The sequence below is a fragment of the Streptomyces sp. NPDC014894 genome (assembly GCF_043080985.1).
GTDB lineage: Bacteria > Actinomycetota > Actinomycetes > Streptomycetales > Streptomycetaceae > Streptomyces.
The window spans coordinates 481008-529726 of record NZ_JBIBWD010000005.1 but is presented as its reverse complement, the minus strand read 5'-3'; the positions used below and the strand labels follow the sequence as shown (position 1 = coordinate 529726).

45 protein-coding genes (1 of these 45 only partly in view) are annotated in these 48719 nt (G+C 72.9%); 21 read left to right on the top strand and 24 right to left on the bottom strand.

The annotated features are described in order from the left end of the window. The 3 genes from ACF089_RS15945 to thpD all read left to right on the top strand — a co-directional run. A partial coding sequence (locus ACF089_RS15945; protein WP_392026431.1) for an aminotransferase class III-fold pyridoxal phosphate-dependent enzyme occupies positions 1-346 on the top strand: 346 nt, incomplete at its 5' end. Positions 347-411: 65 nt separating this feature from the next. Further along, positions 412-810 carry an ectoine synthase gene (locus ACF089_RS15940; protein WP_392026429.1) on the top strand — a complete coding sequence of 133 codons (399 nt, stop codon included), beginning with the start codon at positions 412-414 and terminating at the stop codon, positions 808-810. 3 nt (positions 811-813) lie between these two features. After that, the gene (thpD, locus tag ACF089_RS15935; protein ID WP_392026427.1) at positions 814-1707 is read left to right on the top strand and encodes an ectoine hydroxylase; all 894 of its coding nucleotides are present in this window, start codon (positions 814-816) and stop codon (positions 1705-1707) included. 152 nt (positions 1708-1859) lie between these two features. On the opposite strand, the gene ACF089_RS15930 is transcribed toward thpD, so the two are convergent. Beyond that, a complete protein-coding gene (locus tag ACF089_RS15930) occupies positions 1860-2936 on the bottom strand; it encodes an alkene reductase (protein WP_392026426.1) in 1077 nt (358 codons plus the stop codon). Between the two features lie 164 nt (positions 2937-3100). Between ACF089_RS15930 and ACF089_RS15925 the strand changes: the two genes are divergently transcribed. Further along, the gene (locus ACF089_RS15925; protein WP_392026424.1) at positions 3101-3652 is read left to right on the top strand and encodes a MarR family winged helix-turn-helix transcriptional regulator; all 552 of its coding nucleotides are present in this window, start codon (positions 3101-3103) and stop codon (positions 3650-3652) included. 172 nt (positions 3653-3824) lie between these two features. On the opposite strand, the gene ACF089_RS15920 is transcribed toward ACF089_RS15925, so the two are convergent. After that, entirely contained in the window at positions 3825-4865 is a 1041-nt protein-coding gene (locus ACF089_RS15920; RefSeq protein ID WP_392026422.1) for an aminotransferase class V-fold PLP-dependent enzyme, read from the bottom strand. Between the two features lie 113 nt (positions 4866-4978). Further along, a complete protein-coding gene (locus tag ACF089_RS15915) occupies positions 4979-5689 on the bottom strand; it encodes a DsbA family oxidoreductase (RefSeq protein ID WP_392026420.1) in 711 nt (236 codons plus the stop codon). 742 nt (positions 5690-6431) lie between these two features. Between ACF089_RS15915 and ACF089_RS15910 the strand changes: the two genes are divergently transcribed. The 6 genes from ACF089_RS15910 (at position 6432) to ACF089_RS15885 (ending at position 13448) form a co-directional block, all read left to right on the top strand. Continuing rightward, positions 6432-7310, top strand: coding sequence for a hypothetical protein (locus ACF089_RS15910; RefSeq protein ID WP_392026418.1), 879 nt, complete (start codon positions 6432-6434; stop codon positions 7308-7310). Further along, positions 7307-8560, top strand: a complete 1254-nt coding sequence (locus ACF089_RS15905; RefSeq protein ID WP_392026417.1) for a sensor histidine kinase — start codon at positions 7307-7309, stop codon at positions 8558-8560. The genes ACF089_RS15910 and ACF089_RS15905 overlap by 4 nt, the downstream gene beginning before the upstream one ends. After that, positions 8557-9210 carry a response regulator gene (locus tag ACF089_RS15900; RefSeq protein WP_392026415.1) on the top strand — a complete coding sequence of 218 codons (654 nt, stop codon included), beginning with the start codon at positions 8557-8559 and terminating at the stop codon, positions 9208-9210. Before ACF089_RS15905 ends, ACF089_RS15900 begins: the two co-directional genes overlap by 4 nt. 215 nt (positions 9211-9425) lie before the next feature. Next, a complete protein-coding gene (locus ACF089_RS15895; RefSeq protein WP_392026414.1) occupies positions 9426-10865 on the top strand; it encodes a peptidoglycan D,D-transpeptidase FtsI family protein in 1440 nt (479 codons plus the stop codon). An 86-nt stretch (positions 10866-10951) separates the two neighbouring features. Continuing rightward, a complete protein-coding gene (locus tag ACF089_RS15890) occupies positions 10952-12202 on the top strand; it encodes an MFS transporter (RefSeq protein ID WP_392026412.1) in 1251 nt (416 codons plus the stop codon). Positions 12203-12227: 25 nt separating this feature from the next. After that, positions 12228-13448: a TerD family protein gene (locus ACF089_RS15885; protein ID WP_392026411.1), complete on the top strand. Its 1221-nt coding sequence runs from the start codon at positions 12228-12230 to the stop codon at positions 13446-13448. A 60-nt stretch (positions 13449-13508) separates the two neighbouring features. Here the strand turns inward: ACF089_RS15885 and ACF089_RS15880 are convergent, their stop codons facing one another. The 5 genes from ACF089_RS15880 to ACF089_RS15860 form a co-directional block, all read right to left on the bottom strand. After that, the gene (locus ACF089_RS15880; RefSeq protein WP_392026410.1) at positions 13509-13739 is read right to left on the bottom strand and encodes a hypothetical protein; all 231 of its coding nucleotides are present in this window, start codon (positions 13737-13739) and stop codon (positions 13509-13511) included. A gap of 139 nt (positions 13740-13878) precedes the next feature. After that, positions 13879-14895 carry a 1-aminocyclopropane-1-carboxylate deaminase gene (locus ACF089_RS15875; protein WP_392026408.1) on the bottom strand — a complete coding sequence of 339 codons (1017 nt, stop codon included), beginning with the start codon at positions 14893-14895 and terminating at the stop codon, positions 13879-13881. A 51-nt stretch (positions 14896-14946) separates the two neighbouring features. After that, a complete protein-coding gene (locus ACF089_RS15870) occupies positions 14947-15741 on the bottom strand; it encodes a GntR family transcriptional regulator (protein ID WP_392026407.1) in 795 nt (264 codons plus the stop codon). Positions 15742-15858: 117 nt separating this feature from the next. Then, positions 15859-17316 (bottom strand): alkaline phosphatase PhoX, encoded by a 1458-nt coding sequence (locus tag ACF089_RS15865; RefSeq protein WP_392026406.1) that lies wholly within the window; start codon positions 17314-17316, stop codon positions 15859-15861. A gap of 1064 nt (positions 17317-18380) precedes the next feature. Continuing rightward, positions 18381-19832 (bottom strand): hypothetical protein, encoded by a 1452-nt coding sequence (locus ACF089_RS15860; RefSeq protein ID WP_392026405.1) that lies wholly within the window; start codon positions 19830-19832, stop codon positions 18381-18383. A gap of 323 nt (positions 19833-20155) precedes the next feature. Here ACF089_RS15860 and ACF089_RS15855 point away from each other — a divergent pair, with 323 nt between their 5' ends. Next, complete coding sequence (locus ACF089_RS15855; RefSeq protein WP_392026403.1) at positions 20156-22024, top strand: endonuclease/exonuclease/phosphatase family protein; 1869 nt, start codon at positions 20156-20158, stop codon at positions 22022-22024. A gap of 118 nt (positions 22025-22142) precedes the next feature. Here ACF089_RS15855 and ACF089_RS15850 read toward each other — a convergent pair whose 3' ends face one another. Further along, on the bottom strand, positions 22143-22892 hold the full coding sequence (locus tag ACF089_RS15850) for an antibiotic biosynthesis monooxygenase (protein WP_392026402.1): 750 nt from the start codon (positions 22890-22892) through the stop codon (positions 22143-22145). A 170-nt stretch (positions 22893-23062) separates the two neighbouring features. Here ACF089_RS15850 and dapA point away from each other — a divergent pair, with 170 nt between their 5' ends. After that, the gene (gene dapA / locus ACF089_RS15845) at positions 23063-23983 is read left to right on the top strand and encodes a 4-hydroxy-tetrahydrodipicolinate synthase (protein WP_392026400.1); all 921 of its coding nucleotides are present in this window, start codon (positions 23063-23065) and stop codon (positions 23981-23983) included. A 16-nt stretch (positions 23984-23999) separates the two neighbouring features. On the opposite strand, the gene dapD is transcribed toward dapA, so the two are convergent. The 12 genes from dapD to ACF089_RS15785 all read right to left on the bottom strand — a co-directional run bounded on the left by dapD (position 24000) and on the right by ACF089_RS15785 (position 34510). Then, positions 24000-24989 carry a 2,3,4,5-tetrahydropyridine-2,6-dicarboxylate N-succinyltransferase gene (dapD, locus tag ACF089_RS15840; protein ID WP_392026399.1) on the bottom strand — a complete coding sequence of 330 codons (990 nt, stop codon included), beginning with the start codon at positions 24987-24989 and terminating at the stop codon, positions 24000-24002. 69 nt (positions 24990-25058) lie between these two features. After that, entirely contained in the window at positions 25059-25595 is a 537-nt protein-coding gene (locus tag ACF089_RS15835; RefSeq protein WP_392026397.1) for a TetR/AcrR family transcriptional regulator, read from the bottom strand. Beyond that, positions 25595-25915: a DMT family transporter gene (locus ACF089_RS15830; protein WP_392026395.1), complete on the bottom strand. Its 321-nt coding sequence runs from the start codon at positions 25913-25915 to the stop codon at positions 25595-25597. The genes ACF089_RS15835 and ACF089_RS15830 overlap by 1 nt, the downstream gene beginning before the upstream one ends. 229 nt (positions 25916-26144) lie before the next feature. After that, positions 26145-27608: an FG-GAP and VCBS repeat-containing protein gene (locus tag ACF089_RS15825; RefSeq protein ID WP_392026394.1), complete on the bottom strand. Its 1464-nt coding sequence runs from the start codon at positions 27606-27608 to the stop codon at positions 26145-26147. Positions 27609-27903: 295 nt separating this feature from the next. Then, the gene (locus tag ACF089_RS15820; RefSeq protein WP_392026392.1) at positions 27904-28242 is read right to left on the bottom strand and encodes a metal-sulfur cluster assembly factor; all 339 of its coding nucleotides are present in this window, start codon (positions 28240-28242) and stop codon (positions 27904-27906) included. After that, positions 28239-28703 carry a Fe-S cluster assembly sulfur transfer protein SufU gene (gene sufU, locus ACF089_RS15815; RefSeq protein ID WP_392026390.1) on the bottom strand — a complete coding sequence of 155 codons (465 nt, stop codon included), beginning with the start codon at positions 28701-28703 and terminating at the stop codon, positions 28239-28241. Before sufU ends, ACF089_RS15820 begins: the two co-directional genes overlap by 4 nt. Before the next feature lie 12 nt (positions 28704-28715). Beyond that, the gene (locus tag ACF089_RS15810; protein ID WP_392026389.1) at positions 28716-29984 is read right to left on the bottom strand and encodes a cysteine desulfurase; all 1269 of its coding nucleotides are present in this window, start codon (positions 29982-29984) and stop codon (positions 28716-28718) included. After that, positions 29981-30745 carry a Fe-S cluster assembly ATPase SufC gene (gene sufC, locus ACF089_RS15805; protein WP_392026387.1) on the bottom strand — a complete coding sequence of 255 codons (765 nt, stop codon included), beginning with the start codon at positions 30743-30745 and terminating at the stop codon, positions 29981-29983. Before sufC ends, ACF089_RS15810 begins: the two co-directional genes overlap by 4 nt. Positions 30746-30752: 7 nt before the next feature. Next, entirely contained in the window at positions 30753-31070 is a 318-nt protein-coding gene (locus ACF089_RS15800; protein WP_392026386.1) for a non-heme iron oxygenase ferredoxin subunit, read from the bottom strand. Then, the gene (gene sufD / locus ACF089_RS15795) at positions 31067-32248 is read right to left on the bottom strand and encodes a Fe-S cluster assembly protein SufD (RefSeq protein WP_392026385.1); all 1182 of its coding nucleotides are present in this window, start codon (positions 32246-32248) and stop codon (positions 31067-31069) included. The genes ACF089_RS15800 and sufD overlap by 4 nt, the downstream gene beginning before the upstream one ends. Positions 32249-32342: 94 nt before the next feature. Beyond that, complete coding sequence (gene sufB, locus ACF089_RS15790; protein WP_392026384.1) at positions 32343-33764, bottom strand: Fe-S cluster assembly protein SufB; 1422 nt, start codon at positions 33762-33764, stop codon at positions 32343-32345. Next, the gene (locus ACF089_RS15785; RefSeq protein WP_392026382.1) at positions 33761-34510 is read right to left on the bottom strand and encodes a helix-turn-helix transcriptional regulator; all 750 of its coding nucleotides are present in this window, start codon (positions 34508-34510) and stop codon (positions 33761-33763) included. The genes sufB and ACF089_RS15785 overlap by 4 nt, the downstream gene beginning before the upstream one ends. 379 nt (positions 34511-34889) lie before the next feature. Between ACF089_RS15785 and ACF089_RS15780 the strand changes: the two genes are divergently transcribed. The 4 genes from ACF089_RS15780 (at position 34890) to ACF089_RS15765 (ending at position 38876) form a co-directional block, all read left to right on the top strand. Then, complete coding sequence (locus ACF089_RS15780; protein WP_392026381.1) at positions 34890-35816, top strand: ABC transporter ATP-binding protein; 927 nt, start codon at positions 34890-34892, stop codon at positions 35814-35816. Next, positions 35813-36580 carry an ABC transporter permease gene (locus ACF089_RS15775; protein WP_392026380.1) on the top strand — a complete coding sequence of 256 codons (768 nt, stop codon included), beginning with the start codon at positions 35813-35815 and terminating at the stop codon, positions 36578-36580. Before ACF089_RS15780 ends, ACF089_RS15775 begins: the two co-directional genes overlap by 4 nt. Positions 36581-36652: 72 nt before the next feature. Further along, positions 36653-37879 carry a hypothetical protein gene (locus tag ACF089_RS15770; protein WP_392026379.1) on the top strand — a complete coding sequence of 409 codons (1227 nt, stop codon included), beginning with the start codon at positions 36653-36655 and terminating at the stop codon, positions 37877-37879. Positions 37880-37886: 7 nt separating this feature from the next. Further along, positions 37887-38876 carry a heme A synthase gene (locus ACF089_RS15765; RefSeq protein ID WP_392026377.1) on the top strand — a complete coding sequence of 330 codons (990 nt, stop codon included), beginning with the start codon at positions 37887-37889 and terminating at the stop codon, positions 38874-38876. 152 nt (positions 38877-39028) lie between these two features. Here the strand turns inward: ACF089_RS15765 and ACF089_RS15760 are convergent, their stop codons facing one another. Both ACF089_RS15760 and ACF089_RS15755 read right to left on the bottom strand, forming a co-directional pair. Beyond that, complete coding sequence (locus tag ACF089_RS15760) at positions 39029-39388, bottom strand: hypothetical protein (RefSeq protein WP_392026375.1); 360 nt, start codon at positions 39386-39388, stop codon at positions 39029-39031. Between the two features lie 187 nt (positions 39389-39575). Then, positions 39576-40523, bottom strand: a complete 948-nt coding sequence (locus tag ACF089_RS15755) for a heme o synthase (protein ID WP_392026374.1) — start codon at positions 40521-40523, stop codon at positions 39576-39578. A gap of 269 nt (positions 40524-40792) precedes the next feature. On the opposite strand from ACF089_RS15755, the gene tkt reads away from it, so the two are divergent. From tkt to pgl, 5 genes are read left to right on the top strand one after another with little or no spacing between them, the layout of a single operon-like run. Beyond that, positions 40793-42880 carry a transketolase gene (gene tkt, locus ACF089_RS15750; protein WP_392026373.1) on the top strand — a complete coding sequence of 696 codons (2088 nt, stop codon included), beginning with the start codon at positions 40793-40795 and terminating at the stop codon, positions 42878-42880. Between the two features lie 36 nt (positions 42881-42916). Next, positions 42917-44056 (top strand): transaldolase, encoded by a 1140-nt coding sequence (gene tal, locus ACF089_RS15745; RefSeq protein ID WP_392026372.1) that lies wholly within the window; start codon positions 42917-42919, stop codon positions 44054-44056. A gap of 14 nt (positions 44057-44070) precedes the next feature. Continuing rightward, positions 44071-45594 (top strand): glucose-6-phosphate dehydrogenase, encoded by a 1524-nt coding sequence (gene zwf / locus ACF089_RS15740; RefSeq protein WP_392026478.1) that lies wholly within the window; start codon positions 44071-44073, stop codon positions 45592-45594. Continuing rightward, positions 45591-46652, top strand: coding sequence for a glucose-6-phosphate dehydrogenase assembly protein OpcA (gene opcA / locus ACF089_RS15735; protein WP_392026370.1), 1062 nt, complete (start codon positions 45591-45593; stop codon positions 46650-46652). The genes zwf and opcA overlap by 4 nt, the downstream gene beginning before the upstream one ends. After that, a complete protein-coding gene (pgl, locus tag ACF089_RS15730) occupies positions 46649-47431 on the top strand; it encodes a 6-phosphogluconolactonase (RefSeq protein WP_392026369.1) in 783 nt (260 codons plus the stop codon). Before opcA ends, pgl begins: the two co-directional genes overlap by 4 nt. Before the next feature lie 106 nt (positions 47432-47537). Here pgl and ACF089_RS15725 read toward each other — a convergent pair whose 3' ends face one another. Next, positions 47538-48719 carry the 3' portion of a PH domain-containing protein gene (locus ACF089_RS15725; protein ID WP_392026476.1) on the bottom strand. It continues 381 nt past the right edge of the window, so the window shows 1182 of its 1563 coding nt (coding positions 382-1563); its start codon lies beyond the right edge, outside the window — the gene reads right to left on this strand; its stop codon occupies positions 47538-47540.

Genomic DNA, 48719 nt, shown 5'->3' with positions numbered 1-48719 from the left:
CGTCACCGCCGCCGCCGCACTCGACGCCTACTGGGCCGACGGCCAGATGGAGAAACAGACCCTCGCCCGCGGCGAACAGGTCGAGAACGCCCTGCTGGCGATCGCCGCCGAGGAGACCTCTTCCGGTATGAGCTTCCGGGGCCGCGGTCTGGTCTGGGGCATCGAGTTCTCGGACAAGCCGCGCGCGTCGGCGATCTGCGCCCGCGCCTTCGAACTGGGGCTGCTGCTGGAGACCTCGGGCCCGGAGAGCGAGGTCGTGAAGCTGCTGCCGGCGCTCACCGTCTCCCCGGAGGAGCTGGACGAGGGGCTGTCGATCCTGGCCCGCTGCATCCGGGAGACCGCGTAACCGCACGGCCCACGGCCCACGGGCCCCAGGACCGGAAACCCACGGAAGAAAGGCTGCACCACACCGTGATCGTCCGTTCGCTGCAGGACATCGAGAACACCGAGCGCCATGTGAGAGCGGCCTCCGGAACCTGGGAGAGCAAGCGCATCGTGCTCGCCCAGGAGAAGGTCGGCTTCTCGCTCCACGAGACCGTGCTCTACGCGGGCACCGAGACGTCGATGTGGTACGCGAACCACGTCGAGGCGGTGCTCTGCGTGGAGGGCGAGGCCGAGCTGACCGACGACGAGACCGGTGAGACGCACTGGATCTCCCCCGGCACGATGTATCTGCTGGACGGCCACGAGCGTCACACGCTCCGTCCCAAGACCGACTTCCGCTGTGTCTGCGTCTTCAATCCCCCCGTCACCGGGCGGGAGGACCACGACGAGAACGGCGTCTATCCGCTGATCACCGAGGAGGGCTGATCGATGACGACCGCCGTACGCACCGACCTCTATCCGACCCGAGGCGCGGGAGAGGTGGTGACCCCGCGTCAGGATCCGGTGGTCTGGTCCGCGCCGGGCGCGCCGGGCCCCATCGTCCGGTCCGAACTGCTGGAGTACGAGCGGGACGGCTTTCTGACCGTCGAGGAGCTGATCACCGACGAGGAGGTCGCCCTCTACCGCGCCGAGATGGACCGGCTGATCGCCGACCCCGGGGTGCGCGCCGACGAGCGCTCGATCATCGAGCCGTCCTCCCAGGACGTGCGCTCGGTCTTCGAGGTGCACCGGCTGAGCGAGGTCTTCGCCGGCCTGGTGCGCGACGAGCGGGTGGTGGGCCGGGCCCGCCAGATCCTCGGCTCGGACGTGTACGTCCACCAGTCCCGGATCAATGTGAAGCCGGGCTTCGGCGCCTCGGGCTTCTACTGGCACTCGGACTTCGAGACCTGGCACGCCGAGGACGGGCTGCCGAACATGCGGACCGTCTCGGTCTCCATCGCGCTCACCGAGAACCGGGACACCAACGGCGGGCTGATGATCATGCCCGGCTCGCACCGGTCGTTCCTGGGGTGCGCGGGCGAGACGCCGAAGGACAACTACAAGAAGTCCCTCCAGATGCAGGACGCGGGGACCCCGTCGGACGCGGCGCTGACCCGTTACGCCGACGAGCACGGCATCCGGCTCTTCACCGGCCGCGCCGGTTCCGCGACCTGGTTCGACTGCAACTGCATGCACGGGTCGGGCGACAACATCACCCCGTACGCCCGCAGCAATGTGTTCATCGTCTTCAACAGCGTGGAGAACGCGGCGGTGCGGCCCTTCGCGGCCCCGGTCCCGAGGCCCGACTTCATCGGCGCGCGCGACTTCACGCCCGTCCGCTGACACAGACGCCGCCGCACAGAAGCCGTGGCAGGAGCCGTGGCAGAGCCGCGGCAGAAGCCGTACGGGAAGCTCCGCCGGGGCGGCGCGGCCCTGCGGCAACAGGGGGAGGGGCCGGTCCGTACCCCCCGCGGACCGGCCCCTCGCCCATGGGCTCAGACCCTGCTGAGGGCGGGGTAGTCGATGTACCCCTGGTCGCCGCCGCCGAAGAAGGAGGCCGGGTCGGGGGCGTTGTACGGGCCGGCCGTCCGCAGCCGCTCCGGCAGGTCCGGGTTGGCGAGGAAGAGCGCGCCGAAGGCGAGGATGTCGGCGATGCCGTCCTCGATCAGCGGCAGCGCGCGGTGGTCGGTCGGGCCCTCGGTCGCCGGGTTGAGGACGAGGGTGCCCCGGTACTGCTCGCGCACCGCGAGCGTCACCTCCCGGGCGCCCTCGTTGGTCTCGGTGATGTGCAGATAGGCCAGGCCCAGCGGCTCCAGCTCGCGGACGAGCGCGGGGTAGACCTCGTGGGCGTCGGTCTCGGCGATGTCGTTGTAGGCGTTGGTGGGTGAGAGCCGGATCGCGGTCCGCTCGCCGCCGACGGCCTCGGCCACCGCCCGGGTGACCTCGACGGCGAAGCGGATGCGGTTCTCGACGGAGCCGCCCCACTCGTCGGTGCGGAGGTTGGTGTTGGAGGCCAGGAACTGCTGGATGAGATAGCCGTTCGCGCCGTGCAGCTCCACCCCGTCGAATCCGGCGGCGACGGCGTTGCGGGCGCTGTGCACGAACTCGCCGATGACGGCGGGGATCTCCTCGGCCGGGAGGGCGCGCGGCTCGACGAAGTCCAGCATTCCCTTGCCGGTGTAGAGCTGCCCGGCGGGGGCGACCGCGGAGGGCGCCACGCTCGACCGGCCGTCGGGGAAGATCACCGGGTGGCCGATGCGCCCGGAGTGCATCAGCTGGGCGAAGATCGTGCCGCCCCTGGCGTGCACGGCGTCGGTGACCGCGCGCCAGGCGGCGACCTGTTCGTCGCTGTGCAGCCCCGGGGTGTCGGGGTAGCCCTGACCGGTGACGGAGGGCTGGATCCCCTCGGTGACGATCAGTCCCGCGCCGGCGCGCTGGGCGTAGTACTCCACCGTCGACTCGGTCGGGGAGAGCCCCGGGCCGAAGGCGCGGCTGCGGGTCATGGGGGCCATGGCGATGCGGTTGGCGAGCTGCCTGCCCCGCAGGGCGACGGGGGCGAAGGGGGTGGTCATAAGGGCTCCAGCGGTATTAGATGGTCGGCCAATCAATAGGGCGCCGAGCCACTGTAACGCATTACTTGGCCGACCAAGGTAAAGTTTGGGCAGAGAACGCGGCAAGGGAAGGAAGACTGTCCCCCAGACTGGTCACGAGACAGTTCTCTGTAGGAGGAGGCTCGATGAAGCCCGAGGTCACGGCCGATCCTGTGTGTAGTGAGCCGCTGTGGGACCAGTCGGCGCGCGGCGAGTCCTGCGGCGACGCCGCCGTCGTGGACTCCTGCCTCGGCGGGCCGGTCAGCCACGCGGTCTCCCGGGTCGCCCGGCTGCACCGGATGGCGGCCGCCAAGCTGCTCCGGGGGCTGGGGCTCTACCCCGGCCAGGAGTTCTTGCTGATGCATCTGTGGGACGCGGGCCCGGTGCGCCAGTCGGACCTGATCAAGACGCTGGAACTGGACCCGTCCACGGTGACGAAGATGCTCCAGCGCCTCGAACAGTCCGGGCACGTCCGGCGCAGCCCCGACCCCGCCGACCGGCGCGCGGTGCTGGTGGAGGCGACGGACGAGAGCTGCGCGCTGCGGTCGGCGGTGGAGCGGGCCTGGTCCCAGCTGGAGGTCCAGACGCTCACCGGGCTGACCGACGGCGAGCGCGCGGAGCTGAACCGGCTGCTGGGGAAGGTGGAGGCGAATCTCTGCGCCCAGGCGGAGGACTGCCCGGGGGCGCGGGGGGCCTGACGGCCCGGGGCGGTGGCGGTGGCGGCGGTGACCGGTCCGCGAGAACGCCAGGACGCGAGGCGCGCGGACCGGACCGCCGGGATCGTCGAAGCAGCCGGAGGGACGGCCGCCCGGACCGGCTCGGGACGGCTCGGGGCGGCTCGGGGCGGCCGACCGGCTCGGGAGCCGGGCGTCAGGCGGCCGCCAGGACGTCCAGCACCCGGTCCGCGTCCGCCGACGTGTTGTACAGATGGAACGACACCCGCAGATTCCCGTCCCGGTCCGAGACGAGAACGCCCGCCCGGGCCAGCTCGGGGGCGCGCCCGCCCAGCCCCGGGACCGCGACGATCGCCGACTCCCCGGGCAGCGGCGCGTGCCCCAGCGACCGGAGCCCCTCCCGGAACCGCCGGGCGAGCCCGGTGGTGTGGGCGTGGATCGCGTCCGCCCCGATCTCCTCCAGCAGCGCCAGGGACTGTTCGGCCCCGTGGTACGAGACATACGCGGGGGCCTCGTCGAAGCGCCGGGCCGAGGACGCGAAACGCTCGATCGGGCCGTAGAAGGTGTCCAGTCCCTCCGCCGCGAAGAGCCCCGCGTGGAGCGGGGCCACCGTCCGCTGCGCCTCCTCGGTGACCGTGAGGAAGGAGACCCCGCGCGGGCAGAGGAGGAATTTGAACCCGCCGGTGACGGTGAAGTCCCACTCCCCCGCGCGCAGCGGCAGCCAGCCCGCCGACTGGCTGGCGTCGACCAGCGTACGGGCCCCGTGGGCGGCGGCCGCCTCCCGTACGGCGGGCAGATCGGCGATCACACCGTCCGAGGAGTGCACCGCGGAGAGGGCCACCAGCGCGGTGCCGGGGCGCACCGCGTCCGCGAGGGCCGCCCGGGGCGCGTACCGGAGCTTGAGGTCGCCGCGTACGGCGAACGGGGTGACGACCGAGGTGTACTCGCCCTCCGGGAGGAGGATCTCCGCGCCGGGCGGCAGCGAACTCGCGATCAGTCCGACGTGGACCGCGACCGAGCCGCCGAGCGCGATCCGGTCCGCGCCGACGCCGGCGATCCGGGCGAAGGAGTGCCGGACGGCGGTGATCCGGTCGTGGTCGCCCGCGCTCCGCCCGGTCGCCAGCTCCCGTATCAGGGCCGACATCGCCTCGGCGGCGCGCGCGGGCAGCAGGCCGCAGTAGGAGGTGTTGAGATACGTCGTGTCCGGCGCGAACTCGGCGCCGCCCAGGGATTCCATGCGTCCCACACTGGGCCGCGCCCGGCACCCGGTCAATCGCATCACCGCGCGGGCGGTGATGGAACGCGGGAGCGCGGCCCGGGCGGCCTGGCCGTCCCGGGCCGCGCCTCCGGTCAGTTCGCGGGGACCTCGCAGGAGCCGTCGGTGTCGCAGGCCGGGGCGTCCGGGGCACCGACCGGGGCGGGGGTGCGGCCCTGCCACGCCTGTTCCAGGGCCTTGGTGAAGAGATCGGCGGGCTGGCCGCCGGAGACGCCGTAACGCCGGTCGAAGACGAAGAAGGGCACCCCGGTCGCCCCGAACTCGGCGGCCTGGCGCTCGTCGGCGCGCACCTCGTCGGCGTACGCGCTCTCGTCCGCGAGGACCGCGCGGGCCTCGGCCTCGTCGAGCCCGGCCTCGACGGCGAGCGCGAGCAGCACGGAGGGGTCGTAGACGGACCGCTCCTCGGCGAAGTTGGCCCGGTAGGCGCGGTCCAGCAGCTCGTTCTGGCGGCCGCGGGCCCTGGCCAGGTGCAGCAGCCGGTGGATGTCGAAGGTGCTGCCGTGGTCCCGGCCCTCGGTGCGGTAGCCGAGCCCCTCGGCGCGCGCGTTGGAGGCGACGTGCTCCTCCATGGCCAGCGCCTCCTCACGGGTCCGCCCGTACTTCTGCGCCAGCATGTCCACGACGGACCCGGTGTCGCCCTTGGCGCGGGCGGGGTCCAGCTCGAAGGAACGGTGCACCACCTCGACCTCGTCGCGGTGGGCGAAGTCCGCGAGTCCCTTCTCGAAGCGGGCCTTCCCTATGTAGCACCAGGGGCAGGCGATATCGCTCCAGATTTCGACGCGCATGCGGTTCTCTCCAAGGATCTTTCGACTGGTCCACGGCGCGGAGGCGATCGCGTGCCGCGTCGCCCTCCGCCCTTCCCGTGCCAACGCTCGGGGGGCCCGCCGGATTCCGCCGGGAGGGCCGGGATGCGGAGTCCGCTCCCGGGGGCACGGTGGGGCGGGTCGGGCGCGGGGTCCCGGGCGCGTCTCCTCGGGGGCGGCCGTTGGGTACGGTGCGTCCCCGGGGTACGGGGTTCCGCGCGGGAGGGCGGGCGGCCGGGCCGACGCCGGCGGGTGGTCGCGTACGTATCGCCGGGCCGGGCCCGCGCCGCCCCGGGCCTAGGGTCTTTCTTTTGGACCAGGCCGGATCAGGGAGCGGGGCCTGGTGACGTGCATCGCAAGGCGGAGGAATGAGTCCATGCGGTGGGGGCACCTCCCGTGCCGCCAGGCGCAGGGTGGGGGCACCTCCCGTGCCGCCAGGCGCAGGGTGGGGGCACCTCCCGTGCCGCCAGGCGCAGGGGGAGTGCGGTGCCAGGGCACGCGAGCCCGGCAAGATCCGAAAGAGAGGCCCTAGTCCGTGCACACGGTCGGCCCGCCGCCGGACGGGAACGGGACGTTCGAGGGCGGGAGCGAGAGCGAGAGCGAGAGCATGGTCGGGGACGGGGACGGGCGGGCGTCCGGCGCGGGGGCTTCTCCGCCGTGTGGGGGAGGGAAATCGTCTTCGAGCGGGAGGCGCGGCCCGGGCGGAGGGCGAGAGGCTGACGGTATGAAGCGCTTATCGCCCACGCGTCCGCCCGCCCCGTCCGGACCGGCCCCCGAGACGTCCCGGACCGGCCCGCCGGACGGACGGGTCCGGGTCTCCTCGGCCCGGTCCGCCCGGTGGGCGGTGACGCTGCTCGCCTGGCTCCCCGTGCTGTTCTGTCTCCCCTGGCTGTCGCCGGGCGGCGCGACCGGTCACGGGGAGGGCGACGGGCCGCTGGGGAGCGGCGGCCCGACCGCCGCCGTGGCCCTGCTGCTGAACGCGGGCGTCCTCCCGCTCGCGCTGCTGCTCACCCGGGAGGGACGCGCGCGGCTCAGAGGGTGGCTGCCCGCCGGATCGCCGCGCGACTCGGCCGGGCCGCGCGCGCCGGCCGGGCCGTACGCCCCCCTCCCGACCGGGTCCGCACCGGCCCGGCCCGACGGCCGACGGCCCGCGCGGCCCGCCCCCCGGAGCCGTCCCCGGCGCGGGCTGACCGGCGAGCTGCCCCCGCCGGGCGCGGCCGCGCGGCGGACCGCCGTCGCCGGGGCCCTGCTGGCGCTGTTCCCGGCGGCGGCGCATCTGCTGGCGGCGGTCGGCGAGCCGGGGTGGGCCGGCCGGGGCGAGCGGCTGCCGGAGGGGGCGCGCGCCGTGCTGCTCGCCGTCGCCGTCGCGGGAACGCTGCTCCTCGTCCTGCGCCCCTGGTCCGCGCTGCCGGTGCGGACGCCCCTCGCGGCGGTCTGGCTGGGGGCGGGCGCGGTGGCCTGCTGGGGCGTGTTCTCGCTGCTGGCCCCGGTGGTGGGGGCCGGCGATCCCGGGCCGGACGCGTCGGTCCACGCCGCCGACGCGGTCGTCGGGCTGCTGCTCATCCGCGGTGTCGCCGCGCTCGCGCGCGGGCCGGCCGAGTGAGGGGCCGGGCGGGGGCGTTCCTCGGGGCGCTGTTCGGCGCACGGGCCCGGACGCGCTGGTTCCATCTGATTCTGGGCGGCGCGCTGATGACGCCGTTCTGGTTCGTCGGAGGGGTGCTGCTGACGCCGGTCACCGGCGGGTCCAGTCTGCACTTCGGCGCGCTCGCGCCGCAGTTCGGGGCGTACGCCGTCGGGCTGCCGGTGGCCGCGGCGACCGGGCTGCTCCCGATGGCCGGGACGCTGTCGGCGGCCGCGGCGCGGGCGCTCTGCGGGCTGCCCGACGGCGCGTTGGCCGAGCGGCCCTCGTACACGCGGGCGGCCCGGCTGCGGACGGCCGCCTGGTTCGCGCTGCACACCGGGATCGGGGCGGTGATCAGCGGGGCGACGCTCGCGCTGCCGCCGTTCGCGCTGAGCGTCATGGCGGCGCCGTTCTCCCCGGCGCTGCGGGAGTGGCTGCGGCTGCCCGAGCCGCCGCTGTGGCTGCTCGCGCTGTTCCCGCTCGCCGGGGTCGCGATGCTGCTGGCGCTGGCCGGGTGGGCGGCGGCGGCCGGATGGGGGCTCGCGCGGCTGGCCCCGGTGCTGCTGGGGCCGACGCCCGCGGACCGGCTGGCCGACGCCGAGCGGCGCGCCGCCGAGCTGGCCGAGCGGAATCGGCTCGCCCGTGAGCTGCACGATTCGGTGGGCCACGCGCTGAGCGCGGTCACCCTCCAGGCGGGCGCGGCCCGCCGGGTGCTGGAGACGGATCCCGGTTTCGTCCGGGAGGCGCTGGCCGCGATCGAGGAGACGACCCGGCGGACGGTGGGCGAACTGGACGCCGTGCTCGGTCTGCTGCGCGAGGAGGCCCCGGGGGCCGGGGGCCCGGCCCTGGACACGGTGGACGGGCTGATCTCGCGCAGCGGGGTGCCGGTGGCGTTCACCGCCGAGGGGGAGCTGTCCGCCGTGCCCGCGCCGGTGTCCCGCGAGGCGTACCGCATCGTCCAGGAGGGGCTGAGCAACGCCCTCCGTCACGCCGGGTCGTCCCCGGTGTCCCTGTGGATCGCCCTGCGCGGCGAGGAGTTGGAGATCACGATGGAGAATCCGCTGCCCTCCCGGGCCCCTGTGGTGCGACCGGGAGGCGGCCGGGGGGTGCGCGGGATCGCCGAGCGGGCCGCGCTGCTCGGCGGGGCGGCGTCGGCGGGCCCCGCGGGCTCGGTCTGGCGGCTGCGCGCCCGGCTGCCGCTGGGCGGCGGGTCCCGGGGCGGCGCGCGATGAGCGCCGTGCGGGTCGTGGTCGCCGACGACGAGCGCATGGTGCGCACGGCGCTGCGGGTGATTCTGGAGGCGGAGCCCGATCTCTCGGTGGTGGGCGAGGCGTCGACGGGCGCGGAGGCGGTCTCGGTCGTGCGGGAGCTGCGGCCGGACGTGGTGCTGATGGATGTGCGGATGCCGGAGATCGACGGCATCCGCGCCACCGAGCGGATCCTCGCGGCCCTCGCGGAGCCGCCGCGGATCATGGTGGTGACGACGTTCGAGAACGACTCGTACGTGTACGAGGCGCTGCGGGCGGGCGCGGCGGGCTTTCTGCTGAAGCGGGCGGCGGCCGAGGAGCTGGTGCAGGCGGTGCGGCTGGTGGCGCGGAGCGACTCGCTGCTCTTCCCGGCCGCGGTGCGCTCGCTGGCGTACGAGTACGGCGCGCGGCGGGCGGCCGCCGCGCCGCCGTGGGTGGCGCGGCTGACCGAGCGGGAGGCCGATGTGCTGCGGCTGATGGCGACGGGGCTGACGAACGCGGAGATCGCGGGGCGGATGGGGGTGGGGGCGGCGACGGTGAAGTCGCATGTCGCGGCGGTGCTGGCGAAGACGGGGTCCCGGGATCGCACCCAGGCGGTGATAGCGGCGTACGAGTCGGGCTTCCTCGCGCGGTAGCGGTAGCGGTAGCGGTAGCGGTAGCGGTAGCGGTAGCGGTAGCGGTAGCGGTAGCGGTAGCGGTAGCGGTAGCGGTAGCGGTAGCGGTAGCGGCCGGGGCGGGCCCCGGACCACCCGGGCCCCACCCCCCGGCGGCGGGCGGCCGAGCATGAGGAACGTCTGAGAATCACGTGAAGGGGGAACGGCGCTCGGAGCCCCGTTCGTCCTCGAAGGGGATGAACAAGACGATCAGACACTCAGCCGTCTTCAGTCTGCTGCTGGTGCTCGCCCTGCTGGTGCGGGCCACCTGGCTGCAGGCGTACGACGCCAAGGCCCTCGCCGACCACGACCGGAATCCGCGCACGAAGATCGCCCAGTACGCGCAGCCGCAGGGCGACATCGTGGTGGCCGGCTCACCCGTCACCGGCTCGGCCCGGACCGACGGGGTGGACTACGCGTACAAGCGCACCTACCCCGACGGCGGTCTGTACGCGCCGGTGACCGGCTACAGCTCGCAGGCGTACGGCTCGACGCAGCTGGAGGGCATCTACGGCAAGGTGCTCGACGGCACCGACAGCCGGCTGAAGAATCCGGTGGACGGTCTGACCGGGAAGCAGCAGGAGCCGGGCGATGTGCTGACCACCATCGACCCCGAGGTGCAGAAGGCGGGGTACCGGGCCCTGGGCGACGCCAAGGGCGCGGCCGTCGCCATGGACCCGAGGAGCGGGAAGATCCTCGGCATGGTCAGCACCCCGTCGTACGACCCGTCGACGATCGCGGGCACCTCGGACTCGGCGGAGTGGAAGAAGCTGCTCGCCGACCCGGACAAGCCGCTGGTGAACCGGGCGATACGGCAGCCGCTGGCGCCCGGCTCGACCTTCAAGCTGGTGATCGCGGCGGCGGCGCTGGAGGAGGGGCTGCACGGCTCGGTGGACGAGCGGACCGACAGCCCGATGCCGTACGTCCTGCCCGGCACCACCCGGGTGCTGCCGAACGACATCGCGAACGCCCCGTGCGAGAACGCCTCCATCCGCACCGCGCTGCGCTACTCCTGCAACAACGTCTTCGGCAAGCTCGCCGCCGACCTCGGTCAGGACACGGTGCGGGCGACGGCGGAGAAGTTCGGCTTCAACGAAAAGGAGCTGGATGTGCCGGTGCGGGCGTACGAGAGCGTCTTCCCGACCGGGATGGACAAGGCGGAGACGGCGCTGACGGGCATCGGCCAGTTCGAGGTGACCGCGACCCCGCTCCAGATGGCGATGGTCTCCGCCGTGGTGGCCAACGACGGGGTGCTGGCCGCTCCGCACATGGTCGAGGAGGTGGTGGACGCCGACGGCGAGACCCTGGAGTCCGCCGGGGGCGACTCCCGGCGCGTCGTCTCGGCCGGGACCGCCGAGCAGCTGCGCAGCGCGATGGTCACCGTGGTGGAGGACGGCACCGGTTCCAACGCGCGGGTGCCGGGGGCCGAGGTCGGCGGCAAGACGGGCACCGCGCAGCGCGGTGTGAACAACAGCGAGACGCCGTACGCCTGGTTCACCTCGTACGCCGAGGCGGGCGACCGCCAGGTCGCGGTCGCGGTGCTGATCGAGGACTCGGGCGGTCCGCGCTCCGAGGTCAGCGGCAACGGGCTGGCCGCGCCGGTGGCGCAGAAGATGATGGCCGCCGCGCTGAAGTAAGGCCGCCGGGGCCCGGTTTCCCGGTCGTTCGCCGGATCCCCGGGAGGGGCCTCAGACAACACGCTGGGGCCTCGACCGAGAGGCGGGTGGCGCGGGTGGGCCGGGCGGCGGCGGGTGCGGTGCTGAGAAATCGCGAGGCGGGGCTGTTTCTCGCCGGGGCGGTGGTGTCGGGCTTCGGCACCACCGCGATGTGGCTGGTGGCCGGGGTCTGGGTCAAGTCGCTGACCGGCTCGGACAGCCTGGCGGCGCTGACGGCGTTCGCGATGTGGCTGCCGCTGCTCTTCGCGCCGCTGCTGGGGACGCTCGCCGACCGGGTGCGCCGAGGACCGCTGCTGATCGGGGTCCGTCTCGCCACGGCGGTGCTGCTGCTGCCGCTGCTCGCGGTGGACTCGGCGGAGCGGGTGTGGATCCTCTTCGCGGTGCTGGTGCTGTACGGGGCGGGCGGGGTGATCCATGACGCGGCGGAGACGGCGCTGGTCCCCTCGGTGGTGGACCGGCGGCTGCTCGGCGACTTCAACGGGCTGCGGATGACCGCGAAGGAGGGGACGAAGCTGGTGGCCCCGCTCGTCGGGGCCGGGCTCTTCGTCCGTTTCGGGGGTGCGTCGGTGGCGCTGCTGGACGCGGCGTCGTTCGTGCTCGCGGCGGGGATCTGCGCCCTGACCCGGGTGCGTGAGCCGCGGCCGCGCCGCCCGGCCCGGACGCGGGGGCGGACCGCGGCGGGCGCGCGTTCGCTGTGGCGGTCCGCGGCGCTGCGGCCGCTGATCGCGGGCGGCGGGGCGACGATGCTGCTGGCCGGGCTCAACGGGGCGATGACCTTCGCGGTGGCGGACACGGTGCTGGACCGCTCCCCCGCCTTCGTGGGAGTGCTGTACACGGCCCAGGGCGTCGGTTCCGTCCTGGTCGGGCTGGTCGCCGGACCGCTGCTGCGGCGGCTGCCGGAGCGGACGTTCGCGGCGGCGGGGACCGCGCTCTTCGCGGTGGGGGTCGCGCTGCGCGCGCTGCCGTACGAGGGGGTGGCGCTGGTGTCCGGCGCGGCGGTCGGCGCGGGGCTCCCGTGCGTCCTGATCGCCGCGACGACCGCGGTGCAGCGGGAGACCGACGGCGCGGTCCTGGGCGGTGTGGCGGCGACGGCGAGCACCCTGCTGTACGCGCCCAACGCGGTGGCCCTCGCGGCCGGGGCGGGGCTGGTGACGGTGGTGGACGTACGGGTGCTGCTGGTGGCGGTGGGAGCGGCGGGGGCGGTGACGGCGGCGGGACTCCTCGGGCGGGGCGGCCGGGGCGCCGTTCGGCCGAACGGCGGGTCGCGGACCCGGGAGAAATCGGTAAGGGAACGGTAAAGCGCCTTCGCTCGTTACCCCTGGCATGACCGCTATGACCCCCGGCTCGAACATCCCTCTCTCCACCGCGCGCGTCGCGGTGGACGTCGCCGCACCGGTGCGGCTCGACGTGTCGGGCCTGCTGCTCACCGCCGACGGCAAGGTGCGCTCCGACGACGACTTCATCTTCTACAACCAGCCGGCGGGCCCCGGCGTCGCCTATCGCTCCGGCGGCGGCTCCGCCCCGGACGCGATCGTGGTGGACACCTCCGCCCTTCCGGCCGGCATCGAGAAGATCGTCGTCACCGCCAGTCCGGACGCCGCGGGGCAGACGTTCCAGGGCGTCGAGCCCACCGCCACCATCCGCAATGCCGACGACGGCAGCGTGCTCGCCACCTTCACCCCGCCGCGGCTCGGCGGCGAGACGGCGCTCGTCGTCGTGGAGATCTATCTGCGCAACGGCGCCTGGAAGGCCCGTGCGGTCGGCCAGGGCTATGCCAACGGGCTGGCGGGCATCGCCACCGACTTCGGCGTCTCGGTCGACGAGGAGCCCGCCGCGGCCCCCGCGCCCGTCGCGCCGCCCGCCGCCCCGGTCGCCCCGGCCGCGCCGCCGGTGGACCCGAGGGTGGCCGCGGCCCCGGCCGCGCCCGCCGCTCCGGCGGCTCCCCCGGCGCCCGCGCCCGGCGCCGGAAAGATCAATCTGGACAAGGGCCGTGTCAGCCTCCAGAAGAACCAGACGGTGTCGCTGGTCAAGGGCGGCCGCCCGCTGCTCTCCCAGGTCAAGATGGGCCTCGGCTGGGAGCCGGCGTATCGGGGCAAGGACATCGACCTCGACGCGTCGGTGATCGCCTACGGCCCGAACCGCAATCATCTGGACAGCTGCTACTTCGGCAAGCTGGCGATCCTGGGCGGCTCGATCAAGCACTCCGGCGACAATCTGACCGGCGAGGGCGCGGGCGACGACGAGGCGATCACCGTGGATCTCGGCCGGCTCCCGGCGGAGGCCACCGGTCTGGTCTTCACGGTGAACTCCTTCACCGGTCAGAAGTTCAGCGAGGTCGCCAAGGCCTACTGCCGGCTGCTGGACGCGGCCACCGGCGAGGAGCTGGTCCGCTTCGACCTCACCGGGGCCGAGCCGCAGACCGGGGTGATGATGGCGAAGCTGATCCGGCAGTTCTCGGGCGAGTGGGAGATGACCGCCATGGGCGAGTTCGTGAAGTCACGGACCGTGCGCGGCATGGTCAAGCCCGCGGCCAAGGCGCTCTGACAGAGCCGCCGGGGCCCGCTGCCCTCCATGCGGCAGTGGACCCCGGCGGGGGAGCGGTCCTCAGAGCTTGGCCAGTTTGGCGAAAGGGCTGAGGATTCTGCCCTTCCGCCCGGAGAAGTCGACGAGCACGGCGGCGTTGTCATTCTCGACCGCGATGACCCTTCCCAGGCCGAATTGATCGTGTGATACCCGGTCGCCCACCGCATACTGTTCGATCGGCGGGGCTGCCGGGTTGGTGCGGTTGAAGGGACTGGACGGCAGGTGGCGCCGGGATCCGGCTGACTTCGTCATTACTGGAAGTATGGTCTCTCCGAGCGCAAAGCGACAACGCCCGGGTGAGACCGTGGTCAGATCGCAACCGGACACAGGGCCGTCCGGAGTGCGGGAGCGCTCCCGCGAGCGCAACTGAACACCAGTTCAGAACGGCAGCTCAGAACAGCGCGCTGTAGGCGTTGAGCGCGGGCTGACCGCCGAGATGGGCGTAGAGCACGGTCGAATCCGGCGCGATCTCGCCACGGGTGACCAGGTCGATCATCCCGGCCATCGACTTCCCCTCGTACACCGGATCGGTGACCATGCCCTCCGTGCGGGCCGCGATCCGCATGGCCTCCAGCGTCGTCCCGTCCGGGATTCCGTAGACGCCCGCGTGGTAGCGCTCGTCCAGTTCGACGTCCGCCGCCCCGATCCCGCGCTCCACCCCAATGAGCGACGCGGTGTCCCGGGCGATACGGCCGATCTGTTCACGGGTGCGCTCCGGATCGGCCGAGGCGTCGACGCCGAGGACGCGCCGGGGCCGGGCGCCCGCCTCCTCCAGGGCGGCGAAACCGGCGATCATGCCGGCCTGGGTGCTGCCCGTGACCGAGCAGACCACGACGGTGTCGAAGAACACGCCGAGCGCCTCCTCCTGCTCGGCCACCTCGTACGCCCAGCGGGCGAAGCCGAGGCCGCCCAGCGGGTGGTCGGAGGCTCCGGCGGGGATGGCGTAGGGGCGGCCCCCGGACTCCTCGACCTCGCGCAGCGCCAGCTCCCAGCTCTCCTTGACGCCGATCCCGAAACCGGCCCGCACCAGCCGGACGTCCGCGCCCGCGAGCCTGCTGATCAGGATGTTGCCGACCTTGTCGTAGACCGCGTCCGGCCACTCCACCCAGCTCTCCTGGACCAGGACGCAGCCGAGCCCGGCGCGGGCGGCGACGGCCGCGACCTGGCGGGTGTGGTTCGACTGGACGCCGCCGATGGAGACGAGGGTGTCGCAGCCCCGGGCGAGGGCGTCGGCGACGAGGTACTCCAGCTTGCGGGTCTTGTTGCCGCCGAAGGCCAGCGGCGAGTTGCAGTCCTCGCGCTTGGCCCAGAGACTCGCGCCGCCGAGGCGTTCGGTCAGCCGGTCCAGACGGTGCACCGGGGAGGGACCGAACAGCAGCGGGTAGCGCTCGTACGACGAGATCGACACACTCGGCTCCTTCGGGTGGCGGCCGGCCGGCGGGATGGGCGGCCGGGGTCGTCAGGCTCTTCCGCCGGGCACGGCGCGGGGCTCGCGCGGCTCGTCCCGGTCTTCCGGGGCCTCCGGGTCCTGCTCGGAGTCAGAGGCGGAATCGGGCTCGGGCTCGGAATCGGGCTCGGAATCGGGCTCGGAATCGGGCTCGGGCTCGGGCTCGTCGTCGGCGAGGGCTTCGAGGGCGCTCCAGATCCGGGCGGTGATCCGGGCCGCCTCCTCGGCGTCCCCCGCCGCGCAGGCCTCGATCAGCCGGTCGTGCAGAGCGGCCGACTCCAGCGCGCTCGCCTCGGCGAACCGACGCCACTCCAGCCGCCGGATCAGCGGGGTGTGGCGGGCGATGGTGGCGGCGACGGCCCGGTTGCCGCCCACACGGACGAGCACGTCGTGCAGTTCGTCGTCGGCCGCCAGCGCCTCGCCGACGACACCGGTGCGGGTCGCCCGTACGAAACGGTCGTTGGCCTCGCGCATCGCGGCGACGTCCGCCGGGGTGAGCCGGGGCACGGCGGTGCGGGCCGCCAGCTCGTGCATGGCGCGCACCACCACGGCGGCCTCGCGCACCGCGCGCGGGTCCAGCCGGGTGACCCTCGTGTAGCTCTGCGGCTTGGTCTCCACGAGCCCCTCCTCGGCGAGACGGGCGAGCGCCTCGCGCACGGGGGCCCGGGAGAGACCGAGCGCCTCGGCGAGATCGGCGTCGCGCACCGGCTCGCCGGGCGGCAGCTCGCCGCACACGATCGCGTCGCGGATGGCGGCGTACGCCATGTCCCGCAGCAGAGTCCGCCCGACGGGCCGCAGTGCTCCCATGGGCTGAAATGTTAGATGTCAGCCCTGGGGAGCACAACGGTCGGGCCCGGCGCGGGTCGGCGGATCAGCGGGTCGGGAGGGTCGGCGCGTCCGCGCGCCGGCCGGTCGGCGGGCCGGTCAGTCCCGGTGGGAGTGCCGCCGCCAGGGCCCGGTGATCGCGAGCATGAGCCCCGGGCTCTGCATGTTCGCGTACAGGGTGCGGCCGTCGGGCGAGAAGACGACGCCGGTGAACTCGCTGTACTCCGGCTCCTGCTCGGTGCCGATGTTCCGCTCGTTGCGGGCTATGGGGTAGGTGCGGCCCCGGTCGGTCGCGCCGAAGAGATGCTGCGCGCCGTCCCCGTCCTCGGCGATGATCAGCCCGCCGTACGGGGAGACGGTGATGTTGTCGGGGCCGTCGTAGCCGCCGCCCCGGGTCGGGTCGTCGCTGACGCCGAGCAGCACCTTCAGGGTGAGGGTGCGCCGCCGGGGGTGGTAGAACCAGACCTGCCCGGAGTGGGGTCCGGGGCTGTCGGACCGGGCGTACGAGGAGACGAAGTAGGCGCCGCCGTCGCCCCACCACATGCCTTCGAGCTTGCGCCCCCGGGTGATGGCGCCGTCGGCGAACTGCTTCCGTACGGGGGTGGTGCGGGCGTCGCGGTCGGGGACGTCGGCCCAGTCCACGCCGTAGACCGTGCCGATCCTGGTGGCGCGGGAGAGGTCGTCGACGAAGCGGCCCCCGGAGTCGAAACAGCGGGGGGCCTGGAGCACGCCCGCGTCGTCGGCCAGTTCGCGCAGCCTGCCCCGGCCGTGGCGGAAGCCCTCCGGGGGGACCCAGCGGTAGAGGAGGCCGTGGGGGGCGCCGGCGTCCTCGGTGAGATAGGCGTGGCCGCGCGCGGGGTCGATGACGACGGCCTCGTGGGCGTAGCGGCCGAACGCCTTCACCGGGCGGGGGTCCTCGTTGGCGCGGCGGTCGTAGGGGTCGACCTCGAAGACATAGCCGTGGTCCTTGGTCATGCCGTTCTGCCCGGCCAGCTCCTCGGTCTCCTCGCAAGTGAGCCAGGTGCCCCAGGGGGTTCCGCCGCCCGCGCAGTTGGTGGAGGTCCCGGCGACGCCGACCCACTGGGCGACCTCGCCCCGGGGCCGCACCTCGACCACGGTGCAGCCGCCGGACGCGGCGGGGTCGTAGACCCGCCCCTCGGTCAGCGGCACCGGGTGACGCCAGCGGGAGCGCGCGCCCCGCAGCTCGTGGTTGGCGACGAGGAGGGTGACGCCCCGGGGGCCGGGGAAGGCGGCGGTGCCGTCGTGGTGGGACGGGGTGTACTCGCCGGACTCCAGCCGGGTCACTCCGCTGTGGGTGACGACGCGGTACGAGAAGCCCGCCGGCAGGGCGAGCAGGCCGTCGGGGTCGGGGAGCAGGGGGCCGTAGCCGGGGCCGTGATGGTGGTCGTCGTCGTCGCTTTCCGGGGCCGTCCCGGTGATGTCCTCGGCGGCGAGGGCTCCGGGGGCGGTGGCGAGTGCCGCGACGGTTCCGGTGAGGGCGATGCCCGCGCCGGCGAACGCGGACTGCCTGCTGAATTCTCTGCGGGTGAGCGGCATCGAGTCTCTCCTGAGGTACCTGGTGATCCTGAGGCGCACGAATGGCTCGGGGCCGGTGGGTGACCGGTGCCCTGGTTACCGTCGGGTGACGGTGAGCAAACGATTCCTCCCTCGCACGCAGGGTGTTTGAACACCGAAGGGGTGAAACTGGCCAGAGGGTGGCTTGAGTTGTGCGCCTCAACCCCTTCCGGGGCTCCGCCCCGGACCCGGCGCCTCAATCGCCGGCGGGGCCGCAAGTGGCGACCCGCGCCCGCTCGGACGGGAGCGAGGCCCCCTGCGGGTCCGAACACGGCCGGGCCAACGCCTGGATCCGGGCCGTGCCGAACTGCCCGCACCGCCCCCGTCATCGGGCGCGCCTCGGCGGACGCCGACCACGTCCGTCGCGAGCGCCCCACGCGGCCTCCCCCCACCCTCGCCGGTCCCTCACCGCCGACGAACCGCGTCCCCGCGACAGCCCTCCCCGCCGGAACGGAGGACGGAGCGAGCCGTCCCGCCTGCCCGGCGCGCGGACGAGGTCGTCCCACCCGGCTCGAACGAGGCACGGAGGCGGTCGGCGACAGGCCGACTCCACGGCTGCCGTCGGACGAGCCGCTCGTGCAGTGGGACGGGCCCGTCAGAGCGGGCGAGGGCGCGGCACGCGCCAGCGACGGGACGCCTCCGCAGACCCTGGCGAGCGGGTAAGGCGCGGGCCCCCAACGGGGCAAGCCGCGCCGCGCGAGCGTCAGTCGTGCCCGGCGTACCCCGCAGCGCGGGCCCGCTCGCACGGGCGGCGTCCCGATGCGGGGCCCGGCGCGCCTCGGCGGACGCACACCCCGACACAAGCCCACGGCCCCCCGAGCGCAGAGCCGCGCGAGCCGCAGCGGGACCGCGCCGCGCACCCCGGAAGGCGACCCGCCCGGTGCGGACGGGTCGTCCGGATACGGGCCGCTCAGGGGCGGCCCCTAGGGTACGAGCCCCCGTCCGGGGCGGCCGTCCGGCCGCCGGCCCCGACCGCGCCGGGTCCCCCGTCCCCCGTCCCCCGAGAGGCGAGGCCCCCCCTCAGGTCGGGTGGCGAAGCCCGCCGTTCAGGACGGGCGCTGGGAGCGGGCCTTGAAGGCGGCCTTGCGGGCCTCTTTGGCGGCGCGTTTGTCGGGGTGGAGGCGGCCCATGGCGTCGAGGACGTCGGCGGTGGCGGGGTGGTCGACGCGCCAGGCGGCGTCGAAGAAGCCGCTGTGGCGGCCCGTGAGCCCCTCGACGAGGCCGCGCAGCTCCTCCGACTCGCCCGCCGCGTCCAGCTGGGCGGCGAGGGTGTCGATCGACAGCCAGAAGATCATCGACTCCGGCGGCGGGGGCACGTCGGCGGCTCCGCGCTCGGCGAGCCAGACGCGGGCGAGCCCGCCCAGCTCCCGGTCGTCGAGGACGGCGCGGACCTCCGCCTCGGCCGGCGGGCCGACCAGGGACAGCGCCTGCTGGCAGAGCAGCCGCCGCAGCGGCCCGCCCTCGTCCGTGCCGCGGGCGGCCGCGAGCAGTTCGGCGGCGGCCGGGGCGGGCTCCCGCCGGGCCAGCCACAGCTCGGTCTCCGCGCGGGCGGTGTGCTCGGGGTAGCGGCCGAGCCCGTCGAGGAGGGCGTCCGCGCCCTTGTCGGCCAGCTCCCCCACCGCGGGAGCGTCGACCCCGGCCTCCAGCATCCGGGCCCGGATCCCGTAGAGCCCGAGCGGGGTGAGCCGGACCAGCCCGTACCGGGAGACGTCCTCGTCGTCCTCGACCGGCCCGCCGTCGCCGTCGGCGACCTCGGCCATGAGGGCCTCGTCCACCGGCTGGTAGTCGACCAGCCCGATCGGCTCCAGCAGCCGGAACTGGTCGTCGAGCCGCATCATCGCGTCCGAGACCTGCTCCAGCACATCGTCGGTGGGCTCGCCCATGTCGTCGGGGACGATCATGGAGGCGGCGAGCGCGGGCAGCGGCACGGGCTGCTCGGCCGCGCCCTCGTCGGCGACGGTCAGCAGATAGAGATTGCCGAGCACCCCGTCGAGGAACTCGGCCTCGGCCTCCGGGTCCCACTCCAGCATCCCGAGGTCGATCTCGCCGTCCTCGCCGATCGCGTCGGTGAGATCGTCGAGCAGCGGCGCGATGGCGTCCGCGTGCACGGCCTCCAGCGCCTCCAGCCAGATGCCGAGGACGTCCTGCGGGGAGCCGGAGGCGATCAGCGCGAGATTCTCCCCCGCGGTGACCGTGCCGTACTCGGAGTCCTCCGCCTCCGGGTCCCGGACGTCCACGAGCGCGGCGTCGACGGCGGTGCGCCACGCCTCACTGGCGACCGCCGGGCCGTCCTCGTCGTCCCCCAGACCCAGCTCCCGCGCCGCGGCGGGCAGTTGCTCCTCGGCCAGTTCGCCGCCCGCGCCGACCCGGGTCTCCGGGCCCGCCCAGCGGGCGAGCCGCACGGCCCTGGTCAGCAGGGGGGCGGCGAGCGCGTCCCGCGCCAGCTCCGCGTCCGAGCGCAGCCGTACGGGCGGCAGGGAGGGACCGTCTTGGGGCATCTGGCTGTTTCTCCTCGGGGCGTACGGGCGGGCCTGGTGCGGCCTCCGGTCGCTCTCCAGCGTAGACGTATTTCACCGGGTTTCGCCGCCCGTCCGGCGTTCCCCGGACACCCCCGGCACGGGCGTTCGAGGACGGCGGGCCGCGCCCGTGGACCGGGTCCGCCGCGCCGTCGTCCGCCGGACGTCCTCCGTACATCCGGAGGCTCTTGACAAGTCCACCGCCCAGCACCGAGATTGACGCGCGTAGAGCCGTCTTCGCGCCGACCGCGCGCGGAGCGCATGTCGCCCACCCCGTGGCCCGCCACCCGATCCCGGAGAACCCGATGCCTTCCTCCGCCGTACCGAGAACCGCCGCCCTCTCGGCCCTCGTCGCCGCCGCGCTCGCCGCCGGACTGCTCACCGGCTCCTCGGCGTCGGCCGACGCCGAGGACTCCGCCGGGGGCGCCGCCGCGACCGGCGTCCGGATCCACGACATCCAGGGCGCCACCCGGATCTCCCCGCTGGCCGGCCGGCCGGTCGCCGACGTGCCCGGCGTCGTCACGGGCGTACGGACCTACGGCTCCTCGCGCGGGTTCTGGTTCCAGGACCGCTCCCCCGACGCCGATCCGGCCACCAGCGAGGGCGTCTTCGTCTTCACCGGCTCCGGCTCCACCCCGCCGGTGAGGACCGGGGACGAGGTGCTGGTCTCCGGCACGGTGGCCGAGTTCGTGCCCGGCGGCGCGGCCTCCGGCAATCAGTCGCTGACGCAGATCACCCGCCCCTCGGTCACGGTGGTCTCCTCCGGCAACGCGCTGCCCGCCCCGGTCACCCTCTCCGCCCGGTCGGTGCCGTCCGCCTACGCCCCGGCCGGCGACCCCGCCGCGGGCGGCAGCGTGAACGCCCTCCCGCTGAAGCCGCGCGCCTACGCCCTGGACCTCTACGAGTCCCTGGAGGGCGTCAATGTCCGCGTCGGGACCTCCCGGGTCGTCGGCGCGACGGACGCGTTCTCCGCGCTGTGGGTGACGGTCAAGCCGTTCGAGAACCGGACCCCGCGCGGCGGCGCGCTCTACGGCTCGTACGACTCGCAGAACTCCGGCAGGCTCCAGATCCAGTCGCTGATCCCGCTCGCCGAGCAGCCCTTCCCCCAGGCGGATGTCGGCGATGTGCTCACCGGCGGCGCGGAGGGCCCCCTGGACTTCAACCAGTACGGCGGCTACACGCTGACCGCGCGGACCCTCGGCGCGCTGTCCGACCGGGGGCTGGAGGCCGAGCGGACCCGCCCGCAGCGCCGGGGCGAGCTGGCGGTCGCCACGTACAACGTGGAGAACCTGGACCCGTCGGACCCGCAGGAGAAGTTCGACGCCCTGGGCCGGGCGGTGGTGGAGAATCTGGCCTCGCCCGACATCCTGGCCCTGGAGGAGATCCAGGACGACAGCGGGGCGAGGAACGACGGCACGGTCGACGCCGGCGAGACGGTCCGGAAGTTCACCGAGGCGATCGTCGCGGCGGGCGGCCCGGCGTACGACTGGCGGTCCGTCTCGCCCGAGAACAACAAGGACGGCGGCCAGCCCGGGGGCAATATCCGCCAGGTCTTCCTCTTCAACCCGGAGCGGGTCTCCTTCACCGACCGGGCCGGCGGCGACGCCACCACGCCGACCGGTGTCGTACGGGAGCGGGGCCGGGCGGCCCTGACGCTCTCCCCGGGCCGGATCGACCCGGGGAACACCGCCTGGGAGTCCAGCCGCAAGCCGCTCGCGGGCGAGTTCAGCTTCCGGGGCCGCCCGGTCATCGTGATCGCGAACCACTTCGGCTCGAAGGGCGGCGACGAGGCGCTCACCTCGCACCGCCAGCCGCCGAACCGTTCCTCCGAGGTCCAGCGGGTGGCGCAGGCCCGGTCGGTGAACACCTTCGTCAAGGAGGTGCTGAAGACCGACCGGCGCGCGGACGTGCTGGTCGTCGGCGACATCAACGACTTCGAGTTCTCGGCGACGACCAAGGAGCTGACCACGGGCAGGGCGCTGTACGCGGCGGTCGAGTCGCTCCCCCGGGCGGATCGTTACTCCTATGTCTTCCAGGGCAACAGCCAGGTGCTCGACCAGATTCTGACCAGCCCGTCGATCGACGACTTCAGCTACGACAGCGTCCACATCAACGCGGAGTTCACGGACCAGAACAGCGACCACGACCCGCAGGTGCTGCGCTTCCGCCCGTAGCCCCCGCACCCCTCGGCGCGCGCCGCCCGTAGCCCCCGCACCCCTCGGCGCGCGCCGCCCGCAGCTCCCGCGCCCCCTCGGCGCGCGCCGGCCCTGGTCCCGGCCGGCGCGCGCCGCCTCAGCCGCCCGGGCGCAGACTCAGCCCGGGCGTGTAGCGGTTCACCCGCCGCGCGCGCACGCCGGGGTACTCCCGCACCCGGTCCCACTCCTTCGTCTTCGAGCCGATCCCGGCGCCCGGGGCCGCGAGGGCGGCGCGGTGGGCCTCGGCGGTCTCCCACTCCGCGTAGTTGAGCACCCGGATCCCGTCGGTCCCGAGGTGGAAGGAGCCGGAGATGCCCGCCTCGCGCGGCTCGCGCCCGCCGTCCGGCCCGGCCCCGCCGGCCGGCGGCGGGTCGGAGGCGATCGCGTCGAAGACCGTGTCCACCCAGTCCCGCTGCCGCAGCGGATCCGGCCCCTCGAACTCGACCTCGACGATCGCGATGGAGCCGGGCACCCGGGGATCGCCGGTCCCCGCGCCGCGGTACAGCTCGTACGAGTGGATGCCGACCCGCTCGATCCCGGGGACCGCGGCGTCGATCTCGGCGTTCTTCTCGTCCCGGTAGCGGGCGAAGAACTGCTGGTAGGCCTGCTCGTCGGCCCACTGCGAGTAGTGCAGCAGGGTATGGCCGTCCTCGCCGATGTGGACGGTGTAGGAGAGCAGCCCCACATCCGGCCAGTCGCGGGAGAGCCAGGCCCGGCCGATGGCCTCGACGGCGGCCCGCTGCCGCTCGGGCGTGCCCACGTCCCAGGTGGAGATCTTGACGACGCCCACCCCCGGACGGACGAGATCGGGGCGGGCGTCGGGCTGTGCGATCACGGGCTTGGACACGGTGACATCCCCTCGCTCGGTGCGCCCCTGCGGCGCGCCGTCGATCGACATCGTGAAACATCAAGCTCGCTTGAGGTCAAGAAGGATCATCAATCGTTCAGAGATGCTTGACCATCACCCCAAGAAGAACTAAGTAGACCTTCACGGCGGACGGGCCGAGACTCGAACCCATGACCACACCCCGCCCCTTCGGCCGAGTGCTCTGCGCCATGATCACCCCGTTCGCCGCCGGCGGTGAACCGGACCTCGACGCGGCCGCGCGCCTCGCGACCCGGCTGGTGGCGGAAGGCTGCGACGGGCTGGTGCTCAACGGCACCACGGGCGAATCGCCCACCACCTCCGACGCGGAGAAGACCGCGCTGGTGGCGGCGGTCCGGGAGGCCGTCGGCCCGGCGGTGCCCGTGGTGGCGGGCGTGGGCGGCCCGGACACCCGCCGCGCGGTGGAGCTGGCCGGCGCGGCCGAACGGGCGGGCGCGGACGGGCTGCTGGCGGTCACCCCGTACTACAGCCACCCGCCCCGGCGCGCCGTCGAGGCGCACTTCCGTACGCTCGCCGACGCCTCGGGGCTGCCGCTGATGCTCTACGACATCCCGGCGCGCGCCGGGGTCAGGATCGGGACGGAGACGCTGCTGCGGTTGGCGGAGCATCCGCGGATCGTGGCCGTGAAGGACTGCGCGGGGGATCTGCTCGCCTCGGCGCAGCTGATCGGGCGGACCTCGCTGGCGTACTACTCCGGCTGCGAGGAGCTGAATCTGCCGCTCTACGCGGTGGGCGGCGCGGGCTGTGTGAGCACGGTCGCCAATGTCGCGCCGGGCCCGCTGCGGGCCGTCCTGGACGCCTTCGACGCGGGTGACACCGGGCGGGCCGCGGAGCTGAACCGGCTGGTGCTGCCGCTGACCGAGCTGATGATGGCCTCGGGCCTGCCGGGCACGGTCACGGCGAAGGCCCTGCTGCGGGCTGGAGCGGTGCGCCCGCCGCTCCAGCCCGCCGACCGGGCGGAGGCCGACGGGCTGTTCAGGGCGTACGAGGAGCTGACGGCCCGCGCGGGCGGGCCCGGCGCGCTCGGGGCGGCGCCGGGCGGCCGCGGGTAGCCGTGGCCGGTCGTGACTAGTTGTGGCTGTGGAGGACGTCGTTCAGTCCGCCCCACACCGCGTTGTTCGGGCGGGCCTCGACCGCGCCCGTCACCGAGTTGCGGCGGAAGAGGATGTTGTTCGCGCCGGACAGCTCCCGGGCCTTGACGATCTCCCCGTCCGGCAGCGTGATCCGGGTGCCCGCCGTGACGTAGAGCCCGGCCTCGACCACGCACTCGTCGCCGAGCGCGATGCCGACCCCGGCCTCCGCGCCGACCAGGCAGCGCTCGCCGATCGAGATGATCACATTGCCGCCGCCGGAGAGCGTGCCCATCGTGGACGCGCCGCCGCCGATGTCGGAGCCGTCGCCGACGACGACCCCGGCGGAGATCCGGCCCTCGACCATGGAGGTGCCGAGGGTGCCGGCGTTGAAGTTGACGAAGCCCTCGTGCATCACGGTGGTGCCCTCGGCGAGGTGCGCGCCGAGGCGGACGCGGTCGGCGTCGGCGATGCGCACGCCCTTGGGGACCACGTAGTCCGTCATCCGGGGGAACTTGTCGATGCTGGTCACGGCGAGGTGCAGTCCCTCGGCGCGGGCGTTGAGCCGGACCGTCTCGATGTCGTCCACGGCGACCGGGCCGATCGAGGTCCAGGCGACATTGGCGAGCAGGCCGAAGACGCCGTCGAGGCTCTGGCCGTGCGGCCGGACCAGACGGTGCGAGAGCAGGTGCAGCCGGAGGTAGGCGTCGTGCGCGTCGAGCGGCTTCTCCTCCAGCGAGGAGATGACCGTACGGACGGCGACGACCTCGACGCCGCGGCGGGCGTCCGGGCCGATCGCCTGGGCGGCTCCCGCGCCGAGAAGTTCGGCGGCCCGCTCGGGGGCGAGCCGCTCGGTCCCGGCGGGTCCGGGCTCGGCCACGAGCTCGGGGGCGGGGAACCAGGTGTCGAGAACGGTGCCGTCGGCACTCAGCGTCGCGAGTCCGGCGGCGACGGCGCCGGTGGTACGGGGAGCGGTGGTATCGGTCATGGGGAGAACCTAACGCGGCCCGCGCCCCGGGAGCGAACCGGTCTCACCGGCCCCGGCCGGGGCTCTTCCTCACCCCAGGATCCGGGCCAGCATCCGGCGCGCGTCCTCCTCGTCGTACGGCGCGTCGGTGAGCAGGACCTGGAGGCAGATGCCGTCCATGAGCGCGACCAGCGCCCTGGCGGTGGCCGCGTCGGTGCGGTGGGCCAGGGCGTCCACGATGCCCTGGGTCCACTCGGCGGCGACGGGGCGCAGGGCGGGGCGGCGCAGGGCCGCGAGATACAGCTCGTACTCCAGCTCGACGCGGGGGCGGTCCCCGGTCAGCCAGCGGCCCATCACCCGGGCCAGTTCGGCGGCGACGTCGGCGTCGGGTCCCGCGAGCGCGTCGCCGTCGACGACGGCCGCGGCGAAGTTCTCGTTCGACTGGCGCAGCGCCGCGTCCAGCAGCTCGTCCAGCGAGGAGAAGTGGTACGTGGTGGAGCCCAGCGGCACATCGGCCTCGGCGGCCACGGTGCGGTGGCTGAGCCCGCCGATCCCGGCGCGCCCCACGACCCGGATGGCGGCGTCGATGATGCGCTGCCGCCGCTCGGGGTCGTAGCGGCGGGCCATCAGTGGGCGCCTCCCATGTTGAGCACCACGACCCCGGCGATCACCAGCGCGATGCCGGCGAATTTGGCGAGGCTGGCGGTCTCGCCGAGGAAGAGCATGCCGATCGAGGCGACGGCGGCGGTGCCGGCTCCGGCCCAGATGGCGTAGGCCGTGCCGACCGAGAGCGTCTTGAGCGTCTGCGCCAGCAGCGTGAAGGCGAGCAGATAGCCGGCGACGGTCAGGAGCGAGGGCCAGAGCCTGGTGAATCCCTCGCTGTACTTCATGGCCGTGGTTCCGGCGACCTCTGCCGCTATCGCCGCGGCGAGTAGTCCGTATCCCATGTGTACAAGTGTACACATGGATGCGTACGAGCGTACACATCGGCGGTACGGGCCGTCCCCGGGCGGGGATGCCGTACGCCGGGGGCGGCCCGGGGCGGTCGTGCCCAGGCACGGGGTCCGGTTCGCCCGGAGCGGCAGCGGCGGCGGGGGCCTGAGCGGCCCGCCGCCGCTGTCCGCGCGGTCACCCGGTCATGCGGTCATGCGGTCACCCGGGCGGTCCGACGGCCGGTCAGGAGGTGTACCTGTCGCCGAACCTGCCGTTCGCGGCGACGGTGCCGAGGGCGCCGGGGCCGTAGACGAAGGAGCCGGCGGAGGTGAGGCCGGACGCGGTGGCCGGGAGCCACCAGACGGAGCCGGCGTTGAGGTTCTCGCCGAGGGCGGAGACCGCCAGGTCCTTCTTCCCGTCCTTGTTCCCGTCGATCAGCTTGACCTTGGAACCGAAGGCGTCGTTCACCTCGGCCGTGCCGGGGACGCCCGCGCTGTCCTGGGTGAGGGTCTTGGAGCCGGTCCCGGTCGGCCCGGTCGCGCCGCCGGGCAGGGTGATCAGCGCGCCCGCGCCCACGGTGTTGCCGAGGGCCTCGCCCGGCACGCCCACCGCGACGTCCTCGTACCCGTCGCCGTCGATGTCGCCGACCGCGACGTCGGCGCCGAAGGAGTCGTTCACCTCGTCGGTGCCGGGGACGCCGGGGCTCTCCTGGTGGAACACGGCGGCCGCGGACCCGTTCGGTCCGGCCGCCGAGCCCGGGATGTGGGCGAGCTGGCCGCCGAGGATCCCCGGCGTGGTGCCCGTTCCCGGCGCCGGCCTGCCGACGACGATGTCCTCGAAGCCGTCCTTGTTCACATCGCCGACGTCGAGGGAGCCTCCCCGGTGTCCGCCCGCGACGTCCTCCCGCTGCCCGAGACCGGCGGCCGAACCCTTCCACAGCAGGGGCCGGAAGTTCTGCTGCGAGGCGTCGTGATCCGCCCCCAGAGCCACGAGATCGGCGAATCCGTCGCCGTTCACATCGCCGGCCGTCACATCCTCGAAGCTCTGGACGACGCCGTCGGGTTCGACGTGCGTTCTGCGCGCCGGTGTGCCGTTCGCCTGGAGGGGCCCGTGGTCGAGCGAGACATTGCCGTCCATGTACGCCTCCGCCAGATCCTGGCGGCCGTCGCCGTCGAAGTCCCCGGTCGCCAGGGCGCTCGGGGTGGCCGTCGTCTTCATGACGGCGGCCGCGCCGCGTCCGAGACCCGCCGCGCTGCCCCAGATCAGCGTCTTGGTGCCCAGGTACTCGATACCGGCCGAGGACCGGTCGGCGATGACGGCCAGATCGGTGTAGCCGTCGCCGTTGAGGTCGGCGGCGGCGAGGGACGCTCCGAAGGCGCTGTACGCGGTGGCCGCGCCCGGTATCCCGCCCGCACCCTGCCTCAGGACCTGCTTGCTCGACGTCTGCGGGCCGGAGGCCGAGCCGTAGAGCACCGAGACATAGCCCGCCGCCGTCCTGCCGTCGACGGTGGCGCGCGGCGCGGCGACGACGAGGTCCTGGTAGCCGTCGCCGTTGAAGTCGTCCTGCGGCTTCGCGACGGATTTCGCGGCCGGGGCCGCCGCCTGGTGGGCGGGGCCGGCGAAGGCGGCCGGGGCGGTCAGGGAACCGGCGACCGCGACGGCGGAGAGCAGGACCAGGGCGCGGGGGAGACTGCGGGAAAGAATCAAGGGAACCTCGGGATCACTGGCGTGAACAGGACGTTCCCAAAGATCACAGAAAGACCGCATCGCCGGAACCCTCCGCGCCCGGTGATGATCGGCGCCCCTGGGCCCCGGCCCGGCGGCCCCGCGGTCCGCCGGGCATCTCCGCGTGATGGTCCCGGCGCGGCCGCACGCCGAAAGGCCGAAGGCCGGCCGGGCCGGACGGACGACAGAACGGCCGCACCCGCCGGGAACCCCGGTGGACACGGCCGCCGCGCGGCGCCCCGCGACCGGCTCTCGGGCCGGTCGCGGGCGCCGGTGCTCAGACGTTGAAGCCCAGCGCCCTCAGCTGCTCGCGCCCATCGTCAGTGATCTTGTCCGGACCCCACGGGGGCATCCAGACCCAGTTGATCTTCAGCTCGTTGACGATGCCGTCCGTCGCCGACTTGGCCTGGTCCTCGATCACATCGGTCAGCGGACACGCCGCCGACGTCAGGGTCATGTCCAGTGTCGCGACATTGGAGTCGTCGACGTGGATCCCGTAGATCAGACCGAGGTTGACCACGTCGATCCCCAGCTCGGGGTCGACCACGTCGTAGAGGGCCTCGCGGACCTCTTCCTCCGAGGCCGGCTTCAGCGCCGCTCCCGCGTTCTCCGTCATGCCGTCTTCCTCTCAGCGCCGTCACCCAGAGCCTGGGCGGTCGCGTCCTTCCACGCCATCCAGCTCAACAGCGCGCACTTCACCCGGGCCGGGTACTTGGAGACGCCGGCGAACGCGACCGCGTCCTCCAGCACCTCCTCCATCGCGTCGTCGGGCTCGATCTGACCCCGAGACTGCATCAGCTCCAGGAAGGTCGCCTGGATCTTCTGCGCCTCGGCCAGCTCCTTGCCGACCAGCAGCTCATTGAGGACCGACGCACTGGCCTGGCTGATCGAGCAGCCCTGGCCGTCGTAGGACACGTCCTCGACCACCGAGCCGTCGTACTTCACACGCAGGGTGATCTCGTCGCCACACGTCGGATTGACGTGGTGCACCTCGGCGTCGCCGTCCCGCAGACCGCGCCCGTGAGGGTGCTTGTAGTGGTCGAGGATGACGTCCTGGTACATCGAATCAAGCTTCACAGGGGCTCCGCTCTACCCGAAGAATTGACGGACGTGCTCCAGCCCGTCGACCAGCGCGTCGACCTCGCCGGGCGTGGAGTACAGATAGAACGACGCCCGCGTGGTCGCAGGAATTCCGTACCGCAGACAGACCGGCCGCGCGCAGTGGTGGCCGACCCGGACCGCGATGCCCTGTTCGTCCAGGACCTGGCCCACGTCGTGCGGGTGGATGTCTCCCAGGGTGAAGGAGATCGCGGCGCCCCGGTCCTCGGCCGAGACCGGGCCGATGATCCGCAGGTCGGGCACCTCCAGGAGGCGCTTCACCGCGTACTCGGTGATCGCGTGCTCATGGGCGGCGATCTTCTCCATGCCGATGGAGTTGAGGTAGTCGACCGCCGCGCCGAGGCCCACGGCCTGGGCGATCGGCGGCGTACCGGCCTCGAACTTGTGCGGCGCGGGCGCGTAGGTGGAGGAGTTCATCGAAACGGTCTCGATCATCTCGCCGCCGCCGAGGAACGGCGGGAGGTCCTCCAGCAGCTCCTGCCGGCCCCAGAGCACGCCGATGCCGGTCGGACCGCACATCTTGTGGCCGGTGAAGGCCACGAAGTCCGCCTGGAGCGCCTGGACGTCCATCGGGGCGTGCGGGGCCGCCTGCGAGGCGTCGATCAGGACCAGCGCGCCGACCTGCTGGGCCCGGCGCACGATCGCCTCGACGGGGTTGACCGTGCCGAGGATGTTGGAGACCAGCACAAAGGAGACGATCTTCGTCTTCTCGGTGATGATCTCCTCGATGTTGGAGAGGTCGAGCCGGCCGTCGTCGGTCAGGCCGAACCACTTCAGCTTCGCGCCGGTGCGCTGCGCGAGCAGCTGCCACGGAACGATGTTGGAGTGGTGCTCCATCTCGGTGATGACGATCTCGGTGTCCCGGTCCACCCGGTAGGGCTCGTCGGCCCAGCCCAGCATGTTCGCGACCAGGTTCAGCGACTCCGAGGCGTTCTTGGTGAAGATCACCTCGTCGCGGCTGGGCGCGTTGATGAAGGCCGCCACCTTGTCCCGGGCGCCCTCGTACAGCGCCGTGGCCTCGTCGGCCAGGACATGGATCCCGCGGTGGACATTGGCGTGGTGCTGCTCGTAGTAGCCGCTGAGCGCGTCGATGACCTGACGCGGCTTCTGCGAGCTGGCCGCGCTGTCCAGGTAGACAAGCTTCTTGTCACCGTGGATGACCCGGTCGAGGATCGGGAAATCCTTGCGGATCGCCTCGGTGTCGAGGAGGCCGGTGAGCCCCTGCCGGGCGTCGGTCACTGGGATGCGCCACCCTTCACGTAGGACTCGTAGCCCTCCGCCTCCAGCTTGTCGGCCAGCTCGGGACCGCCGGACTCGGCGATCCGGCCGCCCGCGAAGACATGCACGTGGTCGGGCTTGATGTAGCGCAGGATCCGGGTGTAGTGGGTGATCAGCAGGGTGCCGACCTCGCCGGACTCACGGACCCGGTTGACGCCCTCGGAGACGATCCGCAGCGCGTCCACGTCGAGGCCGGAGTCGGTCTCGTCCAGGATCGCGACCTTCGGGCGGAGCAGCTCCAGCTGAAGGATCTCGTGGCGCTTCTTCTCGCCGCCGGAGAAGCCCTCGTTCACATTGCGCTCGGCGAAGGCGGGGTCCATGTTGAGGCGCTCCATGGCCTCGCGGACCTCCTTCACCCACGTGCGCAGCTTGGGGGCCTCGCCGCGGATCGCGGTGGCGGAGGTGCGCAGGAAGTTGGAGACCGAGACGCCCGGGACCTCGACGGGGTACTGCATGGCGAGGAAGAGGCCGGCGCGGGCCCGCTCGTCCACGCTCATCTCCAGGACGTCCTCGCCGTCCAGGCTCACCTGGCCACCGGTGATCGTGTACTTGGGGTGGCCGGCGAGGGAGTACGCCAGGGTGGACTTGCCGGAGCCGTTGGGGCCCATGATGGCGTGGGTCTCGCCCTGCTTCACGGTCAGGTCGACGCCCTTGAGGATCTCCCGGGGGCCGTTCTCGGCCTCGACGGAGACGTGCAGGTCGCGGATTTCAAGCGTTGCCATGGGTGACTCAGGACTCCTGGGTGACGGAGACGAGCACATCGTCCCCTTCGATCTGTACGGGGTATACGGGGACGGGCCGCGTCGCGGGCAGTCCGGACGGCTTGCCGGTGCGGAGGTCGAAGGCGGAGCCGTGGAGCCAGCACTCGATCTGGCAGTCCTCCACCTCGCCCTCCGACAGCGAGACATTGGCGTGCGAGCAGATGTCGTGGATCGCGAAGACTTCGCCCTCGGTGCGGACGACCGAAACGGGGACGCCGTCGAGCTCCACCCGCTTGGGGGTGTCGTCCTCCAGCTCGCTCAGGCCACAGGCACGGACGAAACTCATGCGACCGACGCCTCCAGCTCTTCCTCGATCTTGCCGAGGAGACGCTCCTCGACGTCCGGCAGACCGATCTGCTGGACCAGCTCGGCGAAGAATCCGCGGACGACGAGACGGCGGGCGTCCTGCTCCGGGATGCCGCGGGCCATCAGATAGAAGAGCTGCTCGTCGTCGAAGCGGCCGGTGGCCGAGGCGTGCCCGGCGCCGACGATCTCGCCGGTCTCGATCTCCAGGTTCGGCACCGAGTCGACCCGCGCGCCGTCGGTGAGGACGAGGTTGCGGTTCATCTCGTAGGTGTCGGTGCCTTCGGCCATCACCCGGATCAGTACGTCGCCGATCCACACCGCGTGGGCGTTCTCGCCCTGGAGCGCGCCCTTGTAGACCGCGTTCGACTTGTTGTGCGGGTTGTTGTGGTCGACCAGGAGGCGGTGCTCCTGGTGCTGGCCGCGGTCGGTGAAGTAGAGGCCGAACAGCTCGGCCTCGCCGCCGGTGGCCGCGTAGGAGACCCGCGGGTGCAGCCGGACCAGGTCGCCGCCGAAGGTGACGATGACGGACTTGAAGGAGGCGTCCCGGCCGATCAGCGCGTTGTGCTGGGCGACGTGGACGGCCTTGTCGTCCCAGTCCTGGACGGAGACCACGGTGAGCTTGGCGCCGTCGCCGAGGAGGTAGTCGACATTGCCGGCGAGGACGGCGTCGCCGGTGTGGTCGATGACCACGACGGCTTCGGCGAACGCGCCCAGCTCGACGACCTGGTGGGCGAAGGAGACCCCGCCCTCGCCGTGCACGGAGATCCGGATCGGCTCGCTGAGGACGGTCTCCTTGGGCACGGTCACGACCGACGCCTGCTCGAAGGAGGTGTACGCCTGGGCTGCGACGCGGTCCACGGGGGTGCCGGCCCTGCCGAGGCGGGCGTCGTCCCGGCCGACGGTCTCGACGACGACCCCGGCGGGGGCGTCGATGGCGACCTTGACGCCGCCGGTGGCGACGGCGGTGCCGTCGTGGAGGCCGGCGAGCCGCTCCAGCGGGGTGAAGCGCCACTCCTCCTCACGGCCGTGCGGGACCGGGAAGTCCGCCACGTCGAAGGACGGGGGCGCACTCATTCGGGTGGCGACGGTCGATTCGGCGGCCACCGCGATCGCGCCGGCGGTGGTGGATCCCGCCGGAATGTTCTGAGCCTCAGCCATGGCTGTCGTCGTGCTCTCTCTCTGCCTTCTGGGTCAAGAATTCAGTCGCTGGCGGGGCAGGCGCTGTCGCCCGCCCCGCGGGGTGCGGCCGGGGTCAGCCGACCGAACCCTCCATCTGCAGCTCGATCAGCCGGTTCAGCTCCAGCGCGTACTCCATCGGCAGTTCCTTGGCGATCGGCTCGACGAAGCCGCGGACGATCATCGCCATGGCCTCGAACTCGGTCATGCCCCGGCTCATCAGATAGAAGAGCTGGTCCTCGGAGACCTTGGAGACGGTCGCCTCGTGACCCATGGAGACGTCGTCCTCGCGGACGTCGACATAGGGGTAGGTGTCCGAGCGGGAGATCGTGTCGACCAGCAGGGCGTCGCAGAGCACATTCGACTTGGAGCCGGGCGCGCCCTCGCCGATCTCGATCAGACCGCGGTAGGAGGTGCGGCCGCCGCCTCGCGCCACCGACTTGGAGACGATGTTCGAGGAGGTGTTGGGGGCCATGTGCACCATCTTGGCGCCGGCGTCCTGGTGCTGGCCCTCGCCGGCGAAGGCGATGGACAGGGTCTCGCCGCGGGCGTGCTCGCCCATCAGGTAGACGGCCGGGTACTTCATGGTCACCTTGGAGCCGATGTTGCCGTCGACCCACTCCATGGTCGCGCCCTCGTAGGCGACGGCGCGCTTGGTGACCAGGTTGTAGACGTTGTTCGACCAGTTCTGGATCGTCGTGTAGCGGCAGCGGCCGCCCTTCTTGACGATGATCTCCACGACCGCGCTGTGCAGCGAGTCGGAGGAGTAGATCGGCGCGGTGCAGCCCTCGACGTAGTGGACGTAGGCGTCCTCGTCCACGATGATCAGCGTCCGCTCGAACTGGCCCATGTTCTCCGTGTTGATACGGAAGTAGGCCTGGAGCGGGATGTCGACGTGGACGCCCTTGGGCACGTAGATGAACGAGCCGCCGGACCAGACCGCCGTGTTCAGCGAGGCGAACTTGTTGTCGCCGACCGGGATGACGGTGCCGAAGTACTCCTGGAAGAGCTCGGGGTGCTCCTTCAGCGCGGTGTCGGTGTCGAGGAAGATGACGCCCTGCTCCTCCAGGTCCTCACGGATCTGGTGGTAGACGACCTCCGACTCGTACTGCGCGGCGACGCCGGCGACGAGGCGCTGCTTCTCCGCCTCGGGGATGCCGAGCTTGTCGTACGTGTTCTTGATGTCCTCGGGCAGGTCCTCCCAGGAGGCCGCCTGCTTCTCCGTGGAGCGCACGAAGTACTTGATGTTGTCGAAGTCGATGCCCGACAGGTCCGAGCCCCAGCTGGGCATGGGCTTCTTGTCGAACAGCCGCAGGCCCTTGAGACGCAGCTTCAGCATCCACTCCGGCTCGTTCTTCTTCCCCGAGATGTCGCGGACGACGTCCTCGGAGAGGCCGCGCTTGGCGGCGGCGCCTGCCGCGTCGGAGTCGGCCCAGCCGAATTCGTACGTGCCCAGCCCCTCCAGTTCGGGGTGGGCAGTCTCCGTGGGGAGAGTCATGCGGGGTTCCTCCCGGCCGTGCTTGCAGATGCTGATGGTGTGGTGGTGCTGCGCGGAATGAACGTCGTGCACACTCCGTCGCCGTGAGCGATGGTGGCCAGACGCTGCACATGGGTCCCGAGCAGGCGGGAGAAGATCTCCGTCTCCGCCTCGCACAGCTGCGGGTACTGCTCGGCGACGTGTGCGACCGGGCAGTGGTGCTGGCAGAGCTGCTCGCCCTGCTGGGGGGTGGGGGCGCTGCGAGCCGTAGCAGCGTACCCGTCCTCGCTCAGGGCCCTCGCCAGAGCTTCGGTGCGCTCCTCGGGAGGCGCGGCCTCGACCGCTGCGCGGTAGGGGCCGGCCTGGGTCTCGGCGCGGGCCCGGGCGAAGGCGGCGACGGCCTTCTCGCCGGCGGCCCCGCCGCCCGCGGACCGTTCGATCCAGCGGAGGGCGTCGACGGCCAGCGAGTCGTACGACTGGTCGAAGGCGTCCCGGCCGCAGGCGGTCAGGGCGAAGACCTTGGCCGGCCTGCCCCGGGTGCGGGCTCCGTAGATCCGCTGCTCACGGGCTTCGACGACATTCTCGGCGACGAGCGTGTCGAGATGGCGGCGGACGGCGGCCTGGGTGAGTCCGAGGCGGGCGGCGAGATCGGCGACCGTGGACGGACCGTGGTCCAGGACGGAGCGCGCGACCCGGTTGCGCGTCGAATGATCGGCGCGCGATCCGGTCGCGAGTTCCTCCCGAGGACCCTCGCCGACGTTTTTCACAACACCATTGTTGCGTAATTCCCGGAGCAGTGACAACCGTCGTCCACCCCTCGGCGCGGTGCGCTTCGTCACTTAGGGTTACCTAATGAAGGGCACCCTTTGTTATCCCTCATATCGCCTCTGAGCAGGCATTTTATAGGCACTGTCGATATCGGCGGCGATCAGGGGATCCCACCCGGGGCTGTCCGGAACAGCCCCGGGAAGACGGCCGGAAGTCCCGTCCCCCTCGGCCGTACGGGGAGAAAAGCACGGGACCGGCGGCCCCGGCGGACCGGGAACCGACCCCGTTCCGGGGCGCTCGGGGGCTCGCCCCGAGCGCGCGCGAGGCGCCCGGGGGCCGCGCTCCGAGCCCCCCGAGCGCCCGCCTAGACTTCCCGGCATGCTTAGTGAGCCCGTCGTCCGGATCCGGGGCCTGGTCAAGCGGTACGGATCGAAGACCGCCGTCGACGGCCTCGATCTCGACGTCGCCCACGGCCGGGTGACCGCCGTACTCGGCCCCAACGGAGCCGGCAAGACCACCACCGTCGAGGTCTGCGAGGGCTACCGCCGCGCGGACGCCGGGACCGTACGCGTCCTCGGCCTCGACCCGGTCGCCGACGCCCCCCGGCTGCGCGCCCGCATCGGCGTGATGCTCCAGTCCGGCGGCGTCTACTCGGGGGCCCGCGCCACCGAGATGCTCCGCCACATGGCCAGACTCCACGCCCACCCGCTGGACGTGGACGACCTCGTCGAACGGCTCGGCCTCGACAGCTGCGGACGCACCTCCTACCGCCGGCTCTCCGGCGGCCAGCAGCAGCGGCTCGCGCTGGCGATGGCCGTCGTCGGCCGCCCCGAGCTGCTCTTCCTCGACGAGCCCACCGCCGGACTCGACCCCCAGGCCCGCCGCGCCACCTGGGACCTGGTGCGCGAACTGCGCTCCGACGGCGTCTCCACGATCCTCACCACCCACTTCATGGACGAGGCCGAGGAACTGGCCGACGACGTCGCGATCATCGACGCCGGCCGGGTCATCGCCCGGGGCAGCCCGGAGCAGCTGTGCCGCGGCGGCGCCGAGAACACCCTGCGCTTCACCGGCCGGCCCGGGCTCGATGTGAACTCCCTGCTCAAGGCCCTCCCCGACGGCACCGAGGCGACCGAGCCGACCCCGGGCACCTATCGGATAGCGGGCCGGGTGGATCCGCTGCTGCTGGCCACCGTCACCTCCTGGTGCGCCCAGCACGGCGTCATGCCGGACGGCATCTCGGTCGAACGGCACACCCTGGAAGACGTCTTCCTCGAACTGACCGGCAAGGAGCTGCGCCGATGAGCGCCGGGACCTACGCCCCCAAGCCCGGAGCGGCTCCGCTCGGCCGCATGATCGCGGCGCAGACCGCGTTCGAGACGAGGATGCTGCTGCGCAACGGCGAACAGCTGCTGCTCACCGTCGTCATCCCCTCCCTCGTCCTGGTCCTGTTCTCCACCGTCGACATCATCGACACCGGCGCCGGCGACCCCGTCGACTTCCTCGCGCCCGGGGTGCTCGCCCTCGCGGTGATGTCCACCGCCTTCACCGGCCAGGCCATCGCCACCGGTTTCGAGCGGCGGTACGGAGTCCTCAAGCGGCTCGGCGCCTCCCCGCTCCCCCGCTGGGCCCTGATGTGCGCCAAGACGCTCTCCGTCCTGGTCACCGAGCTGATCCAGATCGCCCTGCTCACCGTGATCGCCCTCGCGCTCGGCTGGTCCCCGGACGGCGATCCGTTCTCCGTACTGCTGCTGCTCCTCCTCGGCACCGCCGCCTTCAGCGGTCTGGGGCTGCTGATGGCCGGCACCCTGCGGGCCGAGGCGACGCTGGCCGCCGCCAATCTGGTCTTCCTGCTGCTGCTGGTGGGCGGCGGGGTGATGGTGCCGCTGGAGAAGTTCCCGGACGGGGTGGAGTCGGCGCTCGCGCTGCTGCCGATCTCCGCGCTCTCCGAGGGACTGCGGGACGTCCTGCGGGACGGCGCCGCGCTCCCCCTGCGCGAGCTGGGCATCCTCGCCGTCTGGGCCGTGCTCGGCCTCGGCGCGGCGGGCCGCTTCTTCCGCTGGGAGTAGCCGCCCGCCCGCCGCACCGCTCCGGGCTCCTCGCGTCCCCGGTCTTCCGCCGCACCCGTCCCGCACGTCACCATGAGCAGCCTGCGCGTGATCGGCGCGAACGGCGGCCCGGTCGGCGTGATCGGCGGGTGGGAGGTCTCGATGGAGCGGACTGCCGCACTGCGACTGGACGCGGAGTGGGCCCGGACGGGACCGGGCCGGGACGCGCTCCCGGCCCGCGAGCACGAACGGACGCTGCGCGATCTCATCGCCGCCCTCGCCCCGCACGCCCGGACCGACCTCCCCTGCGCCGCCCGGCTGGGCCTGCGGTACGCCGATCTCGCCCGGCACTGCTTCGACACGGGCCGCCGGACCGAGGCGCTGCTCGCGGCGCACGAGGCCGTACGGCGCTGCGCGGAGCCCGCGCGCCACGACCCGGAGCACGCCCGCTGGTACGCCGCGGCCCTGCTCGGCCAGTCCGTGTATCTCGCCGAACCGCTCCGGGACGAACTGGGCCTGCCCCGCTACGCCTTCCAGCCGGACGGCGACCGGCCGCCCGCCGCCGCCCGCGCGGACGGTCTCGCGGCGCTGGCCGCCGCGCGCCGGGCCGTCGGGGTCTGGGAGCGCCTGGGCGGCGCGGACCCGCGGGACCTGGAGGGGCTGGCGCGGGCCCACGCCTTCCTCGGGGACCGGCTGGAGGAGCTGGGCGACCCGGTGGAGTCGGCGGCCCGCGCCGCGGTGGCCGAAGGCCGTTTCCGGGAGCTGGACCCGGCGCCCGCCGGCCGTGACTCGCCGTACGCCGCGGCCCTGGAGCACCTCGGCGACCAGCTCGAACGGCGGCTGCGGCGCTGCCCCTTCCGGGGCGGGCTGACCCGGCTCCGGGCGGCGGGACAGCTGCCGGAGCGGCTGCTCCCGCTCGCGGTGGTGGCCGCGCGCGTCGAGGGGGTGGAGCCGGACGCGATCGCGCGGGGCCTCGGTCTGGAGCCCGCGGAGGCGCGGCGGATCCTGCGGGCGCGCTCCTGGCGGGCGGTGTGGCGGTTCGACGTCAGAGAGGTCCCGGGCGCGCCCTGGACCCCGATGGCCCGCCCCTGGCACGGCGCGGACGCGGTCACCGACCGGAGCGCGGCCCAGGTCGCGGCGGAGCTGACCGACGCGTTCCGCAACGCGCCGGGACGGCCGCCGGAGCCCGCGCACTGGCGGATCGCCGTGTGGTGGGAGGACGAGGACCAGGAAGCGGGCGCCCGCTTCCGCCGTACGCACGCCTCCGCCCGCCGGGACGACGGCGGGGCGGCGCGCCGGGCGGTCGAATCGCACCCCTAGTGAAAACATGCACAAGGCCCGGCCTACGATTGTTTCCGTGCAGACCCCCCTCGCTCTCATCGCCCAGCGCTGGACGCCCCGCCCCGAGACGGTCCGGCGCGCCGCGCTCTCGGCCGTCATGATGACCGTGCTGATCATCGTCACCGGCGGGGCCGTGCGACTGACCGGTTCCGGCCTCGGCTGCGACACCTGGCCCAAGTGCACGGACGACAGCCTCTTCGCCACCCCCGAGCAGGGGCTGCACGGCGCGATCGAGTTCGGCAACCGGATGCTGACCTATGTGCTGTCGGCGGCGGTCGGCTGGGCCATCATCGCCGCCCGCTCCACCAAGCCGCAGCGCCGCGGGCTGACCCGGCTCGGCTGGCTCCAGTTCTGGATCGTCATGGGCAACGCGGTCGTCGGCGGCATCACGGTCTGGGCCGGGCTCAACCCCTGGACCGTGGCCGGGCACTTCCTGCTCGCCAACGCGCTGCTCACGGTCGCCGTCATCACCTGGCACCGGGCGGGCGAGGGCGACGAGGCCCCGCGTCCGAGGGTGCCCCGGCCGGTCCGCAGGCTCTCCTGGGCGATCGTCGTGGCCTCCGTGGCGCTCATCGCGCTCGGCACGGGCGTGACCGGTTCGGGCAAGCACGCGGGCGACAGCAGCGATGTGCCGAGGATGCCGTGGGACTGGGCGGCCGCGGCCCAGGTGCACGCCGCCTCGGCCTGGCTGGTCTGCGCGCTCGCCGTCGCGATGTGGCTGGTGCTGCGGGTGGTGGACGCGCCGGACGACATCCGCGCACGGGCCCGCGAGCTGCTGATCGTGCTGCTGGCGCAGGGCGGGATCGGCTATCTCCAGTACTTCACCGGCGTCCCCGAGATCCTGGTCGGCGTCCATATGCTCGGTTCCGCGCTGATGTGGGTCGCCGTGGTGCGCCTCGCGCTGAGCCTGCGGGAGCGCCCGTACGCCCCGGCCCCGGCCCCCGCCCCGGCGGACCCGGTCCTCTCCAAGGCCTAGAGACACGCATCGCGAAGGGCCCCGGCGCACCGTGCCGGGGCCCTTCGCGATTCTCCGTCCGGCCGGCGGGGCCGGGCGTGTCGTGCCGCTGGTGTGCGTACCCGGGTGTGTCGTGCCGGTGGAGTGCGTACCCGGGCGTGTCGTACCGGTCGTCAGCCGCCGGAGCCGGGCGTGTCGTCCGCCGGGGCGGCGGGGGCGTTCGAGGGGCCGCCGAGCTGGATTCCGGCCATCCGGCTCCACTCGTACGGGCCGGTGCGGACCTTCGCGGCGAACTCCCCGTCGAAGGACTCGTGGACGGTGACGCCGGCCTTCTCGGCGGCGGCCGCCGCGACGGAGTGGTCGGGGGCGACCAGATCGCCCCAGGCCCCGTCCTCGCCGACGAGGACGATACGGGTGCCTGCCTGGCCGATGTACGCGAGCTGGGCTTCGGCTCCGCCGTGGGCGCGGGAGAAGGCGGTGATCTCCTTGGCGAGCCTGGCGGCCTTGCGCTCGGCGTGCGGGGTGATGGACATGGGGCGGATGCTACTCGCGGGTACCGGCGCACTGCCAGGGCGGCGGAACGTGGTCTCGGCCACTGGCCGGGACTCGCGCACGAGAGCGGGGAACACGCGCTCCGCCCCGGCGGTCCCGGGTGAGCGGGACCGCCGGGGCGGAGGGAGGACGTCGTACGGGCCGGTGTCCAGGAACGTCGTACGGGACCTACTTCAGGAAGGGGTCCACCGCGACGGCGACGAAGAGCAGGGAGACATAGGTGATGGACCAGTGGAAGAGCCGCATCTCCTTCAGCTTGGCCCCGGTGACGCCGGACTTGGCGCGGGCCTGCAGGGCGTGCGCCTCCCAGAGCCACCAGCCGCCCGTCGCCAGGGCGACGGCGGTGTAGAACCAGCCGGTGTACCCGAGCGGGGTGAGCAGCAGGGAGACCGCGACCATGACCCAGCTGTAGAGCACGATCTGGCGGGCCACCACCTTGTTGGAGGCGACCACCGGCAGCATCGGGACGCCCACCCGGGCGTAGTCCTCGCGCACCTTCATCGACAGCGGCCAGTAGTGCGGCGGCGTCCAGAAGAAGATGACGAGGAAGAGGATGAGCGCGGCCCAGGAGAGCGAGTTCGTGACCGCGGACCAGCCGATGAGGACCGGCATGCAGCCGGCGATGCCGCCCCAGACGATGTTCTGCGAGGTGCGCCGCTTCAGCAGCATCGTGTAGACGACGACGTAGAAGAGCAGCGCGCCGAGCGAGAGCCAGGCGGAGAGCCAGTTGACCAGCAGGCCGAACCAGAGGGTCGAGACGACCGCGAGGACGAGGCCGAAGACCAGTCCCTCGCGCGGCGAGACCATGCCGGTGACCAGCGGACGCTGTGATGTGCGGTCCATCAGCGCGTCGATGTCGCGGTCGATGTACATGTTGAGCGCGTTGGCCCCGCCCGCGGAGAGATATCCGCCGAAGCAGGTGATGAGCACCAACGTCAGATCGGGCACCCCTTGCGCGGCGAGGAACATCACCGGCACTGTGGTGATCAGCAGCAGCTCGATGATCCGCGGCTTGGTCAGCGCCACGAATGCCTTGACGCGGGCCCCGAACGGCCGGTTGCCCGGGCTCGTCCCGAGCACCCCCGCTGGACGGGATTCGACGGCCGTCACGTACACCCCTGACAGAGACTCCCAGCAAGCCCCGGGGCACCAGCGGACGTACCTGAAGGCCCGGCCATGACTTGCGCGTACGACGCCACTTTAGAGGCTGGCCGCTCGTCGCCCCGCACGGGGGTGGGGTCGTGTTGAGCCACCGCCCGTACCCGTCCTCGCCATCGCTTTTCGACAGGCCGTCGGTCACGTCGCGGGTAGGCTCGACAGCGCCCGGTGCTTCCGTGTCACCGGGGCATGACATGGAGACATGTGGAGAGGAGCCCTGACCCAGGGTGAGCACCAAGCCGACCACCGCAGACCTCGAGTGGACCGATCTGGACCAGCGGGCCGTCGATACCGCCCGCGTCCTGGCCATGGATTCCGTACAGAAGGTCGGCAACGGCCACCCCGGTACGGCCATGAGCCTGGCGCCCGCCGCCTACCTGCTGTTCCAGAAGGTGATGCGCCACGACCCCGCCGACGCGGACTGGACCGGGCGTGACCGGTTCGTCCTCTCCGCGGGCCACTCGTCGCTGACCCTCTACACCCAGCTGTACCTGGCCGGGTACGGGCTGGAGCTGGACGACCTCAAGGCGTTCCGCACCTGGGGCTCGAAGACCCCGGGGCACCCGGAGTACGGGCACACCACGGGCGTCGAGACGACGACCGGGCCGCTGGGCCAGGGTGTCGCCAACGCCGTGGGCATGGCGATGGCCGCCCGCTACGAGCGCGGTCTGTTCGACCCGGACGCCGCGCCGGGGACCTCCCCGTTCGACCACACGATCTGGGCCGTCGCCGGCGACGGCTGCCTCCAGGAGGGCATCTCCGCGGAGGCGTCCTCGCTGGCCGGGCACCAGAAGCTGGGCAATCTGGTCCTGCTGTGGGACGACAACCACATCTCGATCGAGGGCGACACGGAGACCGCGGTCTCCGAGGACACCCTGAAGCGTTACGAGGCGTACGGCTGGCACGTCCAGCGTGTCGAGCAGCAGGAGAACGGCGACCTGGACCCGGCGGCGCTGTACCGCGCGCTGCGCGCGGCCCAGGCCGAGACCGAGCGCCCGTCGTTCATCGCGGCCCGCTCGATCATCGCCTGGCCCGCCCCGCACGCGCAGAACACCGAGGCCGCGCACGGCTCGGCGCTGGGCGATGAGGAGGTCGCGGCCACCAAGCGCGTCCTGGGCTTCGACCCGGAGCAGTCCTTCGAGGTCTCCGCCGAGGTCATCGCGCACACCCGGGCCGCGCTGGACCGGGGCCGCGAGGTCAAGGGCGAGTGGGAGAAGACCTTCGCCGCCTGGCGCACGGCCAACCCGGAGCGCGCCGCCGACTTCGACCGGATCCGCGCGGGCGAGCTGCCGGCGGGCTGGGAGGAGAGGATCCCGGAGTTCGAGCCCGGCAAGGGCGTCGCCACCCGCGCCGCCTCGGGGAAGATCCTCCAGGCGCTGGGCGCGGTCGTGCCCGAGCTGTGGGGCGGCTCCGCCGACCTGGCCGGCTCGAACAACACGACGATCGACAAGACCTCGTCGTTCCTGCCGGTGGGCAATCCGCTGCCGGAGGCCGACCCGTACGGCCGCACGATCCACTACGGCATCCGTGAGCACTCGATGGCCGCCGTGATGAACGGCATCGCGCTGCACGGCAACACCCGGATCTACGGGGGCACCTTCCTGGTGTTCTCCGACTACATGCGCAACGCGGTGCGGCTGTCGGCGCTGATGCACCTGCCGGTGACCTATGTCTGGACGCACGACTCGATCGGTCTGGGCGAGGACGGTCCGACCCACCAGCCGGTGGAGCACCTGGCGTCGCTGCGCGCGATCCCGGGGCTGAACATCGTCCGTCCGGCGGACGCCAACGAGACCGCGATCGCCTGGCGCGAGATCCTGAAGCGGTACACGAAGGAGTTCGGCGTGGGCGCGCCGCACGGTCTGGCGCTGACCCGTCAGGGCGTGCCGACGTACGAGCGCAACGAGGACGCGGCCCGGGGCGGCTATGTGCTGTTCGAGGCCGAGGGCGGTGCGCCCGAGGCGGTGCTGATCGGCACCGGCTCCGAGGTGCAGCTCGCCGTGGAGGCGCGCGAGCGGCTTCAGGCGGCCGGGGTGCCCACCCGGGTGGTCTCCATGCCGTCGGTGGAGTGGTTCGAGGAGCAGGACCAGGCGTACAAGGACTCGGTGCTGCCCCCGTCGGTGCGGGCGCGGGTGGCGGTGGAGGCCGGTATCGGTCTCACCTGGCACCGTTTTGTGGGAGACGCGGGCCGCATCGTCTCGCTGGAGCACTTCGGGGCCTCGGCGGACGGCAAGGTGCTGTTCCGCGAGTTCGGATTCACCGCCGAGGCGGTTGCCGCCGCCGCGCGGGAATCTCTCGAAGCCGCCGCGCGCTGACGCGAGTACACGTACTAAGCAGGAGTTGCCATTCTTATGACTGACGTACTGAAGCGCCTCTCCGACGAAGGCGTCGCGATCTGGCTGGACGATCTCTCGCGCAAGCGGATCACGTCCGGCAATCTGGCCGAGCTGATCGACCAGCACGTGGTGGGTGTGACCACCAACCCGTCGATCTTCCAGAAGGCGATCAGCAGCGGTGACGGCTATGAGCAGCAGCTCACCGAGCTGGCCGCGCGGAAGGTGACCGTCGAGGAAGCCATTCGCATGATCACGACGGCGGACGTCCGGGACGCGGCCGACATTCTGCGGCCGGTCTTCGACGCCACCCAGGGCCAGGACGGCCGGGTCTCCATCGAGGTGGACCCGCGGCTGGCCCACGACACGACGGCGACGGTGGCCGAGGCCAAGCAGCTGGCCTGGCTGGTGGACCGCCCCAATACCCTGATCAAGATCCCGGCCACCGAGGCGGGTCTGCCGGCGATCACCGAGACCATCGGTCTCGGCATCAGCGTCAATGTGACGCTGATCTTCTCGCTGGAGCGCTACCGCGCGGTGATGGACGCCTACCTGGCCGGTCTGGAGAAGGCCAAGGAGCGCGGGCTCGACCTTTCGAAGATCCATTCGGTGGCGTCGTTCTTCGTCTCCCGGGTGGACACCGAGATCGACGCGCGCATCGACGCGCTGGGCACGCCGGAGGCCAGGGCCGCCCGCGGCAAGGCCGGTCTGGCCAACGCCCGGCTGGCGTACGAGGCGTACGAGGCGGTGTTCGGCTCCGCCGACGACGCGACCGCGGCCTCGGACCGCTGGGCGGTGCTGGACCGGGCGCGGGCCAACAAGCAGCGTCCGCTGTGGGCCTCCACCGGTGTGAAGGACAAGGCCTACAAGGACACGCTGTACGTGGACGACCTGGTCGCGCCGGGCACGGTGAACACCATGCCGGAGGCGACCATGGAGGCCGCCGCCGACCACGGGCAGATCACCGGTGACACGGTGCGCGGGACCTACGACCGGTCGCGGGCCGAGCTGAAGGCCGTGGAGCAGCTGGGGATCTCCTACGACGAGGTCGTCCAGCAGCTGGAGGACGAGGGCGTCGAGAAGTTCGAGTCCGCCTGGAACGACCTGCTCAAGTCGACCGAGGCGGAGCTGAAGCGCCTCGCCCCTTCGGAGGGCTGACCACCGTGTCCGGTATTGGCGAAGCCAATCCGCTTCGTGACGCCGCAGACCGACGGCTCCCGCGTATCGCGGGGCCGTCGGGCCTGGTCATCTTCGGCGTCACCGGCGACTTGTCTCGTAAGAAGCTGATGCCCGCCGTCTACGACCTGGCCAATCGCGGTCTGCTTCCGCCGGGTTTCTCGCTGGTCGGGTTCGCCCGCCGGGAGTGGCAGGACGAGGACTTCGCCCAGGAGGTCCACGACGCGGTCAAGGCGCACGCCCGTACCCCCTTCCGCGAGGAGGTCTGGCAGCAGCTCAACCAGGGGATGCGTTTCGTCCAGGGCGACTTCGACGACGACGACGCGTTCGAGACCCTGAAGAAGACCATCGCCGAGCTGGACCAGGCCCAGGGCACGGGGGGCAATTTCGCCTTCTACCTCTCGGTGCCGCCGAAGTTCTTCCCGCAGGTCGTCCAGCAGCTGAAGAAGCACGGGCTGGCCGATCAGAAGGAGGGCTCCTGGCGCCGGGCGGTCATCGAGAAGCCGTTCGGGCACGACCTGGTCTCCGCGATGGAGCTGAACCAGGTGGTGCACGAGGTCTTTCCCTCGAACGAGGTCTTCCGGATCGACCACTACCTGGGCAAGGAGACCGTCCAGAACATTCTGGCGCTGCGGTTCGCCAACACCCTCTTCGAGCCGATCTGGAACCGGTCGTACGTCGACCATGTACAGATCACCATGGCCGAGGACATCGGCATCGGCGGCCGGGCCGGGTACTACGACGGCATCGGCGCCGCCCGTGACGTGATCCAGAACCATCTCCTCCAGCTGCTGGCGCTGACCGCGATGGAGGAGCCCTCCTCCTTCGACGCGGACGCGCTCGCGGCGGAGAAGACCAAGGTGCTCGGCGCCGTGCGGCTGCCGAAGGACCTGGGCGAGAACACGGTCCGCGGGCAGTACGCGGCGGGGTGGCAGGGCGGCGAGAAGGCCGTCGGCTATCTCCAGGAGGACGGCATCGACCCCGCGTCGAAGACCGACACCTACGCGGCCGTGAAGCTGGAGATCGACAACCGGCGCTGGGCCGGGGTGCCCTTCTACCTCCGCACCGGCAAGCGGCTCGGCCGTCGGGTCACGGAGATCGCGGTGGTCTTCCAGCGCGCTCCGCACTCCCCCTTCGACCACACCGCCACCGAGGAGCTGGGCCAGAACGCGCTGGTCATCCGCGTCCAGCCGGACGAGGGCGTGACCCTGCGCTTCGGCTCCAAGGTGCCCGGCACCTCGATGGAGGTCCGGGACGTGTCGATGGACTTCGCCTACGGCGAGTCCTTCACGGAGTCCAGCCCGGAGGCGTACGAACGGCTCATCCTCGATGTGCTGCTCGGCGACTCCAACCTCTTCCCGAGGGTCGAGGAGGTCGAGCTGTCCTGGAAGATCCTCGACCCGATCGAGCAGTTCTGGGAGAAGAACGGCAAGCCCGCCCAGTACGCGTCGGGTACCTGGGGTCCGGTCGAGGCGGACGAAATGCTCGCACGAGACGGACGGAGCTGGCGGCGGCCATGAAGATCGACCTTACGGACACCACGTCCAGCAAGATCAACAAGGCGCTGGTGCAGGGGCGCCGGGCGATCGGCACCCCGGCCGTCGGCATGGTGCTGACCCTCGTCATCGTCACCGACGAGGAGAACGCCTACGACGCGCTCCGGGCCGCCAACGAGGCCTCGCGCGAGCACCCCTCGCGCACCCTCGTGGTGATCAAGCGGATCTCGCGCACCCCGCGCGCCCGGGCGCAGGCGCGCCTGGACGCCGAGGTGCGGGTGGGCGCGGAGGCCGGCACCGGCGAGACGGTGATCCTGCGGCTGTACGGCGAGGTCACCGAGCACGCCCAGTCGGTGGTCCTGCCGCTGCTGCTGCCCGACGCCCCCGTCGTGGTCTGGTGGCCGGTGAGCGCTCCGCTCGACCCGGCGAAGGACCCGCTGGGCGCGCTGGCCCAGCGCAGGGTGACCGACACCTACGCCTCGGAGCAGCCGATCCAGGAGCTGACCGCGCGCGCCGAGGCGTACACCCCCGGCGACACGGATCTGTCGTGGACCCGGATCACTCCCTGGCGTTCGATGCTCGCTGCCGCGCTCGACCAGGTGGCCTGCGAGGTCACCGCCGTCGAGGTGGAGGGCGAGGAGTTCAACCCGAGCGTGGAGCTGCTGGCCATGTGGCTGGCGGACCGGCTGAATGTGCCGGTCACCCGCGCGCTGTCGTCGGGGCCGGGGCTCACCGCCGTACGGATGGAGACCGACCACGGCTCGATCGTGCTGGACCGGGCGGACGGTTCGCTGGCGAATCTCTCCATCCAGGGTCAGCCGGACCGGGCGGTCGCGCTGAAGCGGCGGGAGACCGCCGAGCTGATCGCGGAGGAGCTGCGCCGGCTGGACCCGGACGACACCTACGCCTCGGCGCTCCGGTTCGGCGTCGACCGGCTGGGCGACGAGGGTCCGGCGGAGTGGGTGGCCACCCCGGCCCCTTCGGCCCAGCGGGCCGAACGGTCTCCGGAGGAGAAGGCTCCGGCCCAGAAGGCCCCGGCCGCCGCGAAGAAGGCCCCCGCCAAGAAGGCGGCGGCCAAGTGAGCGCTCCGCAGCTGGTCGTCCACCGCGACAAGGAGCTGATGGCGCAGGCCGCCGCGGCCCGTCTGATCACCAGGATCGTCGACGCCCAGGCCGCCCGCGGCTCCGCGTCGGTGGTGCTCACCGGCGGTCGCAACGGCAATGCCCTGCTGGCCGCGCTCGGGGCCGCTCCGGCCCGGGACGCGATCGACTGGCACCGTCTGGACCTGTGGTGGGGCGACGAGCGGTTCCTCCCCGAGGGGGACCCGGAGCGCAACGCGACCCAGGCCCACCGGGCGCTGCTCGACAGCGTCCCGGTGGACCCGTCCCGGGTGCACCCGATGGCTCCCTCGGACGGCGCGTACGGCAGTGACGTGGAGGCCGCGGCCGCCGCGTACGCCGCCGAGCTGGCCGCCGCCGCGGGTCCGGAGGACCACGGTCCGGTGCCCACGTTCGATGTGCTGATGCTGGGCGTCGGCCCGGACACCCATGTCGCCTCGCTCTTCCCGGAGCTGCCGGCGGTGCGGGAGACCGAGCGGACGGTGGTCGGGGTGCACGGCGCTCCGAAGCCCCCGCCGACGCGGATCTCGCTCACGCTCCCGGCGATCCGGGCGGCGCGCGAGGTGTGGCTGCTGGCGGCCGGTGAGGACAAGGCCGACGCGGTGGCGATGGCGCTGTCGGGCGCGGGCGAGATCCAGGCCCCGGCGGCCGGCGCGCGCGGTCGCGCCCGGACGCTGTGGCTGCTCGACGCGGCCGCGGCGGGCGAGCTGCCGCGCGATCTGTACCCTCCGGCGTCGGCCTAGCGGGAGGGCGGAGGCCCGGAGCGCCGATTTCGGCGGTCCGGGCCTCCGGCGTTTCCCGGGGCTTCGACGGGTACGCCGGGGAGGGCCGGGTCGGTCGCGGCGCGGCTCAGGAGCCCTCGGGCGCGGCGGGGTCGGAGCGGGGCTCGGGCCGGGGCTCCAGGAAGGGGCGCAGCAGGTCGGGGACGGCGTCCGCGGCGAAGTCGAGCCCTTCGTCGGCGTCCGCGTCGTACACCGAGTACGCCCCGGATCCGGCCGCCGTCGTCGCGGTCAGGGTGAGCACCCGGGCCCGCCGCTGGAAGACGGACTGTCTGACGACCCAGCCGATCACCCCGGTGCGCTGGAGCGCCACGGTGGAGCGGCGTGCGGTGCCGGAACGGGCCACGAGGTAGTCGCCGCTGAGCGTGTGGCCGAGGCTGCGGTAGGCGTCGAGGCCGAGCAGCAGCGCGACCGGGGTCGCCGCCGCCGTCCAGCCGAGGGCGATGTACAGCAGCACCGGGGTCAGCCAGAGGCCCAGCGCGACGAGCACGGCGAGCGGCCCGAGGACGGCCGCCGCCGCCCAGCGCAGCCGGCGGGAGCGGGCGGCGGCCGGGTGCGGGGTCAGCGGGGCGTTCGTGGGGCTGAGGGGCTCGCGCAGCACCCGTGCGGCCACCGCGTCGGCGTGGGCGCGGGGCGCGGGCGGCAGCAGGATCTGGAGGTCGGCGTGCTGGTCCTGGCCGTCCCGGCCGATGCCGGTGGCGACGGCGTCGACCCGGGCGGCGCCCGCCAGCCGTACCCCGAGCGGTTCGACCAGTTCGACGCCGCGCAGCCGGCGCTCCTCGACCGATATCGAGCGCACGGTGAACAGCCCGCGCCGTACCCGCAGGGTGCCGCCGGGTTCGCGCTCCAGCCGGTGGTTCCACCACATCTCTACCCAGAGGCCGAGCGAGCCGACGACGCCCGCGACGGCGGCGGCCGCCGCCAGCACCAGGACCATCACGGTGACGGAGGTGTCCCGGAAGCGGTCGCCGATCCAGACGATCAGCTCGTGCTGCACCCCGAACCAGTCGCTGATCTGCATCACGGCCCCGGCCGCGGCGCCGCCGAGGAGGGGGGCGACGAAGGAGAGCGGGGCGTACCGTATCCAGCGCAGATCGATCACGGCGAGGACGCCCTCGCGGTGGACGCCGGGTCCGGCGGGGGCGGCGCGGCCGAGGAGTTCGGCGCGCAACCGTTCGCCCTCGGCGCGGGAGACCGGGTCGAGGACGAGGGTGGACTCCCGGGCGGCGGCCTGCTCCCCGGTGCCGATCCG

Bases quoted from the DNA above. Each gene is read 5' to 3' on its own strand.
- ACF089_RS15930 (WP_392026426.1), bottom strand. From the start codon at position 2,936: ATGACCACCCCCTTCGCCCCCGTCGCCCTGCGGGGCAGGCAGCTCGCC.
- ACF089_RS15915 (WP_392026420.1), bottom strand. From the start codon at position 5,689: ATGCGCGTCGAAATCTGGAGCGATATCGCCTGCCCCTGGTGCTACATA.
- dapA (WP_392026400.1), top strand. From the start codon at position 23,063: ATGACCACACCCCGCCCCTTCGGCCGAGTGCTCTGCGCCATGATCACC.
- ACF089_RS15760 (WP_392026375.1), bottom strand. From the start codon at position 39,388: ATGTCCATCACCCCGCACGCCGAGCGCAAGGCCGCCAGGCTCGCCAAG.
- ACF089_RS15855 (WP_392026403.1), top strand. From the start codon at position 20,156: ATGCCTTCCTCCGCCGTACCGAGAACCGCCGCCCTCTCGGCCCTCGTC.
- ACF089_RS15920 (WP_392026422.1), bottom strand. From the start codon at position 4,865: ATGGAATCCCTGGGCGGCGCCGAGTTCGCGCCGGACACGACGTATCTC.
- dapD (WP_392026399.1), bottom strand. From the start codon at position 24,989: ATGACCGATACCACCGCTCCCCGTACCACCGGCGCCGTCGCCGCCGGA.
- ACF089_RS15835 (WP_392026397.1), bottom strand. From the start codon at position 25,595: ATGGCCCGCCGCTACGACCCCGAGCGGCGGCAGCGCATCATCGACGCC.
- ACF089_RS15780 (WP_392026381.1), top strand. From the start codon at position 34,890: ATGCTTAGTGAGCCCGTCGTCCGGATCCGGGGCCTGGTCAAGCGGTAC.
- sufC (WP_392026387.1), bottom strand. From the start codon at position 30,745: ATGGCAACGCTTGAAATCCGCGACCTGCACGTCTCCGTCGAGGCCGAG.
- sufB (WP_392026384.1), bottom strand. From the start codon at position 33,764: ATGACTCTCCCCACGGAGACTGCCCACCCCGAACTGGAGGGGCTGGGC.
- ACF089_RS15820 (WP_392026392.1), bottom strand. From the start codon at position 28,242: ATGACGGAGAACGCGGGAGCGGCGCTGAAGCCGGCCTCGGAGGAAGAG.
- ACF089_RS15900 (WP_392026415.1), top strand. From the start codon at position 8,557: ATGAGCGCCGTGCGGGTCGTGGTCGCCGACGACGAGCGCATGGTGCGC.
- ACF089_RS15880 (WP_392026410.1), bottom strand. From the start codon at position 13,739: ATGACGAAGTCAGCCGGATCCCGGCGCCACCTGCCGTCCAGTCCCTTC.
- tal (WP_392026372.1), top strand. From the start codon at position 42,917: ATGACTGACGTACTGAAGCGCCTCTCCGACGAAGGCGTCGCGATCTGG.
- opcA (WP_392026370.1), top strand. From the start codon at position 45,591: ATGAAGATCGACCTTACGGACACCACGTCCAGCAAGATCAACAAGGCG.
- thpD (WP_392026427.1), top strand. From the start codon at position 814: ATGACGACCGCCGTACGCACCGACCTCTATCCGACCCGAGGCGCGGGA.
- ACF089_RS15895 (WP_392026414.1), top strand. From the start codon at position 9,426: ATGAACAAGACGATCAGACACTCAGCCGTCTTCAGTCTGCTGCTGGTG.
- ACF089_RS15885 (WP_392026411.1), top strand. From the start codon at position 12,228: ATGACCGCTATGACCCCCGGCTCGAACATCCCTCTCTCCACCGCGCGC.
- ACF089_RS15865 (WP_392026406.1), bottom strand. From the start codon at position 17,316: ATGCCGCTCACCCGCAGAGAATTCAGCAGGCAGTCCGCGTTCGCCGGC.
- ACF089_RS15830 (WP_392026395.1), bottom strand. From the start codon at position 25,915: ATGGGATACGGACTACTCGCCGCGGCGATAGCGGCAGAGGTCGCCGGA.
- ACF089_RS15765 (WP_392026377.1), top strand. From the start codon at position 37,887: ATGCACAAGGCCCGGCCTACGATTGTTTCCGTGCAGACCCCCCTCGCT.
- ACF089_RS15860 (WP_392026405.1), bottom strand. From the start codon at position 19,832: ATGCCCCAAGACGGTCCCTCCCTGCCGCCCGTACGGCTGCGCTCGGAC.
- ACF089_RS15775 (WP_392026380.1), top strand. From the start codon at position 35,813: ATGAGCGCCGGGACCTACGCCCCCAAGCCCGGAGCGGCTCCGCTCGGC.
- ACF089_RS15800 (WP_392026386.1), bottom strand. From the start codon at position 31,070: ATGAGTTTCGTCCGTGCCTGTGGCCTGAGCGAGCTGGAGGACGACACC.
- ACF089_RS15870 (WP_392026407.1), bottom strand. From the start codon at position 15,741: ATGGGAGCACTGCGGCCCGTCGGGCGGACTCTGCTGCGGGACATGGCG.
- ACF089_RS15910 (WP_392026418.1), top strand. From the start codon at position 6,432: ATGAAGCGCTTATCGCCCACGCGTCCGCCCGCCCCGTCCGGACCGGCC.
- ACF089_RS15770 (WP_392026379.1), top strand. From the start codon at position 36,653: ATGAGCAGCCTGCGCGTGATCGGCGCGAACGGCGGCCCGGTCGGCGTG.
- sufD (WP_392026385.1), bottom strand. From the start codon at position 32,248: ATGGCTGAGGCTCAGAACATTCCGGCGGGATCCACCACCGCCGGCGCG.
- ACF089_RS15925 (WP_392026424.1), top strand. From the start codon at position 3,101: ATGAAGCCCGAGGTCACGGCCGATCCTGTGTGTAGTGAGCCGCTGTGG.